Consider the following 54,720-nt stretch of genomic DNA (forward strand, 5'->3'; position numbering starts at 1 on the left):
TTTGGCACGCTGTTGAGTTCTCAAGGAACGGACGCTTCCTTTGTACTCACCCGAGAGACTCTCTCGTGGCTTTCCTCCGGGCGCTTCCCTTCGGTGTTTCCAACCTTACCAGATCCGTTTTCCGTTCCGTTTCCGGTTCGGAATTCATTTCCGGTGGCCGCTGGAGGGGCCTTGCCTTTCGGCGTGCTCACTACGTTAGCCGATTTCCCCGGCAACTCATAATTCGAGTTTCGCGAGTTCGAATTTCGACGTGCGGGCACGCCGAAAAGGACCCCGCTGAGGGTGATCGTGAGTAAGTAGTGGTTTGGCCGCTTCCGGTTGCTGACTGAACGCCATACCCGGGTCAAGCGGCTCGGACTACCTTACGGATCGCGCAAGACCGCGTCAAGCTCGTCGGCGGCGCGGCGTGTGCGCCCGGTAGGGGCTCACCGTCGGGTCGTCGGCGACCCAGAAGCGCCACGGATGGACTCCGCCCTCGCCGGCGACTCCGGTGCGCGGGCCGCTGCTTACCTGGTCAGCCGGGACCGGGGTGCCCCGCAGGATGCTCACCGGGGAGGCCCCGGGGGCGCAGGCGTCCGTGCCGTCCAGGGCGCGGTCCACGCCCAGGGCCGTGGCGAGGCGGGCCGGGCCTTTGGCCAGTTCCTTGTCCTTGCGGGCCGAGAGTCGACGGGTGCGGGCGAGTTCGGCGCCCTCGGTGATCTCGCCGGCGCGCAGCAGCACGCCGCTCGCGGTGCCCGGAGGGCCGCAGACCAGATTCATGCAGTGCCACATGCCGTAGGTGAAGTAGACGTACACATGTCCTGGCGGTCCGAACATCACGCTGTTGCGGGCCGTCTGTCCCCTGTAGGCGTGGGAGCCGGGGTCGTTCGCACCGTCATAGGCCTCGACCTCGGTGAGGCGTAGCTCGATCGGGCCTTCGGGGGTGTGGTGCACCAGCGTGCGGCCCAGGAGGTCGGGAGCGACGTCCAGCACTGGGCGGTCGAAGAAGGTGCGGGTCAGGGGCGTACGGTCAGGGGCCGCGATCATGCCGTCCGAGGGTAACGGAACGGCCGGTGTGGGCAGGCGCGGAACCGGTGGCCGGTGTCCCGCGTTTGTGTCAGCAGGACCAGCAGGTTCGGTGATCGCGAGATCACGGTTCACCTACGGAGGAGATCGAGTCATGGGCTTCAAGCGGCTGTTGGCAAGTCTGGGTGCGGGCGGGGCGTCCGTCGAGACGGTGCTCACCGAGGCCAATGTCGTGCCCGGAGGCGTCGTCCAGGGCGAGGTCCGGATCCAGGGCGGTTCCGTCGACCAGGACATCGAGGGTCTCTCCGTCGGACTGCAGGCCCGGGTCGAGGTCGAGGGCGGGGAAGAGGAGTACAAGCAGGACATCGAGTTCACCAAGGTGCGGCTCGGCGGCGCGTTCGAGCTGAAGGCGAACGCGGTGCACGTGGTGCCCTTCGGCCTGGAGATCCCCTGGGAGACGCCGGTCACGACGATCGACGGCCAGCAGCTGCGCGGGATGAACATCGGGGTGACCACCGAGCTGGAGATCGCCCGGGCCGTGGACTCCGGGGACCTGGACCCCATCAGCGTGCACCCGCTGCCCTCGCAGCAGGCGATCCTGGACGCGTTCATCGGGCTCGGGTTCCGCTTCAAGAGCGCGGACATGGAGCGCGGGCACATCCGGGGCACCCGGCAGAAGCTGCCGTTCTACCAGGAGATCGAGTTCTTCCCGCCGCAGCAGTACCGGGGGCTGAACCAGGTCGAGCTGAGCTTCGTGGCCGACGACCGGGAGATGGACGTCGTCCTGGAGATGGACAAGAAGCCGGGCCTGTTCAGCGAGGGCAGCGACACGTTCCGCTCGTTCGTCGTCGGGCACCACGACTTCCAGGGCACCGACTGGTCGGCGTATCTGCACCAGTGGCTGTCGGAGGTCGGCAGCCGGAAGAACTGGTTCTAGGGTTTGGGACGTCGGATCCGGTAGAACCCGGGACAGAGCAAAACCCGTGATTCAGGAGGTGTCATCGTGACCGAGCAGCCCGAGCGGGCGCCGTTGCCGCATGACTTTCATCCGCAGGTGCCGTCGTTCACCGTGGTGAGCGAGGACTTCGAGCCGGGCGGTGTGCTCGACGACGCCCAGGTCCAGGCGGCGGGGAACACGTCGCCGCAGCTGCGGTGGGAGGGCTTCCCGGCGGAGACGAAGAGCTTCGCGGTCTCGTGCTTCGACCCGGACGCGCCGACCGGCAGCGGCTTCTGGCACTGGTCCCTGTTCGACATCCCGGCCTCGGTGACCGAGCTGCCGGCGGGGGCGGGCAGCGGCTCGTTCGCCGGGCTGCCCGAGGGCGCGGTCCAGGTGCGCAACGACTACGGGGCGAAGGAGTTCGGTGGCGCCGCGCCGCCGCCCGGCGACCCCGCGCACCGCTACGTCTTCACCGTGTACGCGGTGGACCAGGAGAAGCTCGGGATCGACTCCGACGCGTCTCCCGCGGTCGTCGGGTTCAACCTGCGGTTCCACACGCTCGCGCGGGCGCAGGTCGTCGCCGAGTACGCGGCTCCCGCGGAGAGCTGACGTTCACCGAGCGTTTGCCCGCCCCTGGTCTTGGAAGTGATCAGGGGCGGGCATTTTTTTATTGCGTTGTCCATCTCGGCGGGCGCGGCCAAAGTGAACGCACGGACGCCGAGGGGTGATCCGGTGCGTACGGGAGGTGGGCAGGGTGCGGGACACACTGGTGCTGAACGCGAGCTTCGAGCCGCTCTCGACGGTGACGCTGAACCGGGCCGTCGTGCTGGTGCTGCAGGACAAGGCGGTCGTCGAGCAGGCCCACCCCGAACTGCGCATGCGCGGTGCCGCGCTCGATCTGCCGGTGCCGCGGGTGATCAGGCTGTGCAGGTACGTACGGGTGCCGTTCCGAAGACGTGCGCCGTGGTCCCGGCGCGGGGTGCTCATCCGGGACCAGCACCGGTGCGCGTACTGCGGGCGGCGGGCGACGACCGTGGACCACGTGGTGCCGCGGTCCCAGGGTGGCGCGGACGCCTGGCTGAACACGGTGGCGTCCTGCGCCGAGGACAATCACCGCAAGGCCGACCGGACGCCGGAGCAGGCGGGGATGCCGCTGCTCAGGCAGCCTTTCGAGCCGACGCCTGCCGACGCGATGCTGCTCTCGCTGGGGGCGGACGAGCAGGCGGCGCTGCCCGGCTGGCTGGGACAGCAGAAGGCCGCGGCGTAGGCCGCGATACGTACGGGACGGGCCGCCGACCATGTGGTCGGCGGCCCGTCCCGTTCGCTCTGCTCGTTCTCAGTCGATGGGGGGCTGTTCCCGGCGCTCCTTGGCGGCCGGGGCGGAGCCGCCGCCCATCGGGTTGAAGTTGCCCATGGCGCCGCTCAGGCCCTTGAGCGCGTCGCCGATCTCGCTGGGGACGATCCAGAGCTTGTTGGCGTCGCCCTCGGCGATCTTCGGCAGCATCTGGAGGTACTGGTAGGAGAGGAGCTTCTGGTCCGGGTCCCCGGCGTGGATCGCCTCGAAGACCGTGCGGACGGCCTGCGCCTCGCCCTCTGCCTTGAGGGCCGCCGCCTTCGCCTCGCCCTCGGCCCGCAGGATCGCGGACTGCTTCTCGCCTTCCGCGGTGAGGATCTGGGACTGGCGGATGCCCTCGGCGGTGAGGATCGCGGCGCGCTTGTCGCGGTCGGCGCGCATCTGCTTCTCCATCGAGTCCTGGATGGAGGTGGGCGGCTCGATCGCCTTGAGCTCGACGCGGTTGACGCGGATGCCCCATTTGCCGGTGGCCTCGTCGAGGACGCCGCGCAGCGCCGCGTTGATCTCCTCGCGGGAGGTCAGGGTCCGCTCGAGGTCCATGCCGCCGATGATGTTGCGCAGGGTCGTCACCGTGAGCTGCTCGATGGCCTGGATGTAGCTCGCGACCTCGTAGGTGGCCGCCCGGGCGTCCGTCACCTGGTAGTAGATGACGGTGTCGATGTTGACGACGAGGTTGTCCTGGGTGATCACCGGCTGCGGCGGGAACGGCACGACCTGCTCGCGCAGGTCGATGCGGTTGCGGATGGAGTCGATGAAGGGGACGACGATGTTCAGGCCCGCGTTGAGGGTGCGGGTGTACCGGCCGAACCGCTCCACGATGGCGGCGCTCGCCTGCGGGATGACTTGGATGGTCTTGATCAGGGCGATGAAGACCAACACCACCAGAATGATCAGGACGATGATGATCGCTGACATCGCGTCTCCCGTGCCCTTCGTGCGGTTGTCCTCCCGACGCCGTCACGTCGGAAGATCATGAGATCGTGCTGGTCGAGTCTGTCAGAACCGCCCTTCCTGCGGGGCGAGTTCAGGTCACCCGCGGGCTTCAGATGACGATCGCGGTGGCTCCCTCGATGTCGACGACGTCGACCTGGTGGCCCGGTTCGTACGCCGCGTCGCCGTCGAGGGTGCGGGCGGACCAGATCTCGCCGCCGAGCTTGATCCGGCCGCCGCTCGCGTCGACGCGCTCGACGACGACGGCCTGTCTGCCCTTGAGGGCGTCGATACCGGTGGCCAGGCCCGGTTTCTGGCTGCGCTGGCGTACGGCGATGGGGCGGACGACGGCGATCAGCGCGCAGGAGACGACGGCGAAGACCACGACCTGGAGGACGGCTCCCCCACCGAGTCCTGCCGTCACCGCGCCGGCGACGGCACCCACCGACAGCATGCCCAGCTCGGGCATGGCGGTGATGACGAGCGGGATTCCGAGCGCGGCCGCCCCGATCAGCCACCACACCCATGCGTCTATGTCTGCCACATGGTCATGGTAGTTCCGCGGACGGCCGTGCCGACAGGGGACGATCGGGCCGTGCGGCCGTGCGGCGGGGCCGGTCAGCCGAGGGGGAGGCCGGTGGCGGTCCAGCGGTCGCCCCGCTGCTCGACGACGAGCGGGAGCCCGAAGCAGCGCGAGAGGTTGCGGGAGGTGAGCTCCAGCTCCAGCGGGCCGGCGGCGAGGACCTTGCCCTGGCGGATCATCAGGACGTGGGTGAAGCCCGGGGCGATCTCCTCGACGTGGTGCGTGACCATGATCATCGAGGGGGCGATCGGGTCGCGGGCGAGGCGGCCGAGGCGGCGGACGAGATCCTCGCGGCCGCCCAGGTCGAGACCGGCGGCCGGCTCGTCGAGGAGGAGCAGCTCGGGGTCGGTCATGAGCGCGCGGGCGATCAGGGTGCGCTTGCGCTCGCCCTCGGAGAGCGTGCCGAACTTGCGCTCCAGGTAGTCGCTCATGCCGAGGCGGTCGAGGAAGGCGCGGGCGCGCCGCTCGTCGATGTCCTCGTAGGTCTCCTGCCAGCCGGCCGTCATGCCGTAGGCGGCGGTCAGCACGGTCTGCAGGACCGTCTGGCGCTTGGGCAGCTTCTCGGCGAGGCCCATGCCGGCGACGCCGATCCGCGGCCGCAGTTCGAACACGTCCGTGCCGGGCCTGCCGAGGGTCTCGCCGAGGATGGTGGCGGAGCCGCTGCTCGGGAAGAGGTAGCTCGAGGCGATGTTCAGGAGGGTGGTCTTGCCCGCGCCGTTGGGTCCGAGGATGACCCAGCGCTCCCCCTCCTTCACCGACCAGGAGACCTGGTCCACCAGAGCCCGGCCCTCGCGGACCACGGATACGTCCTCCAGCTCCAGCACATCGCTCATGAGCGCGTTGTCTCCCATTGCAGTCTCGGCCGTCTCGCGTGCGTCCGGTGAGTTTCGGCTTGTTCGGCGCCGGACGCAGCCCCCTGGGGAAAACCTACGCCACTGGTCCGGTGGTCCATTCCATCGGTCGGGGTTTTGGCGTCCCGCGGGCCTTCTATGGTGGGGCCCATGCTCTCGGAACCACGCTCTGGACGTCTCGCGGCATGGGGAAATGCCCTTCTTGCCGGTCTTGTCGCGCCCGACGACGCGGCGCTCGCGATCGTCGGGGAGGACGCGGTGCACCGCGTCGCGGGGATCCCCGGGGAGGCGGGGCCCGTCGGGCTGACGCTGGCGCTCGGCCGGCTGCGGGCCCTGGGCGTCGGCGGCCTGCGGGTCGCGCTGCCCGCGCCGGGGCATCCGCTGGGGCTGAGCGGGCCGCCGGAGTTCAACGCGCGGGCCGTCGACGCAGAGGAGGCGGTGATCTGCTCGGGGGCCGCGCTCGGGCTGATTCCCGAGGTGGACGCGGCCGGGCCGGAGGGCGACGTGCACGTCGAGGTGGTCTGGCACTGCCTGCCGGTGCGCGAGGCGCCGCCGGCCGACGTGCCCTCGCTCGGCGAGGCCGAGCGGGAGCTGGCGGAGGCGCTGCGGGAAGCCACCGAGGTACTGACCCGGCTGGACGTGGCGGGCTCGGGGCCGCTGGCTGAGGCGGCCGTCGACGCGTACCGGGCCCGGGCCGAGCGGGGCCGCGAGGCGCTGGCGCCCGGGTATCCGCCCCGCGCGGTGCGCGTGCTCGAACTGGCGCAGCGGGTGGGGTTGCTGGTCGAGGTGGCGTACGAGAGCGGGCACGGCGGGGCGGTGAGCGCCTCGGAGATGGGGGCGCGGGCGGTGGCGCTGCGGCCGGTCGAGCGGACGGCCCGGCGGGCGCAGGTCGCCGCGTACAACGCGTATGTGGAGGAGCAGCAGCGTGGGTGAGGCGGGGCGCGGGCGGTGACCCGCGCCCGGGCGCGGACGGACCGGAGCCCCGCGGCCACGGGGGTCGCGGGGCTCCGGGTGCCTGCTCGGTGGCGCCGTCAGTCGTTCGCCGCGGTGTTGCCGAAGGTCGGGTTGAGCAGCCCGATGACGTTGACCGAGTCGCCCACGACGTTGACGGGGACGTGGACCGGCACCTGGGCCTGGTTGCCCGAAATGACGCCCGGGGACGTCGTGGCCGCGCCCTCGGCGCCCGCGTCGGCGACGGCGGCACCGGCCGACGCGCCCGCGGCGATACCGGCGACGGCTACGGCCAGAGCGGCCTTCTTGGCGATGTGCATGAGAAGTGTTCCTCCAGATGGTGCGTTCCGGCCCCAAAGGCGAGCCGCACGGTGAGCAACGCCGGGGCCGGGTGGAGGGAACGGGGCGGGGCGGGGATACGCCCGATCGGATCAACAGACCCGCGTGCGCGGCGGCCCGGGGACATGGCGCGGCCCCCCGGGGCATGCCCGGGGGGCCGGTGGTCCTGGGGACCTGGTGCCCAGGTCAGCTGTTGAGGCCGGGGTTGCCGAAGACGGGGTTCAGCACGCCGATGACGTTCACGCTGTTGCCCACGGCGTTGACCGGGATGTGGACCGGGGCCTGGACCAGGTTGCCCGAGCCGACGCCCGGCGAGTGGACGGCCTTGCCGTCCGCGTGCGCACCGTCAGCGGCAGAGGCGAGACCGGCGCCGGTGGCGACCAGGCCACCGGCGACGAGGGTGACAGCCGCGGCCTTCTTCAGGTTCTTCACTTCGGGATCCTCCTAGCGACTGCCGCGGCCAGCCGCCGCGGCACGCACTGGAGAACGCCGCCCCGCCCGCCGGGATACGCCGGACGGGGGACATCTACACGACAGTATGAATCTCTCACCGGAGGGGAACCGCCCCTGCCGGGGTGGAGTAGTGCGCGCGGCGGGCGAGTCAGCCGGCGGCGCCGTGCCGCACCGCCCACAGGGCGGCCTGGGTGCGGTCCGCGAGGTCGAGCTTCATCAGGATGTTCGACACGTGGGTCTTCACCGTCTTCTCGGAGAGGACGAGGGCGCGGGCGATCTCCCGGTTGGAGCGGCCGTCGGCGATCAGGCCGAGGACCTCGCGCTCCCGTTCGGTGAGGGAGCCGCCGCGGCCCTGGCCGCCGTTGGTCTCCTCCTGGGAGAGCAGGGCGTCCGCCACCTCGGGCTGGAGCAGGATGTGGCCCGCGTGGACGGAGCGGATGGCGCCGGCCAGGGCGTCCGGGTCGACGTCCTTGTACACGTAGCCGGCGGCTCCGGCGCGCAGGACGGGGACGACCGTGCGCCTCTCGGTGAAGCTGGTCACGATCAGCACGCGGGCCGGGTTGCCCAGTTCACGGAGCTTGCGCAGCGCCGCGATGCCGTCCATGCCGGGCATCTTGACGTCCATGAGGACGACGTCCGGGCGCAGCTGCTCGGCCCGGTCGACTCCTTCGGCGCCGTCGGCCGCCTCGCCGACGACCTCGATGTCGTCCTGTACTTCGAGGAACGTACGCAGGCCCCGGCGGACGACCTGGTGGTCGTCGACCAGGAGCACCTTGATGGGTTCAGCCACCGGGGACCTCCATGTCGATCGTGGTGCCCTTGCCGGGCTCGGACTCCACGGTGAGCCGGCCGCCGACGCCGCTGGTCCGGTCACGCATGGAGACCAGGCCCAGGTGGCGTCCCGCGCGGCGGACCGCCTTCGGGTCGAAGCCGGCGCCGTCGTCGGTGACGCGCAGGGCGGCGCCGCCGCCGCGTCTGCCGAGGGAGACCTGGACGTGCTGCGCGCCGGAGTGGCGCAGCGCGTTGTGCAGGGCCTCCTGGGCGACGCGCAGCATCGCCTCCTCCTGGGCGGCGGGCAGGGCGCGCAGGCCGGTGGCCGTGAAGGTGACGCGGGCCGTGTGGGCACGGTCGAGGACCTGGGCGTGCGTGCGCAGGGTGGCGGCCAGGCCGTCCTCGTCGAGGGCCGCGGGGCGCAGTTCCACGACGGCCGCGCGCAGCTCCTCGGTGGCCTCGGCGGCGAGTTCCACGACGTTGCGCAGTTCGTCCTTGGCGCGGGCCGGGTCGCGGTCCACGAGGGTGGCGGCGGCCTGGGCGGTCAGCCGCAGCGAGAAGAGTTTCTGGCTGACGGCGTCGTGCAGTTCGTGGGCGAGCCGGGAGCGCTCCTCGGCGATGGTCAGCTCGCGGCTGCGTTCGTAGAGCCGGGCGTTGGTGAGGGCGATGGCGGCGTGCTGGGCGAGGATGCGGAGCAGTTCGACGTCCTCCTCGGTGAAGCCGCAGCCGCCTTGCGGCTTGGGGCACCTCTTGTTGGCGAGGAAGAGGGCGCCGATGGTCTCGTCGTCGTCCTTGATGGGCAGGCCGAGGAAGTCGGACATGTCCGGGTGGGCGGCGGGCCAGCCTTCGAAGCGGGGGTCCTCGCGGACGTCGGCGAGGCGCTCGGTGCGCGCGTCGCGCAGCATGGCGGCGAGGATGCCGTGCTGGCGGGGCAGCGGGCCGATCGCCTTCCACTGTTCCTCGCTGACGCCGTCGACGACGAACTGGGCGAAGCCGCCGTGGTCGTCGGGGACGCCGAGGGCCGCGTACTCGGCGTCGAGCAGTTCGCGCGCCGAGGCGACGATCGTCTTGAGGACGTCGCGCACCTCCAGGTGCCTGCTCATGGCCAGCAGCGCGGCGCTCACCGCGGCCAGTCCTGTCCGGGGGCCGTGACTCATGGCGTCACCGTACCGGCGGGGTGCGGCCGCACGGATCCGACCTGCGGCGGCCCCCGGCTAGGGCTGTGGACGTAGGGCGCGGGGCCCGGGGCCGGGGGGGCGCGCCGGTGGGCCTGAGGGACGAGTCCGCACACGGGTGCCTCCTCCCTACGGAGGAGACGGCTCACCGTGTGCGTTGCGATGGCAACTGTTCGTGAGAACGGGCGTGAGCGGATGTGACGCCGCGCATAGGGTGCAGGTCACGTACGAAGGCCGCTAGTGGTTGCGCGTGGGCCTTAAGTCCTGAGGCCGGGCCGGGTCTGCGGGTCGCGCACCGGCCTCAGGACGCTGTTTGCGGGCCACAGGCCCACTACCCGGCTTCGTACGTCACACCTTTGCCACGGAATTTTGCTGCCGCTAAGAATGGCCACCGTCGCTCAGCGCCGACCGGGTCTACCCACGGCGTTCGTGTCCCAAACACGGTCCGTCCGGTTCTCCGGCGAGCGACCCCCGTTCTTCGAGAGGTCCCCATCTCCCATGTCCAAGCACAGCTTCCCCGGCCATAGTCAGCTGACCCGCGTCCACAAGGTCTCGATGGCCGGTGTCGCCGCTCTCGGTGCCGCCGCCCTCGCGGTGACGCTCGTCCCGGGCCAGGGTACGCAGGCGCACGCCGAGACGGTCTCCTCCGCCCCGGCCGCCTACACGACGAACGCGGGCGCGCAGCAGATCAAGGACGTCCGGGCGAGCGTGACCGACCAGCAGGCCACCGCGTCGGAGAAGGCGAAGCAGGCCGAGGCGAAGCTCAAGGCCCAGCAGGAGGCCGAGGCGAAGAAGAAGGCGGACGCCGAGGCCAAGGCCAAGGCGGACGCAGACGCCAAGGCGAAGGCCGACGCGGCCGCGAAGGCCAAGGCCGACGCCGACGCCAAGGCGCAGAAGGAGCGCGAGGCCCAGGAGGCCGCCTCCCGTGCCGCCGCCCGCAAGCCGGTCTACGCGAACAACCTGGACGGCTGGATCAAGCAGTCCCTCGACATCATGAAGGCCAAGGGCATCCCCGGCTCGTACGACGGGCTCTACCGCAACATCATGCGCGAGTCCACCGGCAACCCGAACGCGGAGAACGGCTGGGACATCAACGCCCAGAACGGCACGCCCTCGATCGGCCTGCTCCAGGTCATCCAGCCGACGTTCGACACCTACCACGTCGACGGCACCTCGTCGGACATCCACGACCCGGTCGCCAACATCACGGCCGCGGCGAACTACGCGGCCGCCACGTACGGCTCGATCGACAACGTCGACAGCGCGTACTGAGCCCCGGTGACCGGCGCGTCCTGAGACCCCTTGCAGGGACCTCTGGGTCCGGAACCCGCTGAACCCCCATGCCAGTGAAGGGCGGCACCCCGACGAGGGTGCCGCCCTTCACTGGCGTACGGGTGCCGGTGGTGCGCCTACTTGCGCATGACCTCGGGCTCGTGGCGGCGCAGCAGCCGCGCGACCGCGAAGCCGCAGATCACGCCGAGCACGATCAGCACCGCGAGGTTGATGCCCCACTGGGTGACCGAGTGCTCCCACAGCGGGTCGAGGTCGTTCGGGTTCTTCGGGTCCCACGGCGGCATCAGGTGGGAGAGGTCGAGCGTGGCCCCGGCGGCGCCGATCGCCCAGCGGGACGGCATCAGCCAGGCGAACTGCTCCAGGCCGATCGAGCCGTAGATCTGGAAGAGGACGCCGGTGAAGACGACCTGCACGATGGCGAACATGACCAGCAGCGGCATGGTCTTCTCGGAGGTCTTCACCAGCGAGGAGATGACCAGGCCGAACATCATCGACGTGAAGCCCAGCGCGATGATCGCGACGCACAGCTCCAGCGCCGGCGGCATCAGCAGGCCTTCCTTCGGAAGGTCCCGCGGGAAGAAGCCGATGGCGCAGATGATGACGCCCTGCACGGCGGTGATGACGCCGAGGACGATGACCTTGGACATCAGGTACGCGGACCGGGACAGCCCGGTGGCGCGCTCCCGCTCGTAGATGACCCGCTCCTTGATCAGCTCACGGACCGAGTTGGCCGCGGCCGAGAAGCACATGCCGACCGCGATGATCAGCATGATCGTGCCCGCGTCGCCGTTGAACTTCGAGGGCGGTTTCGGCGGGGCCAGGCCGAAGTCGGCCGGGATGACCACGGAGACGATGCCCAGGACCGCGGGCAGGATCACCATCAGCCCCATGAAGCCCTTGTCGGAGGCGATCACCGACACGTAGCGGCGGATCAGCGTGAAGAGCTGGGCGCCCCAGGGCTGCGGCTTGGGCGGTTTGATCGCGGCCGGCGGCGGCATCTGCACCGACTGGGCGGCGACGGCGTCGATGTCCGCGGCGTACATCTGGTAGTGCTGCGAGCCCTTCCAGCGGCCCGCCCAGTCGTAGTCACGGTAGTTCTCGAACGCCGAGAAGACGTCGGCCCAGGTCTCGTAGCCGAAGAAGTTGAGGGCTTCCTCCGGCGGGCCGAAGTACGCCACCGAGCCGCCCGGCGCCATCACCAAGAGCTTGTCGCAGATCGCGAGCTCGGCCACGGAGTGGGTGACGACGAGGACCGTGCGGCCGTCGTCGGCGAGGCCGCGCAGCAGCTGCATGACGTCGCGGTCCATGCCCGGGTCGAGCCCGGACGTCGGCTCGTCGAGGAAGATCAGCGACGGCTTGGTCAGCAGCTCCAGGGCGACGGAGACGCGCTTGCGCTGGCCACCGGAGAGGGAGGTGACCTTCTTCTCCTTGTGGATGTCCAGCTTCAGCTCGCGCAGCACCTCGTCGATGCGCTGCTGGCGCTCCTGCTCGCTGGTGTCCGCGGGGAAGCGGAGCTTGGCGGCGTACTTGAGCGCCTTCTTGACGGTCAGCTCCTTGTGCAGGATGTCGTCCTGCGGGACCAGACCGATGCGCTGGCGCAGCTCGGCGAACTGCTTGTAGAGGTTCCGGTTGTCGTAGAGGACGTCGCCCTCGTTGGCGGGGCGGTAACCGGTGAGCGCCTTCAGGAGCGTCGACTTGCCGGAGCCCGACGGGCCGATGACGGCGATCAGCGACTTCTCCGGGACGCCGAAGGAGACGTCCTTGAGGATCTGCTTGCCGCCGTCCACGGTGACCGTCAGGTGCCGTGCGGAGAAGGAGACCTCACCGGTGTCGACGAACTCTTCGAGCCGGTCGCCGACGAGCCGGAAGGTGGAGTGGCCGACGCCGACGATGTCGTTCGGGCCGAGCAGCGCGGAGCCGCCCTTGGCCATCGGCTGGCCGTTGACGTACGTGCCGTTGTGCGAGCCGAGGTCGCGGATCTCGAAGCGGCCGTCGGGCGTCGCGTGGAATTCGGCGTGCAGGCGCGAGACCTGGAGGTCGGAGACGACCAGCTCGTTCTCCAGGGCACGGCCGATGCGCATGACGCGGCCGAGCGAGAACTGGTGGAACGTGGTCGGGCTGCGGTCGCCGTAGACCGGCGGGGCCCCCGCGACGCCGCCGGGCCCCTGCTGGTGCGGCACCTTCTGCGCCGGCGGCGGCTGCTGCCAGGCCGGTTGCTGGTGCTGCGGCTGCTGGTGCTGCTGCGGCGCCTGCTGCTGCCGGCCGGGCGCACCGGCCCCCGGCTGCTGCTGCGGCGGTGGCTGCTGGGCGACGCCCGCGGCCTGCTGCGGCGGCGTGGAGACGGCGGCGGCCTGGGCGCCGCCCCGCGCGGTGATCCGCGGGCCGTCGGTCGCGTTGCCCAGGTGCACCGACGCACCGGGACCCAGCTCCGCCTGATGGATCCGCCGGCCTCCCGCATAGGTGCCGTTGGTCGAGCCGTGGTCCTCGATGATCCAGCCGCGGCCGCTCCAGCTGATCGTGGCGTGCCGCCACGAGACGCGCGCGTCGTCGAGCGCGATGTCGCCCTGCGGATCACGTCCGAGGGTGTACGACCTGGACGGGTCGAGCGTCCAGGTTCTGCCATTCAGTTCCAGTACGAGTTCAGGCACTCCAGCCCCACTGAGTTGTCCCCCGAGTTGTGCCCCGTCATGGGGAGTCTAGGGATGTCGAACATCGTGAGGAACTATTTCAGGAACGGCCCTGTGACCGAAAGTCGGGCCTTGCGGCGGAGGTTGTGAAGACTCCCGGGCGGCCCCGGCGCCCGCGCCGTTGACGTGGCCGATACGGCCCCGGAGAGTGGGAAGCGCCCACAACTCCCTACGGATCATGCGCAAAGGGGGTATCAGGGGCGACGCGGTACGGATCGGGGGGTCCTGATGGAGACCGGCCACGACACCAACCGGCACGGCCGGATGCCCGTGGGCGATGTGCTGCTTTCGGCCATCGCGGCGGTGAGCTGGGCCTTTCTCGGGATGGCGGGCGTCGCGGCGCTCGGCCTCCATCTGCTGGAGGCGGACACGGCGGGCTCGCTCGGGCCGATGACCGCCGCGGTGGTCGCGGTCGGCGCCGGCGGGCGGGTGACGCCCTCCGGCGACATGTCCTCCTTTGGGATCGACGCGGCGCAGGCGCACACCGCGATCGACGTCACGCCGCTCGGGGTGAGCCTGGTGGGTGCGCTCGTGCTGAGCTGGTTCTTCCTACGGTCGTTGCGGGCGCGGGGAGTTGAGGTCTCCCCCGGTGAGCTCGCGGCCCGCGTGGCGGCGGTGGTGGTGCTGTTCGTGGCGCTGCTGGGTGGGCTCGCCTGGGTGGGTCACGACCTCATCACGATTGACGGCGCGAAGCTGGGACTGAACGACGTACCGGGCGCCGGCGGCCTCCCCGGAGACCTCGAGGATCAGCTGCCGGGCGGCGTCGGAGAGCTGCTCCCCGACCGGCTCGGCGACCTCGCCGACGCGAAGGCCTCCGTCGGGTTCACGGTGCGGACGGGCGCCACGCTGCTGGGTGGCGCGGCGTTCGCCGCCGGGGTGCTGCTGATCGCGCTGCTCGCCTCGCGCCGCACTCCCCTGCCGCGCGCCCTCGCGCCCGTCCACCGGCTGGTGCGGCCCGCCGCGTCGGCGCTCGCGACGGTGCTGCTGGTGACGGTCCTGGCCGGGCTCGCCGCCGCGGCGTACGCGATGACCGGCGACGACCACCCGAAGCGGATCGCGGGCGCCGCGCTGCTCGGCGCGCCGAACGGGGCGTGGCTCGGGGTGCCGCTCGGCCTCTTCGTGCCCTGGGACGGCCGGGCCGCGGGCGAGTTCGTGCGGTTGCTCCCGGACCCGCTCGACGATCTCCTCGGCGTCTCCTCCGACCGCTCGGTGACGCTCGGGCGGCTCGCCGAACTCGACGGCCGGGTCTGGCTGTTGGCGGTCGCCATGGCACTGATGACGGTGTTCGCCGGGGTACTGACGGCGGTGCGGACGCCCCGGGCGCGGGGGCAGGGCGCGGCGGGGTTCGCCGCGCGGTGCGCGGTGCGGCTCGGTGTGCTGACGGCGCTCGCGCTGCCGCTCCTGGTGTGGCTGACGGACGTGTCGGCCGACGCGTCCCTGTCGGTGCTCGGCTTCGACGCGTTCGACGCCGGGATCGAGCTGCACGGGCAGCAGGGGACGGCGCTGCTCCTGGGGGCCGCGTGGGGCGCGGGGGCCGGGGCGGCCGGGGCGCTCCTGGCGTGCGCGAGCGGGGCGGCGGGGCGGCGGGCCGCGCCGCCGGCCGTCGCCGCGGAACGGGCCCGGGGCGAGACCCCGGCCGCATCGGCCCCGGGCGCACAGGCCCCGGCCGGACAAGCCCCTTCCGGACAGGCCCCGGCCGCACAGGCCCCTTCCGGGCAGGCCCCGCCCTCCGAAGCGCCCGGACCGTACCGCCCGAGCCGCCCCTACCGGCCGTCGAACGCGGACACGAATCCTTATCTGCGGCCGTACGGAGTGGAGGGAAGGGGGGTGCGGTCCGGGCCCGGGTCCGGGTCCGGCCCCGGCGCGTCCCCGCCCCGCGTCACCTGGCCCAGCCCTCCCGGGGCGGACGACCCGGCCGAGCAGGACCGGCCGCCCCACGAGCAGGAGACCCGGCGTCAGGCGGCGCCGCCCCGGCGCGCCCCGGACCCGGGGCGCGCCGGGGAACCGACCGTGGCCGGGCCGCGGCGGCCCGGGGGCAACGGCGGGTGGCCCGCCCCGCCCGCTCCACCGCCGCCTCCGCCACCGCCGGCGGGCCCCGGAGGAGGCGGTCGGCGGCGCCGCGAGGACCGCGACGAGCGCTGAGCGGAGCCGCGCCGGGGGCCGGGCCGTGCCGTGCTGTCCGGTACGCGGACCGCCCCCGCGCATCCGTACACAGGCCCGATAACGTAGGGGCATCATGAGCGCTCCGCAGCCCCAGCCCCTCGCTGATGCCCCGAACGTCGACGGACACCTGCCCGTGCCGGCTGACGTCCCGACCCTGCTGGTCAAGATCTTCGGCAAGGACAGTCCCGGGATCACCGCCGGACTCTTCGACACCCTCGCCGCCTACTCCGTCGACGTCGTCGACATCGAGCAGGTCGTCACCCGCGGCCGTATCGTCCTGTGCGCCCTGGTGACCGAGCCCCCGGCCGGTCTGGAGGGCGATCTGCGGGCCACCGTCCACAGCTGGGCGGAGTCCCTGCGGATGCAGGCCGAGATCATCTCGGGCATCGGCGACAACCGGCCGCGCGGCGTGGGCCGTTCGCTGGCGACCGTGCTCGGCCACCCGCTCACCGCCGAGTCGACCGCCGCCATCGCCGCCGCGATCACCCGGACCGGCGGCAACATCGACCGTATCTTCCGGCTCGCCAAGTACCCCGTCACCGCAGTGGAGTTCGCGGTCTCCGGCACCGATCCGGAGGACCTGCGCACCACGCTCGCCACCGAGGCGGCCAAGCTGGGCGTGGACATGGCCGTCGTGTCGGCGGGCCTGCACCGGCGCGCGCAGCGGCTCGTCGTCATGGACGTCGACTCCACGCTCATCCAGGACGAGGTGATCGAGCTGTTCGCGGCGCACGCGGGCTGCGAGGCCGAGGTCGCCGGGGTGACTGAGGCGGCGATGCGCGGCGAGCTGGACTTCGAGCAGTCGCTGCACGCGCGCGTGGCGCTGCTCGCCGGGCTCGACGCGTCGGTCGTGGACAAGGTGCGCAGCGAGGTGCGGCTGACGCCGGGCGCCCGCACCCTGATCCGTACGCTCAAGCGGCTCGGCTACCAGGTGGGCGTCGTCTCGGGCGGCTTCACGCAGGTCACGGACGATCTGCGGGAGCGGCTCGGGCTGGACTTCGCGCAGGCCAACACCCTGGAGATCGTCGACGGCAAGCTGACCGGCAGGGTCACCGGGGAGATCGTGGACCGGGCGGGCAAGGCGCGGCTGCTGCGCCGGTTCGCCGCGGAGGCGGGGGTGCCGCTGGCGCAGACGGTGGCGATCGGCGACGGCGCCAACGACCTGGACATGCTGAACGCGGCCGGGCTCGGTGTCGCCTTCAACGCCAAGCCGGTGGTCCGCGAGGCGGCGCACACCGCGGTGAACGTGCCGTTCCTGGACACGGTCCTCTACCTGCTCGGCATCACCCGCGAAGAGGTCGAGGCGGCGGACGCCCAGGAGGGCTGAGCCGCTTCCCGGCCACGTGGAGGGGCCCGGCACCATTCCCGGTGCCGGGCCCCTGCACGTGGAGCCGTCGTCCTCAGTCGTTCGGCGACCAGTAGTCGGTCAGCCTGGCGGTGCCGGGCTCCAGGGACTTCCAGGAGCCGGTGAAGGTCAGGACGGCGAAGGCCGCGGTCGGGAACCCGGCCCGGCTCATCCGCTCGGCGGCCTCCGGCTCGGCCTCCCCCCGCAGCACCTCGGCGAGCCCCTGGATGCCGGGGTTGTGGCCGATCAGGACGGCGTTGCGGACGTCGTCCTGCGTCTCGTTCAGGACGGCGATCAGTTCGCCGGGGGACGCCTCGTAGACGCGGTCCTCGTAGACGGTCCTGGGGCGCTCCGGCAGTTCGGAGACGGCCAGCTTCCACGTCTCACGGGTGCGCACGGCCGTCGAGCAGAGGGCCAGGTCGAGGGAGATGCCGGAGTCGGCGAGCTTGCGGCCCGCGACGGGGGCGTCCATGCGCCCGCGCTCGGCGAGCGGACGCTCGTGATCGGAGACCTGCGGCCAGTCCGCCTTGGCATGCCGGAAGAGGACGATCCTGCGGGGTTCTGCGACGCTCATACACCCCAGCTTCGCATGAATGCGGCGGCGAGGCGCAGGGAGTTGGCGGGCTCGCCCGGAGCCGCGGGACGGGCCGGGCCACGGTACCGGCGGGTACGGCCGGGGCCTACGGCACGAGCAGGTCCTTCAGCCGCTCCACGAGGTGGGCGAGGGTCGGATCGCCCGCCGCGGCCTGGGCGTCGGCCGGGTTGAGGATGAGCAGCAGGAGCGCCACGAAGGCGACGGCGGGCAGGACCAGGGCCCACCAGGGGAGCCGGATGTCGACGCGGCCCGCGGCCGCCGGGTGGGTCGGGGAGTGCGTGGGGTCCGGCATGGCGTCCTCCGTGGTCCGTCGCCTGTCGCGTGTCGTCCGGTCCGCCGATCCGCTCGGCGACACTACGAAGGTACGGAGCGGGCGGGCCGCGGCCCATCCGGTGATCCACCCACTTCACCCTGACACTGTCCCCCTAGGGGGAGGTGGAGTTAACCCCACCCCCGCGCGGGCGGCCGGGTCAGGGCGAGGCGATCGTCGCGATGACGGCCACGATCACGGTGACGGCCAGCATCGTGCCGAGCACGAGCAGCAGCTTCTTCTGGCCGTTCTGGGGGTTCGGTTCGAGCACAGGCGACATGCGGCAAGTGTCGCACCCGGACCGGCGGGTCAGGACGCCGGGGCGGCGGCCTCGTCCTCGACGGTGCGGTTGCGGCCGGCGACGCAGCCCACCACGATCTGCGGCACCATCAGCGCGGCCATCAGCGCGATCGGCGCGCCCCAGCCGCCGCTGTGCTGGTACAGGACGCCGACGAGCAGCGGTCCGGGGATCGAGATCAGGTAGCCGGTGGACTGGGCGAACGCGGACAGCTTGGCGACGCCCGCGCCGGTGCGGGCGCGCATCCCGACCATCGTCAGGGCCAGCGGGAAGGCGCAGTTGGAGATGCCGAGCAGGACCGCCCAGGCCCAGGCGCCGGAGGAGGGCGCGAAGTACAGGCCCGCGTACCCGGCGAGGCCGCACACACCGAGGGTGACGACGATCGGCCCCTGGTGGGTCAGGCGGGCGGCGACGCGGGGGATGACGAAGGCGAGCGGGACGCCCATCGCCATGACGACGGCGAGCAGCACCCCGGCGGTCGACGCGGAGACGCCCGAGTCGCGGAAGATCTGCGCCATCCACCCCATCGTGATGTAGGCGGCGGTGGCCTGGAGGCCGAAGAAGACGGCGAGCGCCCAGGCGGTGCGGCTGCGGGTGATGCGCAGGCCGTCATCGGCGGCGGCGTCGGCGGTCCGGGCCGGTGCGGCGGCGGGCCCGTCCTTGTGGCGGACGAGCGGCGCCCAGGGCAGGACGGCGGCGACGCCGAGGACGGCCCAGGCGACGAGCCCGGTCTGCCAGTTCCCGCCGAGCGCGTCGGTCAGGGGGACGGTCGCGGCGGCGGCGAGCGAGGTGCCGAGGGCGAGCGCCATCGAGTACAGGCCGGTCATGGAGCCGACGCGGTCGGGGAACCAGCGCTTGACGATGACCGGCATCAGCACGTTGCTGACGGCGATGCCCATGAGCGCGAGGGCGCTGGCGACGAGGAAGCCGACGGCGTTGCCGGTGTACGGGCGGATGATCAGGCCCGCGGCGATCGCCACCATGCCGGCGCAGACGACGGCGCTCGCGCCGAAGCGCCGGGCGAGCCGCGGCGCCATGACGCCGAAGACCGCGAAGCACAGCGGCGGCACGGAGGTGAGCAGTCCGGCGACGGTGCCGCTCATGCCGAGGCCGTCGCGGACCTCTTCGAGGAGGGCGCCGAGGCTGGTGATCGCCGGGCGCAGGTTCAGGGCGGCGAGGACGATGCCGACGGTCACCAGGCGCACGGCCCACACGCCGGGGCCCGCGCCCTTCTCGGGGCGTGCGGCGGGTGTCGGGGTCGCGGCGGTCGGCGGTGCCATCGTCGGGGTCGGTGTTTCCTCGCTAGCCATGGGACCTATCTTAGAATCATGGGATGATTGGTTGTCCAATTGATTCGCGTCACGTACGAGCCAGGACGAAGGAACGCCGATGCCACTGACCCCTCCTGGGCGCTCGGCCCTGTCCGAGCAGGTCATCTCCGCGCTGCGGGGCCAGATCTCCTCCGGGGAGTGGCCGGTGGGCTCCCGCATCCCCACCGAGCCGGAGCTGGTCGAGCAGCTCGGCGTCGCCCGCAACACGGTGCGTGAGGCGGTGCGCGCCCTCGCGCACAACGGGCTGCTGGACATCCGGCAGGGCTCGGGCACGTACGTCGTGGCGACCAGCGAGCTGGCCGGGGTGATGCAGCGGCGGTTCGCCGACGCCGACCCCCGGCACATCGCCGAGCTGCGCGCCACGCTGGAGTCGAGCGCGGCCAGGCTCGCCGCCGAGCGGCGCACCGAGCGCGACCTGAAGCAGCTCGACGCCCTGCACGTACGGCGGGAGGAGGCGTGGGAGGCGGGCGACGCGGAGGCGTTCGTGACGGCGGACGCCACCTTCCACATGGCGGTGGTGGCCGCGTCCCACAACGACGTGATGACGGCGATGTACGCGGACCTGGGCGAGGTGCTGCGGGACTGGCTGCGCGAGGACGTGGGCGAGCGGCTGACCGCGGAGAACCACATGGACCACACGCGCCTCGTCGACGCGATCCGGGTGGGCGACGCGGAGGCGGCCGCCGCCGAGGCGGCGTCCTATCCGTTCCTGTGCCGTCCCGGGCGGCTCAGCGCACCTTCTGGTGGCTGACCCAGGCGGTCCGCACGGTCTTCCAGCAGCGCCCGGCCAGGCGCACGGTCCCGGCCGGGCCGACCTCGGCCGGGGCGGTGTCGGTGTCGATGTCCCACCAGGGGTCGCACTCGATGTGCAGGGCGATCCGGTCGACGGCGGGGTACGGGTTGGTGCAGGCGGCGCTCGCCCGCGTGCCGTCCACGAGGACGCGGCAGGCGGAGCCGAAGAGTTCGCGCTTCTTCTCGCGCGCGTGGGCAGGGGCGTGGGCGTGGTCCCCGGCGGTGTCGGAGGCCGCGTCGCACGGCAGGGCGAGCAGCAGGGCGAGGGCGGCGAGAGCGGGTGCGGTCCGGCGGTGGGACGAGAGCACGGAAGGACCTCCTCGCACCCAGGGTGCGGGGAGGTCCCGTGGCCCCGCCCGGCCGGTGGGCCGAACGGGGGACGTGCGGTGTCAGGCGCCGATCGCGTGCAGGCCGCCGTCCACGTGGACGATCTCGCCCGTGGTCTTCGGGAACCAGTCGGAGAGCAGGGCGACGATGCCGCGGCCCGCGGGCTCCGGGTCCTCCAGCTTCCACTCCAGCGGGGAGCGGCTGTCCCACACCGCGGCGAGTTCGCTGAAGCCGGGGATCGACTTGGCTGCCATCGAGCCGAGCGGGCCGGCCGAGACGAGGTTGCAGCGGATGTTCTGCTTGCCGAGGTCGCGCGCCATGTAGCGGCTGGTGGCCTCAAGGGCGGCCTTGGTGGGGCCCATCCAGTCGTACTGCGGCCAGGCGAACTGCGCGTCGAAGGTGAGGCCGACGACCGACCCGCCCTCGCTCATCAGCGGCAGCAGCGCCATCGTCAGCGACTTCAGGGAGAAGGCGGAGACGTTCATCGCGGTGGCGACGGACTCGAACGGCGTGTTCAGGAAGTTGCCGCCGAGCGCGTCCTGCGGCGCGAAGCCGATGGAGTGCACGATGCCGTCGAGCCGGTCGCCCAGGTGCTCGCGGACCTGGCCCTCCAGGCGGGCGAGGTGCTCCTCGTTCGAGACGTCGAGCTCCAGCACCTTGACCTTGTCGGGCTGGGGCAGCTTCTTGGCGATGCGCTCGGTGAGCGTCGGCCGCGGCCACGCGGTGAGGATGATCTCCGCGCCCTGCTCCTGGGCCAGCTTCGCGGCGTGGAAGGCGATGGAGGACTCCATCAGCACGCCGGTGATGAGGATCTTCTTGCCGGCGAGGATTCCAGTGGTGTTCGTCATCGTGCTCAGTGACCCATTCCCAGTCCGCCGTCAACGGGAATGACGGCACCAGTGATGTACGACGCGTCGTCGGAGGCGAGGAAGCGGACCGCGGAGGCGATCTCCTCGACCTGCGCGTACCGGCCGAGCGGCACCTGCGCCACGATGGCGGTGCGCTGCTCGTCGGTGAGCGCCTGGGTCATGTCGGTGTCGACAAAACCGGGGGCGACGACGTTGAAGGTGATGTTGCGCGATCCCAGCTCGCGGGCGAGGGAGCGCGCGAACCCGACCAGGCCCGCCTTGGAGGCGGCGTAGTTCGCCTGCCCGGCCGAACCGAGCAGGCCGACGACCGAGGAGATCAGCACGACGCGGCCCTTGCGGGCGCGCAGCATGCCGCGGTTGGCCCGCTTGACGACCCGGAAGGTGCCGGTGAGGTTGGTGTCGAGGACGGACGTGAAGTCCTCCTCGGACATGCGCATGAGGAGCTGGTCCCTGGTGACGCCGGCGTTGGCGATCAGGACCTCGACGGGGCCGTGCTTCTCCTCGATCTCCTTGTAGGCCTGCTCCACCTGCTCCGTGTCGGTGATGTCGCACTTGACGGCCAGGAAGCCCTGCTTCTCGAGCTCCGCCGGATCACCCGAGCGGTACGTGATCGCGACCTTGTCGCCGGCCTCCGCGAAGACGCGGGCGATGGCGAGGCCGATGCCCCGGTTACCTCCGGTGACGAGAACCGAGCGGCTCAACGGATCACCCTTTCGATTGCGGTGGTGGTTCTTCGAAAACCTATCGGTACGACCCGAGGTACGAAGAATCGACCACCGACAGTGACGTACACGACTCACTGTCGAGTCCCTACAGAAAGGTCTGGCCCGGCGGCACCGGCGCGCGACATGATCGGGCGACGACGTGACGACAGGGAGACATTCGTGGCTCATACGATCGATGAGGCCTTCACGGCGCTGCCCCTGCGGGCCCTCGCCGACGCGGCTCTCGCCCGGGCCCGCGCGCTCGGCGCCGAGCACGCCGACTTCCGCCTGGAGCGCGTGCGCAGCGGCGCGGTGCGGCTGCGGGACGCCCGGCCCGCGGGTGCGTCCGACACCACGGACCTCGGGTACGCGGTGCGGGTGGTGCACGGCGGGACGTGGGGCTTCGCGTCGGGCGTCGATCTGACGATGGACGCGGCGGCGAAGGTCGCCTCCCAGGCCGTGGCGATGGCCAAGCTGAGCGCCCAGGTGATCAGGGCCGCCGGCTCCGACGAGCGCGTGGAGCTGGCGGACGAGCCGGTGCACGCCGACCGGACCTGGGTCTCGTCCTACGGGATCGACCCCTTCACGGTGCCCGAGGAGGAGCGGGCCGGGCTGCTCGCCGACTGGAGCGCGCGGCTGCTGGCCGCCGACGGGGTCTCCCACGTGGACGCCTCGTTGCTCTGCGTGCACGAGAACAAGTTCTACGCGGACACCGCGGGGACCGTGACGACGCAGCAGCGCGTCCGGCTCCACCCGCAGCTGACCGCGGTCGCCGTGGACGCCGCGAGCGGCGAGTTCGACTCGATGCGCACGCTGGCGCCCCCGGCCGGCCGCGGCTGGGAGTACCTGACGGGCACCGGCTGGGACTGGGACGAGGAGCTGGCCGGGCTCCCCGAGCTGCTCGCCGAGAAGATGCGCGCGCCGAGCGTGCGCGCGGGCGCCTACGACCTGGTCGTCGACCCCTCGAACCTGTGGCTGACCATCCACGAGTCGATCGGGCACGCCACCGAGCTGGACCGCGCGCTCGGCTACGAGGCGGCGTACGCGGGCACGTCCTTCGCCACCTTCGACCAGCTCGGCACGCTCAAGTACGGCTCCGAGATCATGAACGTGACGGGTGACCGCACCGCCGAGCACGGGCTCGCCACCATCGGCTACGACGACGAGGGCGTGGCCGGACAGTCCTGGGACCTGGTCAGGGACGGGACGCTCGCCGGGTACCAGCTCGACCGGCGCATGGCCCGGCTGACCGGCTTCGAGCGGTCCAACGGGTGCGCCTACGCCGACTCCCCCGGCCACGTCCCGGTGCAGCGGATGGCGAACGTCTCGCTCCAGCCCGATCCGGGCGGCCTGTCGACCGGGGATCTGATCGCCGGCGTCGACCGCGGGCTCTACCTCGTCGGCGACCGGTCGTGGTCCATCGACATGCAGCGCTACAACTTCCAGTTCACCGCCCAGCGCGCCTACGAGATCCGGGGCGGGCGGCTCGCCGGGCAGGTGCGGGACTTCGCCTACCAGGCGACGACGACCGACTTCTGGGGCTCGATGGCGGCGGTCGGCGGCCCGCAGACGTACGTCCTGGGCGGCGCCTTCAACTGCGGCAAGGCCCAGCCGGGCCAGGTCGCGGCCGTCTCGCACGGCTGCCCCTCGGCCCTCTTCAAGGGCGTCACCATCCTCAACACGACGCAGGAGGCGGGCCGATGAGCGGCCGCAGCAGCAAGCCGTACGAGATCGTCGAGCGCGCTCTCGAGCTGTCCCGGGCCGACGGCTGCGTCGTCATCGCCGACGAGACGTCCAGCGCCAATCTGCGCTGGGCGGGCAACGCGCTGACCACGAACGGGGTCACGCGCGGGCGGACCCTGACCGTCGTCGCGACCGTCGACGGCAAGGAGGGCACGGCCACGGGCGTCGTCTCCCGCTCCGCCGTCACCGCCGCCGACCTGGAACCGCTGGTGCGGGCCGCGGAGGAGGCCGCCGCGAAGGCCGGGCCCGCCGAGGACGCCCAGCCGCTCGTGACGGGCGTACCGCACTCCCCCGACTTCACGGAGGCGCCCGCCGAGACCTCCTCGGCGGTCTTCACCCGGTTCGCGCCCGCCCTCGGCGAGGCCTTCGCGCGGGCCCGCTCCGGCGGCCGTGAGCTGTACGGCTTCGCCCACCACGAGCTGACGTCCAGCTACCTCGGTACGTCGACGGGGGTGCGGCTCCGCCACGACCAGCCGAACGGGACGCTGGAGCTGAACGCGAAGTCGCCGGACCGCAGCCGTTCGGCGTGGGCGGGCCGGTCCACGCGGGACTTCGGGGACGTCGACCCGACGGAGCTCGACGCGGAGCTCGCGACCCGGCTCGGCTGGGCGGAGCGCCGTGTCGACCTGCCCGCGGGCCGCTACGAGACGCTGCTGCCGCCGACGGCCGTCGCGGACCTGCTGATCTATCTGCTGTGGTCCGCGGGGGCGCGGGACGCGGCGGAGGGCAGGACCGTGTTCTCGAACCCGGGCGGCGGCACCCGGGTGGGCGAGCGGCTGAGCGGGCTGCCGCTGACGCTGCGCAGCGACCCGCACGAGCCCGGCCTCGAAGCGGCGCCGTTCGTGCTGGCGCACGCCTCGGGCGACGACGCGTCCGTCTTCGACAACGGGCTGCCGCTGGCCCCCACGGAGTGGATCTCCCGGGGCGAGCTGGCGCAGTTGTCGACGACCCGGCACAGCGCCGCCCTGACCGGGCTGCCGGTGGCGCCGGCCATCGACAACCTCGTCCTGGACGGCGGCTCGGGCAGGTCGCTGGAGGAGATGGTCGCCGCCACCGGGCGCGGGCTGCTGCTGACCTGCCTCTGGTACATCCGCGAGGTCGATCCGGCGACGCTGCTGCTGACCGGGCTGACCCGGGACGGCGTCTATCTCGTCGAGGACGGCGAGGTGGTCGGCGAGGTGAACAACTTCCGGTTCAACGAGTCGCCGGTCGACCTGCTCCAGCGCGCCACGGAGGCCGGACGCACGGAGAAGACGCTGCCCAGGGAGTGGGGCGACTGGTTCACCAGAGCCGCGATGCCCGCGCTGCGGGTGCCGGACTTCAACATGAGCTCCGTCAGCCAGGGCGTCTGACCCCGTCCTTGCCGCCCCTAGACTGGGCGGTACCCATCAGCACTTCCGAGGAGACACAGAACCGTGACGGACATCGTCGACGAGCTGAAGTGGCGCGGGCTGTTCGCCCAGTCCACTGACGAGGACGCATTGCGCAAGGCTCTCGCGGACGGTCCCGTCACGTTCTATATCGGGTTCGACCCGACGGCGGCGTCGCTGCACGTCGGGCACCTGGTGCAGGTGCTGACCATGCGCCGCCTCCAGCAGGCGGGGCTGCGCCCGCTGGCCCTGGTCGGCGGCGCGACGGGCCAGATCGGCGACCCGCGCCCGACGGCGGAGCGCACGCTGAACGATCCGGAGACGGTCGCGAACTGGGTGTCCCGGCTGCGTTCGCAGATCGAGCCGTTCCTCTCCTTCGAGGGGGAGAACGCGGCGGTCATGGTGAACAACCTGGACTGGACGGCCGGCATGTCGGCCATCGAGTTCCTGCGCGACATCGGCAAGCACTTCCGCGTCAACAAGATGCTCACCAAGGACTCGGTCGCCCGGCGCCTGGAGTCGCAGGAGGGCATCAGCTACACCGAGTTCAGCTACCAGCTGCTCCAGGGCATGGACTTCCTGGAGCTGTACCGGCGCCACGACTGCACGCTGCAGCTCGGCGGCTCCGACCAGTGGGGCAACCTCACGGCGGGCCTGGACCTGATCCACCGCCTGGAGCCGCAGGCCTCGGCGCACTGCATCGCGACGCCGCTGATGGTGAAGGCGGACGGCACCAAGTTCGGCAAGACCGAGGGCGGCGCCATCTGGCTCGACCCGCAGATGACGACGCCGTACGCCTTCTACCAGTTCTGGCTGAACGTGGACGACCGGGACGTCTCGACGTACCTGCGCATCCTGTCGTTCCGGTCGCGGGAGGAGCTGGCGGACCTTGAGCAGCAGACGCAGGAGCGGCCGCAGGCCCGGGCCGCGCAGCGGGCGCTCGCCGAGGAGCTGACGACGCTGGTGCACGGCGCCGGCCAGACCGCGGCCGTCATCTCCGCGTCGAAGGCGCTCTTCGGCCAGGGCGACGGGAACCTGGCGGACCTGGACGAGGCGACGCTGACCGCGGCGCTCTCCGAGCTGCCGAAGGCCGAGGTCACCGAGGTGGGCCCGGTCGTCGACCTGTTCGCCGAGGTCGGCCTGGTCGCGAGCAAGTCGGCGGCGCGCCGGACGGTGAAGGAGGGCGGCGCGTACGTGAACAACGTCAAGGTCGCCGCCGAGGACTTCGTCCCGGGCGCCGACCAGCTGCTGCACGGCCGCTGGCTGGTGCTGCGCCGCGGCAAGAAGAACCTGGCCGCGGTCGAGGTCAAGGCCTGAGTCGAGGTCAAGGCCTGAGTCGAGGTCAAGGCCTGACGCGCGAAAGGGGCCGGTCTCCCGGCGACGCCGCGGTGGCGTCGCCGGGAGACCGGCCCCTCTTCATATGCGGGCGGCTAGGCCCTGCGCTTGTTGCCGCGCAGCGCCGCCCAGGCCATGTCGCCGACGCCGACCACCACCACGGCGCCGATCAGCTGCAGCAGGTGCCGGATCCAGTCGATGCCCTTGGTGTCGTTGACGCCGAGGCCCGTGGCCGCCCAGTTGCCCAGGACGCTGCCGAGGATTCCGAAGATCACCGTCAGCCACAGCGGGATCTGCTGCTTGCCCGGCAGGATCGCCTTCGCGATCAGACCGAGCACGAGACCCACGATGATTGCCCACAACCAGCTCATGCCGTCGCCTCCTCATGCGGCGTGAGAGTGCGCGGACGCGCACCGTGCGATCAGTCTCTGTCCGCGACGCGTACGCCGCATGTCGGGCGGCGCCGTACGCGCTATGCCGGGGACCGCCCGAGTGGTCCGGCCTGCCCCGGTCTCGTAGCCTGCGCACCCCGGGCGTACCGTGGTGGGGATCCGGTCCGGGGAGAGTCCGGCGAATGGTCGGGTGGTGGAATGTGATGCGCAAGCGCAGCGGCAAGGGCGCCGCACAGGTTTTTCAGATCACCGGGGCCCGGCAGGGGCTCGCGGACGATGTCCGCGCACGGCAGCGCAAGTACGTCATCTCGATGTCGGTCCGCACCCTCTCGGTGATCCTCACGGCGGTCCTGTGGGACGTGCAGCGGCCGGTCGCCATCGTGACGCTGGTGCTCGGAGCCCTGCTCCCCTACGTCGCCGTGGTCTTCGCCAACGGTGGCCGGGAGAACGCGCCGGCGCTGCCCTCGACCTTCGTGCCGGCGCCGACGCGGCCCATGATCGCGCCGACCGTGGCCGGCGGGGTGGCGGAGCCCGGCCCGGAGGAGCGCGGCTGAACACCGTCGCCCGGTGCGTCCGGCAGGTCCAGGCGGTCCGGGGCGAAGCTCAAGAAAAGCTCAGATCAATCATGTAGTTCCAGTGCCGGTCAGCGGGTCCCGCGTGACATACTGCGTACGCGCTCCGCATCCCCCGTCGGAGCGACGGACCGACGCCGGGCAGCTCCCCCCGTGGCTGCTCGGCGTCGCCATTTCCGGGGCTCCGGGCGGGGCGTCTAGGGTGAACGCGTGAACCTCGCGAACCTTTCCGGACCGTCCGGCCCGTCGTCGTCGGACCCCACGACCCCTCAGTGCTCGGCCAAGGGCTGCCGTGCCGACGCGGTGTGGGTGCTCGCGTGGAACAACCCGAAGCTGCACACGCCCGAGCGGCGCAAGACGTGGCTGGCGTGCGAGGAGCACCGGGAGCACCTCGCCCAGTTCCTCGGCGTGCGCGGCTTCCTGAAGGACGTCGTGCCCCTGGCGGAGTGGGCGCCCGCCGAGGAGTGAACCGCGCGCGGCGCCGGGCCGGGTCTCAGCCCGCCGGTTCCTGGCCGGGCGGGTCTCGGCCGGCCGGGTCTCAGCCGCCGATCGCCGACATGGGGCGGTCGGGCTGGAGGAACGTGGGGTCGTCCAGGCCCGAGCCCGCCTTCTTGCCCCACATGGCGAGCTTCCAGATCCGCGCGATGTTCTCGTCGCTGCCCTCCGGGCCCTCCGTCCGCAGCGCGGCGCGCAGGTCCGTCTCCTCCGTCGCGAACAGGCAGGTGCGGACCTGGCCGTCGGCGGTGAGCCGGGTGCGGTCGCAGGCCGAGCAGAAAGGGCGGGTCACCGAGGCGATGACGCCGACGCGGTGCGGGCCGCCGTCGACGACCCAGCGCTCGGCCGGGGCGGAGCCCCGCTCGTCGGAGCCCTCGGCGGTGAGCTCGAAGCGGGTGCGCAGCGAGGCGAGGATGTCACCGGCGGTGATCATGCCGTCCCGCTTCCAGCCGTGCTGGGCGTCGAGCGGCATCTGCTCGATGAAGCGCAGCTCGTAGCTGTGCTCGACCGCCCAGGCGAGCAGCTCGGGAGCCTCGTCCTCGTTCAGCCCCGGCATCAGGACCGAGTTGATCTTCACGGGGGTGAGGCCCGCGTCGTGCGCGGCGGCCAGACCGTCGATGACGTCCTTGTGGCGGTCGCGGCGGGTCAGGGTCTTGAAGACGTCGGGGCGCAGCGTGTCCAGCGACACGTTCACCCGGTCCAGGCCCGCCTGCTTCAGGGCGGCCGCGGTGCGCTTGAGCCCGATGCCGTTCGTCGTCAGGGACATCTGGGGGCGGGGCTCCAGGGCGGCGACCCGCTCGACGATGCCGACGAGACCGGGGCGCAGCAGCGGCTCGCCGCCGGTGAAGCGGACCTCGGTGATGCCCAGGTGCGTGACGGCGATGCGGACGAGGCGGACGATCTCGTCGTCCGTGAGCAGGTCCGGCTTGGCCAGCCACTGGAGGCCCTCTTCGGGCATGCAGTACGTGCACCGCAGATTGCACCGGTCGGTCAGTGAGACCCGCAGGTCGGTGGCGACTCGGCCATAGGTGTCGATGAGCACGGGGGCCCCCTCCCGGTGACGTGTTCTGCCTTGTACCGTCCGAGCCTACGTGACGGGTCCGACAGAGGCAGGCCTGTGATCCCACGAGCGTGCCGCGCCCCCGTCGTAGAGAGCTACGACGGGGGCGTGGCCTGCGCGGACGCGGTTCAGTGCGCGCCGGTGCCGGTGAGGGAGCGGACCTCCAGCTCGGCGTACTTGCCCTTGTCGGCCTTCTCCTTGGCCAGGTAGGTGCCGAGGACGCCGAGGAGGAAGCCGACCGGGATCGAGATGATGCCCGGGTTCTCCAGCGGGAACCAGTGGAAGTCGACGCCCTTGAACATGGACGTCTTGGCGTTGCCGGAGACGACGGGCGAGAACAGGACGAGGAAGACGGCGGTGAACAGGCCGCCGTAGATCGACCAGAGCGCGCCGTTGGTGTTGAACCGCTTCCAGAAGAGGCTGTACAGGATCGTCGGCAGGTTCGCGGAGGCGGCGACGGCGAACGCGAGGGCGACCAGGCCCGCCACGTTCAGGTCCCGGGCGAGCGCGCCGAGGGCGATCGAGACGATGCCGATGAAGACGGTGGCCCAGCGGGCGGCCCGCATCTCCTGCTTCTCGCTCGCGCCGCCCTTCTTGATCACGTTCGCGTAGATGTCGTGCGCGAACGAGGAGGACGAGGCGAGGGTGAGGCCCGCGACCACCGCGAGGATCGTGGCGAAGGCGACGGCGGAGATGGACGCCAGCAGGATCGCGCCCCAGTTGGAGTCGACGCCGCCCAGATGGAGGGCGAGCAGCGGGGCGGCCGTGTTGCCTGCCGGGTTCGAGGCGATGATCTCGGCGGGCTTGATGAGGGCGGCGGCGCCGAAGCCGAGCGCGATCGTCATCAGGTAGAAGGCGCCGATGATGCCGATGGCCCAGTTGACCGACTTCCGGGCGGCCTTGGCGGTCGGCACCGTGTAGAAGCGGATCAGGATGTGCGGCAGGCCCGCGGTGCCGAGCACGAGGGCGATGCCGAGCGAGAGGAAGTCGATCTTCGAGGTGGCCGTGGCGCCGTACTTGAGGCCCGGCTCCAGGAACGGGGAGCCCTTGCCGCTGTTCTCGGCGGCGGTGCCCAGCAGGTCCGAGACGTTGAAGTCGAACTTCAGCAGCACCAGGAAGGTGAGCAGGATCGTGCCCGCGATCAGGAGCACGGCCTTGACCATCTGCACCCAGGTGGTGCCCTTCATGCCGCCGATGGTGACGTACACGATCATCAGGACGCCGACGAGGGCGACGATGCCGATCTTGCCCGCGTCCGAGGTGATGCCGAGCAGCAGGGAGACGAGGACGCCCGCGCCCGCCATCTGCGCGAGCAGGTAGAAGATCGAGACGACGATCGTGGAGGTGCCGGCGGCGGTGCGGACCGGGCGCTGGCGCATCCGGTAGGCGAGGACGTCGCCCATCGTGTAGCGGCCGGAGTTGCGCAGCGGTTCGGCGACCAGGAGGAGCGCCACCAGCCAGGCGACCAGGAAGCCGATGGAGTACAGGAAGCCGTCGTAGCCGAAGAGGGCGATGGCGCCGGCGATGCCGAGGAAGGACGCGGCGGACATGTAGTCGCCGGAGACGGCGAGGCCGTTCTGGAAGGCGGTGAACTGCCGTCCGCCCGCGTAGAAGTCGGCGGCGCTCTTGGTCTGGCGGCCGGCCCAGACGGTGATGACGAGGGTCGCGGCGACGAAGACCGCGAAGAGGGTGATGATCAGCGGACGGTGCTCGCTGGCCTCTGCGGCGGCGAGCAGGTGCGGTGCGGGGCTCATGCGCCGCCCTCCATCCGGGACTTGATGGCTTCGGCCTTCGGGTCGAGCTTCGCGGCGCTGTAGCGCGCGTACCACCAGGCGATGAGGAACGTGGTGAGGAACTGGGCGAGGCCGAACACCAGGGCGACGTTGATGTTGCCGAAGAGCTTGGTGCCCATGAAGTCGCCCGCGTAGTTGGAGAGCAGGACGTACACCAGGTACCAGGCGATGAAGGCGATGGTCAGCGGGAAGGCGAACGAGCGGTGGGCCTTGCGCAGTTCACCGAAGTCCGCGCTCTCCTGCGCCGCGACGAACTCCTCGGTGGAGGGCAGGGCCACGCCGGACGTGCCGGGGCTGCCTTTCTGGGGTGGTGGTGCGTCGGTGGCCACGGAGTCTCCTTGCGGTGCGGGTGCTGTCGGGGACGAATGGTTCTCACGTGACGCGGGTCACGTCAGCCGGGTCGCGATGGTAGGGCTCCCCGGCGTGATCCAACAGGGTCGGGTTTCGGCCAGGGCTCCCTGTCTCACGGCACGGAGGTGCGGGCGCGCCGGTTCAACTCCGCTGCTTTCTTTCGGAATTCGTTGCTGACCTGCGTCGACCGGGATACCTTCGCACCGCAACACGCGTCATGTACCTGCCCGACCACCACATGTGTTCGGGCTTTCCGTGTTCATCGAGTACGCCCCGGATGATGTGGAGACCCCATGGCTCATCTGCCCGCCAGACGCCGACGCCTCGCCCTCGCGCTGCCGATCGGCATGGCACTGACGGCGTCGTTCGGCTTCCTGCCGTCCGCGGCCGCCGTGCCCGCCGACTCCCCGGCGGCGACGGCCGGTTCGACCGATGCCGCGGCGTCGCTCGCGTACGTGGTGAACACGCGCGGCACCGACGGCCGCACGCTCGCCTCCGTGGGCAAGGCGATAACCGCGGCCGGCGGCTCCATAGTCGAGACGTACCGGAAGATCGGCGTCTTCGTCGTCCACTCCTCGAACGCCGACTTCGGCAAGCAGATACGCAAGGCGCGGGGCGTGGCCTCCGCGGGCGCGACCCGCACGGCCCCGCTCAGCCTCGCCGGCACCACCGAAGAGGGCGCCGTGCAGAAGCTCTCCCGCGCCGACGCCAGGGCCGCCGCCGCGCAGGCGGCCACGGCCCAGGAGCCGCTGGAGGCCGACCAGTGGGACCTGCGGGCGATGGGCGCGGACAAGGCCGCGAAGATCAACCCGGGCAGCCGGAAGGTCACGGTCGGTGTCATCGACACCGGCGTCGACGACACCCACCCCGACCTGACGGCGAACTTCTCCGCCTCCCAGTCGGCGAGTTGCGTCGGCGGCAAGGCGGACACCTCGCCGGGCGCCTGGCGGCCCGCGAACCCGGACCACTACCACGGCACCCATGTCGCCGGTGAGATCGCCGCCGCGCGCAACGGGGTCGGCGTCGCGGGCGTGGCGCCCGGCGTGAAGGTCGCGGGCATCAAGGTGGCCGACCCGGTCAGCGAGCTGTTCTACCCGGAGAGCGTCGTGTGCGCCTTCGTCTTCGCCGCCGACCACGGCATCGAGGTCACCAACAACAGCTACTACGTGGACCCGTGGCTCTACAACTGCATGGACGACCCCGACCAGCGGGCCATCGTCGACGCGGTGAACCGGGCGCAGCTGTACGCGCAGGCGAAGGGGACCCTGAACCTGGCGTCCGCCGGCAACTCCAACCACGACCTGGACGCCGACGCGATCCTGGACGACACCAGCCCGGACGACTCGACGCCGGTCAGCCGCACGATCGACCCGCACACCTGCTTCGACATCCCGACGCAGCTGCCCGGTGTCGTCACGGTCAGCGCGACCGGCGTGACCAAGTCCAAGGCGTACTACTCCAGTTACGGCAACGGCGTCATCGACATCGCCGCGCCCGGCGGTGACAAATACCAGATCCCGGCGGACACCCCCTCGAAGAACGGCCGCATCCTGTCCACGCTGCCCGGCGGCGAGTACGGCTGGCTCCAGGGCACGTCGATGGCGTCGCCGCACGCGGCCGGGGTCGCCGCGCTGCTGAAGTCGACGCACCCCAAGGCGTCCCCCGCGCAGCTCCAGGCGCTGATGAAGGCCCAGGCCGACGAGGAGGTCTGCCCGGCCTCCTACGACGGTGACGGCGACGGGGTCACCGACGCGACCTGCGAGGGCGGCAAGCAGCGCAACGGCTTCTACGGCTACGGCATCGTCGACGCGCTCAAGGCGGTGAAGAAGTGACGGCGCCGCGCATGGGCCGGCGTCTCCTGCGCACCCTCGCGCTCCCCGCGGGGCTGGCCATGGCGTGCGCGTTCGCGGTCGTGCCGGACGCCGGCGCGGCGCAGGCGTCCGTGACGGCCGACGGCCCCGAACTGAGCTACGTCGTCAACGTCCGGCCGGGCCACGCGAACGCGGTCCGCGCCGAGCGGGCCGTCGGCAGGGCGGGCGGCAGCGTCGTCATCGCCTACGACAGGATCGGCGTCCTCGTCGCCCACTCGAAGAACCCGGCGTTCGCGCGGACGATCCGCACCGTCAAGGGCGTGCAGTCGGCCGGTGCCACGCGGACCGCGCCGCTGGCCGCGCAGTCCAGCGACGACCTCGCCACGGAGCGGGTGCTGACCGCCGCGGAGGCCGCGCGGGCGGCCGGGCGGGCGACGGCGGCGCAGGATCCGCTGGAGCCCCTGCAGTGGGACCTGCCCGCCATGAAGGCGGACCGGGCCCACGAGAAGTCGCTGGGCAGCTCCCGGGTGACGGTCGGGGTGCTCGACTCGGGCGTCGACGACACCCACCCGGACATCGCGCCGAACTTCGACCGGAAGGCGTCGGCAAGCTGCCTGGGCGGCGTGCCGGTGCAGAAGGGCGACGCGTGGCGGCCGGTGGCCGGCGAGTCCGACCACGGCATGCACGTCGCGGGCACCATCGCCGCCGCGAAGAACGGCGTCGGCGTCACCGGGGTCGCGCCCGGCGTGAAGGTGGCGAGCCTGAAGGTGGCGGAGCCCGCGACCGGCATGTACTACACGGAGGCCGTCGTCTGCGGCTTCGTGTGGGCCGCCGACCACGGCGTCGACGTCACCAACTCCAGCTACTACACCGACCCGTGGCTGTTCAACTGCACGACGGACGCCGACCAGAAGGCGCTCGTCACGGCGGTCGGCCGGGCCTCGCAGTACGCGGAGCGCAAGGGCGCGGTGAACGTCGCGGCGGCCGGCAACGCCTCGACCGACCTCGCGCAGGACGAGATCGTCGACGACTCCTCGCCGGACGACACGACGCCGGTGCCGCGCACGGTGCGCACCAAGGACTGCCTCGACATCCCGTCGCAGCTGCCCGGCGTGGTCACCGTCTCGGCGACCGGCGCCAAGGGCATCAAGGCGTCGTACTCGAACTGGGGCAAGGGCGTCGTCGACATCGCGGCGCCCGGCGGCGACAGCACCGCCTACCAGCCGCCCGCTCCCCCGGCGGACAACGGCCTGATCCTCTCGACCCTGCCGGGCGGGAAGTACGGCTACAAGGCGGGTACGTCGATGGCGTCGCCGCACGTCGCGGGGGTCGCCGCCCTCATCAAGTCGACGCATCCCAAGGCGTCGGCGGCGCAGGTGAAGGCGCTCCTCTACAAGGAGGCCGACGCGACGCCGTGCACCGACCCGTACGACTACAACGGTGACGGGACGGTCGACGCGGTGTGCGTGGGCAGCGCGCACAAGAACAGCTTCTACGGAGCGGGCACGGCGGACGCGCTGGACGCCGTGACCAAGTAGCGGACGCGGAAGGGCACATGCGGGGAGGGGCCTTGCGGCTCCTCCCCGCTCTGTCGTGCGGAGCCGTCCGGCATAGTGCATTCATGACACACGCACCAGGTACCGCCGCGGTCTGGGACGCGCTCAGTGGCGATCCCGCACTGTTGTCCCACATCACCCACCGGCCGCGCGCGGGCTCACTGCCCGCCCGGCTGCCGGTGATCGGCCTTGCCCGCGCCTGCGTGGGCGCGTGCGCCCTCGCGGCGGCGGAACACACCGCCACGCGCGCGGGGCGGCCCGTCCCCGACGTGCAGGTCGACGACGGAGCGCTCGCGACCGCCTTCCACAGCGAGCGGCACCTGCGCATCGACGGGCGCCCGCCCGTCAACTTCGCGCCCCTGTCGCGGTTCTGGCGGACCGCCGACGGCATGGTGCGCACGCACGCCAACTACCCGCACCACCGGCAGCGGCTCCGCGCCGCGCTGGGCGTCGGCGCGGACGCGTCGGTGGAGGACGTGGCGCGGCTGCTCACCGGCCGGGCGGCCCACGAGGTCGAGGAGGCGGTGTACGCGGCCGGGGGCCTGGCCGTCGCGCTGCGGACGCCCGGGCAGTGGGCGGCGCATCCGCAGGGCGCCGCGGTGGCCGCACGGCCGTTGCTGACGCGGGAGCGGGTGGACGGCGCCGCGCCCCGCACCGCCCGGGGCGGGGCCCCGCGCGTCCTGGACCTCACCCGGGTCCTCGCGGGACCGGTCGCCACCCGGACCCTCGGCCTGGTCGGCGCGGACGTGCTGCGGGTGGACGCGCCGCAGCTCCCGGAGGACGCGGACACGCACGCCGACACCGGGTTCGGCAAGCGCTCGGCCCGGCTCGACCTGCGCGCGGCGGCGGACCGGCGGACCTTCGAGGAGCTGCTGGCCGGCGCCGACGTGGTGGTCACGGGGTACCGGCCGGGCGCGCTCGACCGGTTCGGGCTCGGCGCCCGTGAGCTGGTCGACCGGCGCCCCGGGCTCGTCGTGGCGTCCCTGTCGGCGTGGGGCGCGTACGGGCCGTGGGCCGGGCGGCGCGGCTTCGACAGCCTCGTCCAGGTGGCGACCGGCATCGCCGCCGTCGAGGGTGCGCAGGGCGAGCCGGGCGCCCTGCCCGCGCAGGCGCTCGACCACGGCACCGGGTACCTGATCGCGGCCGGGGTGCTGCGGTGCCTCACCGACCGGGCCGGGCACGGCGGTTCGTACGTCCTGCGGTACGCGCTCGCGCAGACCGCGCAGTGGCTGCTGGCCGGGCGGGACGACCCCGCGCCGGGCGCGGCCGGGGCGGCGCCGGATCCCGCTCCCTGGCTGGCGGAGACCGACAGCGCGGTGGGCCGGCTGCGCCATGCGCGGACCCCGGTGTCCTTCACGGGCGGCCCCGCGGACTGGGCGCGGTCGCCGAGCCGGTGGGGCACGGACGAGCCGGTGTGGCTGCGGCGCGGCTGAGGGGCTGGCCGTCCAGCCTCCCGGCGCGGCTCCCGCGTCCGTCCTAGTTCGTGACCATGACCTTCAGGGCGGTGCGCTCGTCCATCGCCTTGTAGCCCTCGGGCACGGCTTCGACGCCGACGGTCAGGTCGAAGACGGGCGAGGGGTCGATCGTGCCGTCGAGGACGTCGGGCAGCAGCTCCGGGATGTAGCTGCGCACGGGGGCGACGCCGCCGCGCAGCGCGATGTTCCGGTTGAACATGACGCCGAGGTCGAGGCCGGTGCCGCTGCCGTGCGGGACGCCGACGAAGCCGATGGCGCCGCCGTCGCGGGCGATGTCCACGGCCGTCCGCATGGACTGCTCGGTGCCGACGGCCTCGATCACGCTGTGCGCGCCCTGGCCGCCGGTCAGTTCGCGGACCGCCGCGACGGCCGCCTCGCCGCGCTCGGCGACGACGTCCGTGGCGCCGAAGCGGCGCGCGATGTCGGTGCGGGCCGCGTGCCGCCCGAGCGCGATGATCCGGGCGGCGCCGAGCCGCCTGGCCGCGAGGACGCCGCACAGCCCGACCGCGCCGTCCCCGACGACGGCGACCGTGGCCCCCTCGCGGACGCCCGCGCCGAGGGCCGCGTGGTGGCCGGTGCCCATCACGTCGGAGAGGGTGAGCAGGGCGGCGAGCAGGCGGTCGTCGGAGGCGGCCGCCGCGGGCAGCGTGACCAGGGTGCCGTCGGCGTACGGGACGCGGACGGCCTCGCCCTGGCCGCCGTCGTAGCCGACCGCGCCCCAGAAGCCGCCGTGCTCACAGGAGGTGGTCAGGCCCTCGCGGCAGTAGTCGCAGACGCCGTCCGACCACATGAAGGGCGCGACCACCAGGTCGCCGCGGCGCACGCCGGACACCTCGGTGCCCGTCTCCTCGACGATGCCGAGGAACTCGTGGCCGATGCGCTGGCCCGGCTCCCGCGCCGCCTCGCCGCGGTAGGCCCACAGGTCGCTGCCGCAGATGCAGGCCCGCAGGACGCGGACGACGGCGTCGGTGGGCAGCACGACGACGGGATCGGGGACGTCCTCCACCCGCATGTCGTACGGGGCGTGGATGGTGGTGGCGCGCATGAGGTGGTTCCTTTTGTGCAGGTCAAAGAGGTGTGTGCCGGATCGCGGCACTCCTTTCACGGTACGCCGCCTCCGGCGCGGCCCGCTCGCCGAGCACCCCCCTGGCCAGCAGGTACTGCGCCGCCATGTAGGTGGCCATGACCCAGAAGCCGGGGCACGGCGGCTGCGGCCGGTCGGCGATCCCGGCGGCGATGAGCGTGTCGGACAGCAGGAACAGCGCGCCGCCGGTCCCCGCGACGGGCCCGACCCGGCAGGCGCCGTACGCCATGGCGGTGAGCAGCACGCTGTAGCCGGCGACGGGCCCGCGCATCTCCCCCGGCAGGCCCGGCCACAGGAACGCGAGGGTCGCGGCCAGGGCGACGCAGTAGGCGACGGCCAACAGGGCGCCCCGCGCGCGGGGCGTCCCGTGCCGCCGGAAGAGGACCAGGTAGCAGCCGTGTCCGGCGGCGAAGCAGGCCATCCCGGCGAGGAACGCGGCGTCCTGGTCGAACAGGAGCAGGACGTCGCCGCCCCAGCCGCACAGCAGCGCGGCGCACAGCAGCCGGGGCCCGCCGCGCGCGGCGACGTACGCCGCGAGCAGGGGCATGAGCAGCGGTTTGGCGACGGTGTGCGCGGTGTCGGCTCCGGCGAGCAGCGCGCCGAGGTCGACGGCGCAGACGACGAGGAACGTGGCGCGCAGGGCCCGCGGCAGGGTCACGCGGCGCCCTCGGTGACCTTCTGCGGCGGGTGCTCGGGCACGAGCGCCGGCGCGGGCTGCCAGCCGGGCCCGCGGAAGAGGCGCCCGGCCCGCTCGCGCCAGCCGGTCGCCGCCCTCAGGTCCCGGGCGATCGCCGCGTACTCGTGGGTGGCGACGCGCAGCGGGTTGTACGTGTCGATGTTCTTGGTCAGCCCGTACACCGGCCGCTCCTCCTCGCCGACCCACGAGCCGAAGAGGCGGTCCCAGACGATGAGGATGCCGCCGAAGTTGCGGTCCAGGTAGCCGCCTTGGGAGGCGTGGTGGACGCGGTGGTGGGAGGGCGTGTTGAAGACGTACTCGAAGGGGCGCCCCAAGGTGCCGATGCGTTCGGTGTGGATCCAGAACTGGTAGACGAGGTTGGCCGAGGAGCAGAACGCGAGCGCCGCCGGGTGCACGCCGAGGGCGATGAGCGGCAGGTAGAACGGCCAGGAGGTGACGCTCGTCCAGGGCTGGCGCAGCGCGGTCGACAGGTTGAACCTGCGGCTGGAGTGGTGCACGACGTGGCAGGCCCACAGGATGCGGATGACGTGGTGCCCGCGGTGGGACCAGTAGTAGAAGAAGTCCTGCGCGAGCAGCATCAGCGGGACCGTCCACCACAGGACGGGCACGCGCAGCGGCGTCAGTTCGTAGATCGCCGTGTAGAGCGCGACGACGGGGATCTTCCACAGGAAGTCGAAGACCAGGCTGCCCAGGCCCATGGTGATGCTGGTCGCCGCGTCCTTGGTCTCGTATCCGGCGGCGTCCTCGTCGGGATGGAGGCGCACGCTCACGATCTCGACGATCGTGAGCAGCACGAAGGCGGGTATCGACCAGAGCACGACATCGGGCAGGTTCGGCGACGGCATGCGTGCACCGTAAGGGCGGGTGGCGGGCCCCGGCTAGGGGTTGTTACCGACAAGTATTACCGGTGGTACGTCGTCGGCCGGGGCCGGGGCCCGCCGGGACCCCGCCCGGGCTCACCAGACGCGGACCGATCCCCCTCGCGCGAAGACCGGGCTGGTCGCGTCGGCCGGCGGCTCCTTGAGCGGCTCGTCGATCTCGGCGACCGTCGGGCCCACGCGCGCGGCGATCGGGTCCAGGAGGGCGAGGTCGAAGCCGTAGACGCGGGCGGCGTTGCCGCCGACCATCGCCGCGATCTCCGCCGGGGGCAGGCCCGCGTAGGCGATGCGCAGACCTTCGCGGGTGTAGGGGTGGGTGCCCTCGTCGTGCGGGTAGTCGCTGCCCCACATGATCTTGTCGAGGCCGATGCGGTCGCGCAGCGGCACCTCGTGGGGGCGCATGAAACTCGCGCCTACGTAGCAGTTCTCCCGCCACACTGAGGAGGGGCCCTCGCCCATGGCGTCGGCGAGCCCCGCCCCGAACTTGGCCTCGGCCGTGCCCGCCTTCGACGCCGCCGCGACGAGCCGCCCGTGGTAGTAGTCCAGCATGTCGAGCACGCCCGGGATCCAGCCGGAGCCCTGTTCGGTGAGGACGAGCCGCAGCCCCGGATGCTTGCGGAACGCGCCGCCGAAGATCAGGTGCCACAGGGCGCGGTGCGAGAACCAGGTCGTCTCCACCATGAAGACGGCGCGCGCGGCCGGTTCCTCGCCGAGCGGCGGGGAGGCGGAGCCCGCGTGGTGGTTGACCGGGACGCCCAGCTCCGCGCAGACCCGCCAGATCGGGTCGTACGCCGCCGAGTACAGCTCGGGCAGGCCGGAGCCGGGCGGGGTGCCCGGCAGCAGCAGGCCGCCCGTCAGGCCCGCTCCGGCCGCCCAGCGGATCTCCTCCACCGCCTCCTCGACGTCGTTGAGCAGGATCTGGAAGACGCCCGCCCTGCGGCCCGGGGCGGCCGCGCAGAAGTCCGCGAGCCACCGGTTGTGGGCGCGTAGTCCCGCCCAGCGCCGCGCGAACTCCTCGCGCGTGGGCGCCGGAGCCATGAGGGACGCCGACGGGAAGAACGGCGGGACGGTGTTGGGGAAGACCACTTCGGCGACGATGCCGTCGCGCTCCAGCTCCGCGAGGCGGCGCGCGGAGTTCCAGTTGCGGTCGGCGGTGTCGGCGAGCAGGTCCGCGTAGGGGTTGACGTAGGCGGCGGCCCACGCGTCGAAGGCGTCGTGGTGCGCGCGCTCCAAGTAGGGCTTGTAGTCCAGGAGATCGGCGCCCGCGTGGCAGTCCGCCGAGATGACCGTGTACCGCTCCGGGGGCCGGGTCACGGGGTCACCCCCAGGGCGGGGAAGTCGTGGTCGGTCAGCCAGTGCCGGCCCACGTCCCGCGAGCGCGCCCAGGACGCCGTGACGGCGCTCTGGTCGCCGTCCTGCCCCAGGTCGGCCGGGGTCGGGCCGATGCGGGCCGCGAGCGGGGCGAGCCGGGCGGTGTCGAAGCCGAACACCTCGGCGGCGGCCAGGCCCAGCATGCGGCGGGTCTCGTCGACGGGGATGTCGTGGAAGGTGGTGCGCAGCCACGCGCGCGTGTTCGGCCAGGTCCCCTCGGGGTGCGGGAAGTCGCTGCCCCACAGGATGTTGTCGACGCCGATCTCGTAGCGCTGCGCCAGTTCGCGGCGCTTGGTGTTGGTGGCGCAGATGAAGACCTGGCGGTCCAGGTACTCGTGCGGCGGGCGTTTCAGCTCGGCGAAGGGGGAGAGCTTCTTGCCGCCGTGGGCGCCCAGGTAGAGGCGGTCCATGAACCACAGCAGGTTCGGCAGCCACCAGCAGCCGGACTCGGCGACGCCGAACCTCAGCCCGGGGTGCCGCTCGAAGACCCCGGACCACAGCAGGAACCAGAGCGGGCGCGCGGGCCACCAGGTCACCTCGCTCACGTAGATGCCGAGGTGGTCGCCGTACTCGTGGCGCGGTGCCGCCCCCGAGTGCGTCATGACGGGCATCGCGCACTCGGCCGCCGCCGCCCACACGGGGTCGTAACGGGCCGCGTGGTAGGGCTCCTTGTCGACCCACATGGAGGGGATCATCAGCGCGCCGAGCCCCGACTCCTTGGCGCGGTGCACCTCGGCGACGACCTGGTCCGGGTCGGCCGTGACGGGCAGCAGGGCGACGCCGCAGTGCCGTTCGGGGTGGTGCGAGACGAAGTCGGCGAGCCAGCGGTTGTGGGCCTGCGCGCCGGCCATGCCGAGCGCGGGGTCCTGGTCGCCGGAGAGGCCGAGCCCGACGCCGAAGGGGGCCGCCGTGCGGCTGTCGACCGCGTCCGCGTCGGGGAAGACCACCTCGGCGGCCACCCCGTCGCCGTCCAGCTCCTTCAGGCGCTGCGCCGCGTCCCAGCCGCCGCGCAGGCCCTCCTCGTGGTCGGCGAACCACCGGTCGGCGAAGGCGTCGTTGCGGATGCCGAGCCGGGTCGCCTCCGCGCGGCGGGCGTCGCGCTCGCCGAGGAAGTCGTCGAAGGCGCGGTGGAAGCGGCTGTCCAGGTAGGGCCGGTACTCCTCGGTGGGCAGTCCGGCGTGGCAGTCGGAGGAGATGATCAGGTACGGGTCGTCGTGCGCGCTGTGCTGGGCCGTCATCGGATGTCACCCCTCAGTCGGGTCAGTCGCGAACGAAGCTCTCCAGGTACGCCGGGTCCGCCCGCTCCAGCATCGAGGCGGCGCGGGCCCTGATCTGCCGGTCGCTGTGCTCGCTCGGCGGCAGCAGCCAGAACCGGTCGGCGGCGATGCCCGCGGCGACCAGCTCCGCCACCTCCTCGACCGGCGTGAACGCGACCTCCCGGCCGGCCTCCTTCATGGCGGCCTCCCACTGGTCGAGGCTGCGGTAGGGCGTCGTACGGGGGCGCTCCTTCGCGTACTTCCGCGGCCGGTTGCGGTGCGACTCCCACAGGCCCGTGCGCAGCATGTGGGGGCCCGGGAAGAGCACGGAGGCGCCCACGCGCGCGTGCTCCTGGCGCAGATGGGCGTAGAGCGACTCGGTCATCGTCACGACGGCCGCCTTCGTGACGGCGTACACGGACGCCGTCGGCAGCGGTGCGATGCCGCCGTCGCCGGAGGACGTGTTGACGACGTGTCCGGGCTCGCCGCTCGCGATCATGCGCGGCACGAACGCCTGGATGCCGTGGAAGACGCCCCACACGTTGACCGCGAACGCCCACTTCCAGTCGTTGGGATCGTGCTGCCACATGCGGCCCTCGGCGCCGGAGCCGACGCCCGCGTTGTTGCAGAGCACATGGCAGCCGCCGAACGTTGTGTACGTGGCCTCGGCCAGCTCCACGACCTGCGCGCGCTCGCCGACGTCGACCACGCGCGCGTGCACGGTGGCGCCCTCGGCCCGCAGCCCCTCGGCCGCGGCCGCCAGCGCCTCCTCCTCCACGTCCGCCAGCACCACCTTCAGGCCGTCCGCGGCGAACCGCCGCGCCATCGCCAGGCCGATGCCGCTCGCCGCGCCGGTGACGACGGCGACCCGGCCCGCCTCCAGGCGCATCAGACGCTCCCCTCGGGCGGCCCGTCGAGGAGCTGGCGCGGGTCGTCGTAGCGCTGGTGGATGTAGGGCAGCAGGGCCTGGCCGTCGACCCGCTCGACGACCCGGCCGCGCTGGTCCGTGGTCTTCTCGCCGAGGGTGATCTCCACCAGGGTGCGTACGGGCAGGTCGGCGACCGGGTCGTACATGGACTCCCGCAGCACGACGTCCCCGGTGATCCGCTCCAGCTTCCTGACCTTCTCGCGGCGGACGCAGTGCACGAGGACCGGGTCCGCGTCGAAGCCCGAACCGTCCACGGCGGGCAGGAACTTGAAGTAGAAGTCCGTCCGGTGCGACGGCTCCGGCACCGGCAGGCTCCCGCTGACGGCGCCCCGCACCTCGACGAACTCGATGCCGTGCCGGCCGAGCGCCGCCCGCACCACGAGCCCGTCGCGCTCCACCGTGACGTCGCCGAGCTTCTTCGGCTCGCCGAACACCTCGCGGCCGCCGGTCAGCGCCCGCTCGTGGGTCATCGGCATGACCAGCGGATACCAGCCCTGGACTCCGCCGTGCTCGGCGGCGACCGCGACGGAGCCCGCGCCCAGCGGGTAGCCCGGCAGGTCGACCTTGCTGATGGTGGCCCGCACCAGAGGCCGCGCGGCGGGCTTCAGCGGCGGCGGCAGCACCGCCGCGACCGTGTCCGGATCGGACTCCCACACGGCGACCACGCCGGTGGACCAGATGTCGGGGAGCTTGCTGCTCGCGGTGCGCGCGGCGGCGATCTCCGCCTCGGTGCGCGCTCCGTACCGTACGCGTGCCATGTCGTACCGCCCTTTCGTCCGTGACGTGTCGGGGGTTCGTGCGAGGCGCCTGTAACACTGTTACACCGGCGGCGATGAAGGGTAAAGACACGTGCGCCGGCCGGTCCGCAGGAGCCGGGAGGAAGGGGCGAGGCGTGACCCGTGCACCGCTCACCCGCGACGAGGTCCTCGCCGCCGCCGCGGCCCTGGTCAAGCAGGACGGGCCGCAGGCGCTGACGATGCGCAAGCTGGCCGCGGGGCTCGGCACGGCCGTCACCTCGATCTACTGGCACGTCGGCAACCGCGAGTCGCTGCTCGACGCCCTCGTCGAGCGCACGGTCGCCGACCTCGGCGAGATCCGGCCCCGCGGCGCCACCCCGCAGGAGCGCGTCGTCTCCGTGGCCCGCACGCTCCGCCGGCAGCTGCGGGAGCGCCCGCACCTGGTGGCGATGGTCCACGAGCGGGGCCTGACGGAGCGGATGTTCCTGCCCGCGCAGCAGGCGCTGGTGCACGAGGTGCACGCGGCGGGGCTGCGCGGCGCCCGCGCCGCCGAGGCGGTGCGCGCGGTGCAGTTCCAGGTCGTCGGGCACGTCCTGGTCGAGCGGAACCGGGAGCGGGCCCCCGCGCAGCGCCCCGGCGAGGAGGAGCTGTGGGGCGCGCGGGAGGAGACCGCCGAGGGCGACCGGAGCCTGGCCCGGGCGCTGGCCGCGCCGGTCGATCCGGAGCGGCTGTTCACGGCGTCCGTCCGCGCCCTGGTGAACTCCCTGCTCGGCCCCGGCACTTGACCCGCGGCCCGTTCTTCGGGGCGGGTGGCGACAGGAGTGTCAGTGACGGCCCGTATCCTCAGGGACCATGCTCGAAGACCGCCCGACCGCCTCGTCCGCACCGCCCTGGCCGACCGCGTACCCCAAGGGATACGCGGTCGTCGACGTGGAGACCACCGGTCTCTCCCGGGACGACCGGATAATCTCGGCCGCCGTCTACCGGCTCGACGCGCAGGGCGCGGTGGAGGACCACTGGTACACCCTGGTCAACCCCGAGCGCGATCCGGGCCCGGTGTGGATCCACGGTCTGACGACGGACGTCCTGGCGGGCGCGCCGCTCTTCCCGGAGATCGCGGCGGAGTTCGCCGCGCGCCTCGACGGGCGTGTCCTGGTGGCGCACAACGCGGTCTTCGACTGGTCGATGATCGCCCGCGAGTACGCGCGCGCCCGGCTGACCGCGCCGGTCCGCCAGCGGCTGTGCACCATCGCGCTCTCCAAGGAGCTGGGCCTGCCGCTGCCCAACCACAAGCTGGAGTCGCTCGCCGCGCACTTCGGAGTGGTCCAGGAGCGCGCGCACCACGCGCTCGACGACGCGCGCGTGCTCGCGGAGGCGTTCGTGCCGAGCCTGCGGGCGGCCGCCGCGAAGAACGTGCGGCTGCCGCTCCTGGAGTGCCGCCCGCTCACCGAGTGGTCGGAGCCGTCGGTGCCGCGCCAGCCGGGTGCCGCCTACCGGGGCGGCGGGGCGGGCAGTTGGCGCCCCTCCCGCAAGCGTCCGGCGTGCCCGTACCCCAACCCGGGCCGGTACGAACCGGGCAAACCGCTCAAGCAGGGCATGCGGGTGGCGTTCTCCGGCGACACCTCGGTCGACCGGGAGCTGCTCGAGGACCGGGCGGTGGAGGCGGGCCTGCACGTGGCGACGAGCCTGTCGCGGCTGACCAGCCTCCTGGTGACCAACGACCCGGACTCGTACACCTCGAAGGTCGTCAAGGCCCGGCAGTTCGGGACGCCGGTCATGGACGAGGCCGCGTTCGGCCAGCTGTTGCAGGACGTGGCGGACGCGACAGACGGGTGATTGCGGGGCGACTCGCCCGGCGCCCGCTCGCCCGGCACCGCCCCGGCCCGCACCCTGTGGCGCATGGCACGTTGTGAAGTCTGCGGAAACGACTACGGCATGACCTTCGAGGTGCACGCCCAGGGGGCGGTGCACGTCTTCGACTGCTTCTCCTGCGCGATCCACCGCATGGCGCCGATCTGCGAGCACTGCCGGTGCCGCATCATCGGCCAGGGCGTCGAGGTCGAGGGCCACTGGTTCTGCGGGGCGCACTGCTCGCGCGCCGAGGGGAAGGTGGGCATCGTCGACAACGTCTGACCCGCTCCCCCGGGCCGCCCGTCCCAATCGGGCGCACCCCCCTGAAAACACCCCATGCCCGAGCGGTACGGTCATGGGGTGTACCGCTTCCTGTTGACCCGGCAGTGGGTGATCCTCACCCTGGTCGCCCTCGTCCTCATCCCCACGATGATCCGGCTCGGCATCTGGCAGATGCACCGCTACGACGAGCGCGCCGCCCGGAACCAGCTGGTCACGGACGCGCTGTCGGCGAAGCCCGTGCCCGTGGAGGAGCTGACCTCGCCGGGGCACACCGTCACCAGCCGCGAGCGGTACCACTCCGTGCGGGCGACCGGCCGCTTCGACACCGACCGCGAGGTCGTCGTGCGCCGCCGCACCAACGCCGACGACGAGGTCGGCTACCACGTCCTGACGCCGCTCGTCCTCACCGACGGCAAGGTGGTGCTGGTCAACCGCGGCTGGATCCCCGCCGACGGACCGAGCCAGACGGCCTTCCCGAAGGTGCCCGCGCCGCCCCGCGGGGAGGTCACCGTCACCGGCCGCCTGATGCCCGACGAGACGACCGCGGCCAGCGGCATCAAGAACCTCAAGGGCCTCCCCGAGCGGCAGGTCATGCTGGTCAACAGCGCGCAGCAGGCGAAGCGGCTCGGCGCCCAGGTGCTCGGCGGCTACGTGGCGCAGACCGACCCCGCGCCGAAGGGCGACGTCCCCGAACTGCTCGGCAAGCCGGGCAAGGAGGACTCCGCCCTGAACTTCGCGTACGCGTACCAGTGGTGGCTGTTCGCCGCGGCCGTGCCCGTCGGCTGGGTGATCCTGGTCCGGCGCGAGCTGCGCGACCGGCGCAGGAAGGCCGGGTCCGAGCAGGCCGTCGAGGACACCACCCCGGCCGCGGTCTAGACGGACCGGCCTGCGGTCCGCTGTCCGGGCGGACCGGTCCCCGGCTTCCGGTCACTCGGCCGGTCCCGTCCTGGATTGCCGCGGCGGGGCGCCGGGAACTCGCACCGGGTGCACCCATATATCGAGGACTACGCCCTCATCGGCGACGAACAGACCGCGGCCCTGGTCGCCAAGGACGGTTCCGTCGACTGGCTCTGTCTGCCCCGCTTCGACTCCCCCGCCTGCTTCGCCGCGCTGCTCGGCTCGAAGGAGAACGGCCACTGGCGCCTGGCCCCCAAGGGCGCCGGGGCCTGTACGCGCCGCGCCTACCGCCCCGGCTCCCTGGTCCTGGACACCGAGTGGGAGACCGACGAGGGGCACGTGCGGGTCACCGACTTCATGCCGCAGCGCGACGAGGCCCCCGACCTCGTCCGGATCGTCGAGGGGATCAGCGGCCGGGTGACCATGCGCGGCACCCTGCGGCTGCGGTTCGACTACGGCAACGTCGTGCCGTGGGTGCGGCGCAGCGACGGGCACCGGGTCGCCGTCGCGGGCCCGGACGCCGCCTGGCTGCGCAGCGTGCCCGAGGTGCACACCTGGGGCGAGTCCTTCGGCACCCACTCCGAGTTCACCGTGGCGGCCGGCGAGACCGTCGCCTTCGTGCTGACCTGGCACCCCTCGCACGAGCCGCGCCCCGCGCTCATCGACCCGCACGAGGCGCTGCGGCACAGCCTCGCGGACTGGCAGGCCTGGGCGGACCGGTGCCGCTACGAGGGCCCGCACCGGGACGCCGTCCTGCGCTCCCTGCTCACCTTGAAGGCCCTCACGTACGCGCCGACCGGCGGCATGGTGGCGGCGCCCACCACCTCGCTGCCGGAGGAGATCGGCGGCGTACGGAACTGGGACTACCGCTACTGCTGGCTGCGGGACTCCACCCTCACCCTGAACGCGCTCGTCTCGGCCGGCTACCTGGACGAGGCCGAGGCCTGGCGCGACTGGCTGGTGCGCGCCGCGGCCGGGGACCCGGCGAAGCTGCAGATCATGTACGGCCTGGCGGGCGAGCGGCGGCTGCCCGAGCAGGAGCTGGCCTGGCTGCGCGGCTTCCGCGACTCGGCCCCCGTGCGCAGCGGGAACGACGCCGTGAAGCAGTTGCAGCTCGACGTGTACGGCGAGGTCGTCGACTCGCTGGCGCTGGCCCGCCGGGCGGGGCTGCACGACAAGCCGCACGTGTGGCAGTTGCAGCTGGCGCTCCTGGACTTCCTCCAAGAGGCGTGGCGCGAGCCCGACGAAGGGCTGTGGGAGGTGCGCGGCCCGCGCCGGCACTTCGTCCACTCCAAGGTGATGACCTGGGTCGCCGCGGACCGCACGGTACGCGCGATGGAGGAGGACCCGACCCTGCCGGGCGACCTCGACCGGCTGCGCAAGCTGCGGGACACCATCCACCAGGACGTGTGCGAACGGGGCTTCGACCCGGAGCGGAACACGTTCACCCAGCACTACGGCTCCAAGGAGCTCGACGCGGCGACGCTGCTCATCCCGCGCGTCGGCTTCCTGCCGCCGGACGACCCGCGGGTGACCGGCACGGTCGACGCGGTCCGCGCGGAGCTGGAGCGGGACGGTTTCGTCCGCCGCTACAGCACGGACCTCACCGTCGACGGGCTGCCGGGCGACGAGGGCGCCTTCCTCGTCTGCTCGTTCTGGCTGGCGGACGCGCTGCACATGACGGGCCGTACCAAGGAGGCGCGCGAGCTGTTCGAGCGGCTCGTGGCGCTCCGCAACGACGTGGGGCTGCTCGCGGAGGAGTTCGACCCGCACGCGGGCCACCAGCTCGGCAACTTCCCGCAGGCCTTCAGCCACATCGGCCTCGTCACCACGGCGCTGACCCTGTTCGGCACCGACGGCACCGGAGAGGCAGGATAGGGCCATGGATCTTGGACTGAAGGACCGTGTCTACGTACTCACCGGCGCGACCCGCGGCCTCGGCAACGCCACCGCGCGGGAGCTGGTCGCCGACGGCGCGAAGGTCGTCATCACCGGCCGCGACGAGCAGCGGGCCAAGGACGCGGCGGCCGAGCTGGGCCCGAACGCGCTCGGTGTCGCCGTCGACAACGCCGATCCGGCGGCGGCGGAGCGGGTGATCGCCGTCGCGCGGGAACGGTTCGGCAGGTTCGACGGCATGCTGATCAGCGTGGGCGGGCCCACGCCGGGCTTCGTCGCGGACAACACGGACGAGCAGTGGCAGGCCGCGTTCGAGTCGGTCTTCCTCGGCGCGGTGCGGCTCGCGCGGGCCGCGGCGGCCGAGCTCGGCGAGGGCGGCGTTATCGGGTTCGTGCTCTCCGGTTCCGTGCACGAGCCGATCCCCGGCCTGACGATCTCGAACGGGCTGCGCCCCGGCCTCGCCGGGTTCGCCAAGTCCCTCGCCGACGAGCTGGGCCCGCGCGGCATCCGCGTCCTCGGCCTGCTGCCCGCCCGCATCGACACCGACCGGGTCCGCGAGCTGGACGCGCTCTCCGCCGACCCGCAGGCGACGCGGGCGGCCAACGAGTCGCGGATCGCCCTGCGGCGGTACGGGACACCGGCCGAGTTCGGCCGGACCGCGGCGTTCTTCCTCTCCCCGGCCGCGTCGTACGTGACCGGCGTCATGCTGCCGGTCGACGGCGGCCACCGGCACGGCTTCTGACCCGTCACCGCACCGCACACGCCGCGGGCCCCTCCGACCAGTGCCGGAGGGGCCCGCGGTGCGTCGCGCACCGGGATGCGGGTCAACTCACCCGTTCGGCGCCGTGCTTGGCGGCCCGCAGCCGGACCTCCGCCGGCAGGGACGCGAGCCCCGCCGAGTTCTTCGCCTGGGCCAGCGCGTCCGCGCCGAACCGGTACAGCGCCTCGCCGGGCACCGCGTGCGGCGACAGGGTGAGCTTCGCGCGGGCCCGCGGCGCGGAGCGGCGGCCGGTCAGCACGACCCCGGCACGCTCCACCCCGTCCACCGCCTCGGCGCCGCCCACCAGCACGCTCTCCAGGGCCCGGCCGCGCAGCCGGGCGCCCTCGCCGTCGCCGGTGTCCACGAGCACCTCGGTGACGCGGCGGCGCCGGAACTGGGCCACAAGCCACCACAGCGCGAGCAGCACCAGCACCGCGAGCGCGGCGATCACCACCGGCCACCACCAGCCCTCGTCCCGCCAGCGCTGCCGGTCCGCGACGCTCAGCAGGACGTCCTTGCGGCCGTCGTACACCCACCAGGACGGCGGCTTCGCACCGAGCCCGACGGCGAGCACCGGACCGCCGCCGAGCAGCAGGACGAGGCCGAGCAGGCCGAGCACGATCCGGTTCACGGTTCTCAGCACCCGCTCATCCCTTCTTGCCGGGGCGCGCCACGCGCACCGAGAGCCGGGGGTCCTTGCTCAGCCCGAGGCCCCGGACGCCCTCGCCCAGCGTGTCGTCCAGATCGGCCCGTACGTCGTCGAGTTCGCGGAAGTGCGCGAGCGCGCGCACCTTCGCCTTGGACCGCTTGACCCGCACGCGCACCGAGTGCACGCCCGACACCTCCATCGCCCGGTCGCGCAGCACCATCGCGGCCGCGTCCCGGTGCAGGCCCGACCGGATCTCCGGGTGGCTGCGGCGCATCGGCAGCAGGCGGCGCAGCCCGGGGGTGAGCGCCAGCAGGAGCAGCCAGAGGCCGAGCGCCGCGGCGACGCCCGCGCCGATCAGCACGGCGGTGTCGTCCAGCGGCCGTTCGGCCAGGTCGCGGGCGAGGGTGCGCCGCCACTGCATCGCCGGGCGGCCGGAGCGGACCGCCGCGACGTCGTAGAGCAGCAGGCCCGTGCCGCCGAGCAGGACCAGGGCGGCGAGCGCCGCCGGGATGCGCCGGGCCGACCAGAAACGGCCGGTCTTCTCGCCGCTGCCCTGGGTGGCGTGCGAGGGGTCGGGCGCCGGGTCGGTGCCGGACGGCTGCCCGCCGTGCCCGTCCGTGCCGTGCCCGTCCGTGCCGTGCCCGTCCGTGCCGCGTTCGGCGACGGGCGTGCGCCGGGTGGGTTCGCTCACCGGATCCTCCCCCGGTCCGTACCGCGCGTCTGGGCCGAGTGCAGCCGCTCCACCTGGACCGCCACCTCCGGTACCTCCATTCCCGCCAGCTCCGTCACCCGGTCGGCCACGCGGCGGCGGACGGCACCGCACTGCGCGCCGATGTCCGCCGGGTAGTCCAGCTCCAGGCTGATCCGGACGCGCGCGGTGTCGTGGCGCACCGTCACCGTGGCGTGCGGCGGCGCGCCGTCGGCCGGGACGGCGTCCAGTGCCTCACGTGCCGCGTGAGCGGCGATCTTCGCGACGACCCGGTCGGCGATCCGGGTCGCGCCGCGTTCGGCAGGCGCGACCTGTGTCGCCACAGGTCACCGCCGCCGGTCGCCGCGCGAGCGGAAGAACTCGCCGGGTTCCAGGTCCCCTTCGAGGAACCGGCCGGCGACGAAGCCGATGGCGCCGAGCGCCGCCACCAGCAGAAAGGCCCCGAAACCGCCGAAGTATCCGGCGAATCCGAGGGCCATGCCGGCGATCATGCCGATCACGGCCAGATTCATCGCGTGGTCCTCCCTCGTACGCTGCGGACGGGTGCGGAGCTCACTGGAGCTTCGACTCCGGCTCGTCGTCCTCCTCGTCCGGCAGCTTCACGTCGCTGACGGCGATGTTCACCTCGACGACCTCGAGCCCGGTCATCCGCTCGACGGCCACGATGACGTTCTCCCGCACCGCGCGCGCGGTGTCCGCGATCGACACGCCGTACTCGACGACGATCTCCAGATCGAGCGCCGTCTGCACCTCGCCGACCTCGGCCTTGACGCCGCGGGACACGGACTTGCCGCCGCCGGGCACCCGGTCGCGCACGGCGCCGAAGGTCCGGGACAGGCCGCTGCCCATGGCGTGGACGCCGTCCACGTCGCGGGCGGCGAGACCGGCGATCTTCTCGACGACGCCGTCGGCGATGGTGGTACGGCCCCGGCTCGCGGGGTCGCCGCCACCTCGCTTGGTGACGCTGGTCCTGGTGGCCGAGGCCGCCTGCGTGTCGCCGGGATTCTGCGCGGTGTCGCTCATCGGGCCGTCCCCTCTCTGCGGTGCCATCTCGCTGCGGTGTGCTTTCTTTTGACCACATTAAGTGCGGTTACGCCGTCCCGCGCCCGGGATGCGGCAGCCTGGAGCAATGACGGTAGACCGATGGGCACAGGCGGTACGGCAACAGCTCGGCATCGGCAGGCTGCTGCCGCTGGGCGGGCCGGGTGACGGGGCGTGGATCACCGAGGCGGCGGCGCGCGGCGTGCTGCGGCGGGAGGTGGCCGGGGTGCGCGGGGTGCGGCTCGGTTCCGTGCGTCTTTCGGGCGCCGACCCCGAGGGAGCGCCCGAGGCGGCGGTGCCCGCTCCGCCGAGCGCGCTGCCGCCGGGGCCGCTGCGGATCGCGGCCCAGTGCGCGGCGACGGCCGAGGAGCCGCTGCCGTCGGCGACCGGGCGGCTGCGCGCGGCCCTGGCGCGGGCGGCGGACGAGCGGCTCGGCCTGGTGGTCACGGAGGTGGACATCCAGGTCACGGCGCTGCTGGACGCCGACGCCCGGGACGGCGGACCGGAGAAGGACGAGAGGCAGGAGCCGGACGGGGCCGGGGCGGACGCGGCGGCGGGGCCTGCCCTGTCGGGCGACGCGGAGCGCGCGGCGCAGGCGGCGCTGGCCGTACCCGGCGTGGCCCGGCTCTCCGGCGCGCTGGGCCGCGCGCTCCACATCGAGGAGCGGCAGCAGGAGCCGGCGTCGCTGCCGCGGCGTCATGTGCGGGTGGAGCTGGCGGTGTTCGCCGGGGTTCGCGCCCTGGACGTGGCGCGGGCGGTCCGGCGTTCGGTGACGGCGGCCCTGCCGGACGCCCCGAGCGTCGCGGTCCTGGTCACGGCGGTCGCCGCGGCCCCGGCCCCGGCCCCGGCTCCGCCGCACGCACCGGCGGCGCCTGCGGCCACTCCGAACGGCTGAGCGCCGCCGGGCGGTGCGGACGCGCCGCCGGGATGCGCGTCGTCAGTCGTCCAGGCCCGCCAGGTCACGCAGCCGGCGGCCCTGCGCGGCCCGCTCGGCCGCGCGCTGCTCGTCCAGGGAACGCCCGTGCACACCCTGGAGCAGCGCCTTCGTCTCGACGGCGGCGTCGCGGGGCGCGGCGAGCAGCGCGGCGACGAGGTCCTGCGTCGCGTCGGTCAGCTGGTCGGCGGGGACGGCGACGTTGGCCAGCCCGGCGGCCACGGCCTCCTCGGCGTGGACGTAGCGTCCGGTGACGCAGATCTCCAGCGCCCGCCCGTAGCCGATCAGGGAGACGAGCGGGTGGGTGCCGGTGAGGTCCGGGACCAGGCCGAGGCTGGTCTCGCGCATGGAGAACTGCACGTCGTCGGCGACGACGCGCAGATCGCAGGAGAGGGCGAGCTGGAAACCGGCCCCGATCGCGTGTCCCTGGACCGCGGCGACCGACAGCAGGTCGCCACGGCGCAGCCAGGTGAAGGCGGACTGGTACTCGGCGATCGTGGCGTCGAGGAACTCCTCGCCGCCGCGCGCCATGTCGATGAAGGACGGCTCGCCCGGGAAGCCCTCCGGCGTGAACGCCTGACGGTCCAGGCCCGCGGAGAAGGACTTGCCCTCGCCGCGGACCACGACGACGCGGACGGAGCCCGGCAGTGCGCGCCCGGCTTCGGCCAACGCCCGCCACAGCGCGGGACTCTGGGCGTTGCGCTTGTCCGGGTTGCTCAGGGTCACCGTGGCGATCGCGTCGTCGACGGTGAGCCGGACGCCGTCCTTGTCGAGGAGCGGTGCGGGCAGGGTCATCGGGGCCTCCGGGTCTGCGCGGTCGTAAGTGACTGCACAGTAACCACCCGGCCGGTCAGCCGACCGACCGGGTGGCCACCGGGGAACCGATGAGCCGCGACCACCGTCGACGACCCCGCAGGCCTGCGGGAAGCAGGCCGGCCGGGTCAGTTCGCCGTGGCCTTCTTGCCTCGCGTGGCCCCGCCGCGACCTCGCAGCGTGACCCCGGACTCGCTGAGCATCCGGTGCACGAAGCCGTACGAGCGGCCGGTCTCCTCGGCCAGTGCCCGAATGCTCGCACCGGAGTCGTACTTCTTCTTCAGGTCTGCCGCGAGCTTGTCACGCGCGGCGCCGGTTACCCGGCTGCCCTTCTTCAGAGTCTCGGCCACCCGTGCCTCCTCATGGGAAGTGCGCTCTGGAATTCCCATGATCACCCCTTGCGGCGATCCTGGCCACCCATTCGGCAAGGTCGGTAGCGGCTCAATTCCGCTCAGGAAGGCTTTCCCCACGAGTGGAACTAAAGATTCCGGTCGCTTCCGACGGCGTCCGGGACTTTCTCCGGCGGGAAATGGCCAGGTCAGCGCCGTAGAGGCTGCACGGTGGCGGGAGAAGCCCCGCGGGCGGCGAATTCCGTGTAGGACACACCGCGGTACGAGGCGGTCTCACTCAGATGATGGATCACGGCTCGGCCGAATGATCCATACCCAGTGGATCAACCATTCGATCAAGCCGTGCTGACGCGCCTGCTCAGGCGAGGGCGACGAGGTCCGCGTAGCCCTGGCCCCACAGGTCCTCGACCCCGTCCGGGAGCAGGATGATGCGCTCCGGCTGGAGCGCGTCGACGGCGCCCTCGTCGTGCGTGACGAGGACGACCGCGCCCTTGTAGGTGCGCAGCGCGCCGAGGATCTCCTCGCGGCTGGCCGGGTCGAGGTTGTTCGTCGGCTCGTCCAGGAGCAGCACGTTCGCCGAGGAGACCACCAGGGTCGCGAGCGCGAGGCGGGTCTTCTCGCCGCCGGAGAGGACCCCGGCCGGCTTGTCGACGTCGTCGCCCGAGAACAGGAACGAGCCGAGCGTCTTGCGCACCTGGATCAGGTCGAGGTCGGGGGCGGCGGAGCGCATGTTCTCCAGGACCGTGCGCTCCGGGTCGAGGGTCTCGTGCTCCTGCGCGTAGTAGCCGAGCTTGAGCCCGTGCCCCTCGATGACCTGCCCGGTGTCGGGCTTCTCGGCGCCGCCGAGGAGCTTGAGCAGGGTCGTCTTGCCCGCACCGTTGAGACCGAGGATGACGACCCGGGATCCCTTGTCGATGGCCAGATCGACGTCGGTGAAGATCTCCAGCGAGCCGTACGACTTCGACAGTCCCTCGGCCATCAGCGGCGTCTTGCCGCAGGGCGCGGGCTCGGGGAAGCGCAGCTTGGCGACCTTGTCGGACTGGCGAACCTCCTCCAGACCGGCGAGGAGCTTGTCGGCGCGCTTGGCCATGTTCTGCGCGGCCACCGTCTTGGTGGCCTTGGCGCGCATCTTGTCGGCCTGCGCGTTCAGGGTCGCGGCCTTCTTCTCCGCGTTCTGCCGCTCGCGCTTGCGGCGCTTCTCGTCGGCCTCGCGCTGCTGCTGGTAGAGCTTCCAGCCCATGTTGTAGACGTCGATCTGGGAGCGGTTGGCGTCCAGGTAGAAGACCTTGTTCACCACCGTCTCGACCAGCTCGACGTCGTGGGAGATCACGATGAAGCCGCCGCTGTACGACTTCAGGTAGTCGCGCAGCCAGACGATGGAGTCGGCGTCGAGGTGGTTGGTGGGCTCGTCCAGGAGCAGGGTGTCCGCGTCCGAGAAGAGGATGCGGGCCAGCTCGACACGGCGGCGCTGACCACCGGAGAGGGTGTGCAGCGGCTGGCCGAGGACCCGGTCGGGGAGGTTCAGCGCGGCGGCGATGGTGGCGGCCTCGGCCTCGGCGGCGTACCCGCCC

The 54,720-nt window shown here is 72.5% G+C and carries 58 protein-coding genes (1 of these 58 only partly in view); 23 read left to right on the forward strand and 35 right to left on the reverse strand.

Translation table 11 applies throughout. The annotated features are described in order from the left end of the window. Positions 1-384: 384 nt before the first annotated feature. Positions 385-1,026 carry a DNA-3-methyladenine glycosylase gene (locus ACIBW6_RS33890; protein WP_399066593.1) on the reverse strand — a complete coding sequence of 214 codons (642 nt, stop codon included), beginning with the start codon at positions 1,024-1,026 and terminating at the stop codon, positions 385-387. Positions 1,027-1,159: 133 nt separating this feature from the next. On the opposite strand from ACIBW6_RS33890, the gene ACIBW6_RS33895 reads away from it, so the two are divergent. From ACIBW6_RS33895 to ACIBW6_RS33905, 3 genes are all read left to right on the forward strand, one after another. After that, a complete protein-coding gene (locus ACIBW6_RS33895; protein ID WP_399066595.1) occupies positions 1,160-1,942 on the forward strand; it encodes a sporulation protein in 783 nt (260 codons plus the stop codon). A 66-nt stretch (positions 1,943-2,008) separates the two neighbouring features. Further along, positions 2,009-2,551, forward strand: coding sequence for a YbhB/YbcL family Raf kinase inhibitor-like protein (locus ACIBW6_RS33900; protein WP_399066597.1), 543 nt, complete (start codon positions 2,009-2,011; stop codon positions 2,549-2,551). Between the two features lie 145 nt (positions 2,552-2,696). Next, positions 2,697-3,209 carry an HNH endonuclease gene (locus tag ACIBW6_RS33905; RefSeq protein WP_399066599.1) on the forward strand — a complete coding sequence of 171 codons (513 nt, stop codon included), beginning with the start codon at positions 2,697-2,699 and terminating at the stop codon, positions 3,207-3,209. A 69-nt stretch (positions 3,210-3,278) separates the two neighbouring features. Here the strand turns inward: ACIBW6_RS33905 and ACIBW6_RS33910 are convergent, their stop codons facing one another. The 3 genes from ACIBW6_RS33910 to ACIBW6_RS33920 all read right to left on the reverse strand — a co-directional run bounded on the left by ACIBW6_RS33910 (position 3,279) and on the right by ACIBW6_RS33920 (position 5,642). After that, a complete protein-coding gene (locus ACIBW6_RS33910; protein WP_399066601.1) occupies positions 3,279-4,211 on the reverse strand; it encodes an SPFH domain-containing protein in 933 nt (310 codons plus the stop codon). A gap of 127 nt (positions 4,212-4,338) precedes the next feature. Continuing rightward, positions 4,339-4,770: an NfeD family protein gene (locus ACIBW6_RS33915; protein ID WP_399066603.1), complete on the reverse strand. Its 432-nt coding sequence runs from the start codon at positions 4,768-4,770 to the stop codon at positions 4,339-4,341. A gap of 74 nt (positions 4,771-4,844) precedes the next feature. Then, positions 4,845-5,642 (reverse strand): ABC transporter ATP-binding protein, encoded by a 798-nt coding sequence (locus tag ACIBW6_RS33920; protein ID WP_399066606.1) that lies wholly within the window; start codon positions 5,640-5,642, stop codon positions 4,845-4,847. Positions 5,643-5,810: 168 nt separating this feature from the next. Here ACIBW6_RS33920 and ACIBW6_RS33925 point away from each other — a divergent pair, with 168 nt between their 5' ends. Continuing rightward, positions 5,811-6,593 carry a hypothetical protein gene (locus ACIBW6_RS33925; RefSeq protein WP_399066608.1) on the forward strand — a complete coding sequence of 261 codons (783 nt, stop codon included), beginning with the start codon at positions 5,811-5,813 and terminating at the stop codon, positions 6,591-6,593. 98 nt (positions 6,594-6,691) lie between these two features. On the opposite strand, the gene ACIBW6_RS33930 is transcribed toward ACIBW6_RS33925, so the two are convergent. The 4 genes from ACIBW6_RS33930 to ACIBW6_RS33945 all read right to left on the reverse strand — a co-directional run bounded on the left by ACIBW6_RS33930 (position 6,692) and on the right by ACIBW6_RS33945 (position 9,331). Continuing rightward, on the reverse strand, positions 6,692-6,931 hold the full coding sequence (locus ACIBW6_RS33930; protein WP_399066610.1) for a chaplin: 240 nt from the start codon (positions 6,929-6,931) through the stop codon (positions 6,692-6,694). A 205-nt stretch (positions 6,932-7,136) separates the two neighbouring features. Beyond that, on the reverse strand, positions 7,137-7,382 hold the full coding sequence (locus ACIBW6_RS33935; RefSeq protein WP_399066612.1) for a chaplin: 246 nt from the start codon (positions 7,380-7,382) through the stop codon (positions 7,137-7,139). 169 nt (positions 7,383-7,551) lie between these two features. Then, positions 7,552-8,193, reverse strand: a complete 642-nt coding sequence (locus tag ACIBW6_RS33940) for a response regulator (RefSeq protein ID WP_399066614.1) — start codon at positions 8,191-8,193, stop codon at positions 7,552-7,554. After that, positions 8,186-9,331, reverse strand: coding sequence for a GAF domain-containing sensor histidine kinase (locus ACIBW6_RS33945; RefSeq protein WP_399066616.1), 1,146 nt, complete (start codon positions 9,329-9,331; stop codon positions 8,186-8,188). The genes ACIBW6_RS33940 and ACIBW6_RS33945 overlap by 8 nt, the downstream gene beginning before the upstream one ends. 516 nt (positions 9,332-9,847) lie before the next feature. Here ACIBW6_RS33945 and ACIBW6_RS33950 point away from each other — a divergent pair. Beyond that, a complete protein-coding gene (locus ACIBW6_RS33950) occupies positions 9,848-10,621 on the forward strand; it encodes a transglycosylase SLT domain-containing protein (RefSeq protein ID WP_399066618.1) in 774 nt (257 codons plus the stop codon). A 137-nt stretch (positions 10,622-10,758) separates the two neighbouring features. On the opposite strand, the gene ACIBW6_RS33955 is transcribed toward ACIBW6_RS33950, so the two are convergent. Continuing rightward, the gene (locus ACIBW6_RS33955) at positions 10,759-13,290 is read right to left on the reverse strand and encodes an FHA domain-containing protein (protein ID WP_399066620.1); all 2,532 of its coding nucleotides are present in this window, start codon (positions 13,288-13,290) and stop codon (positions 10,759-10,761) included. Positions 13,291-13,557: 267 nt separating this feature from the next. On the opposite strand from ACIBW6_RS33955, the gene ACIBW6_RS33960 reads away from it, so the two are divergent. Both ACIBW6_RS33960 and serB read left to right on the forward strand, forming a co-directional pair. Continuing rightward, positions 13,558-15,471, forward strand: a complete 1,914-nt coding sequence (locus ACIBW6_RS33960) for a streptophobe family protein (RefSeq protein ID WP_399066622.1) — start codon at positions 13,558-13,560, stop codon at positions 15,469-15,471. 94 nt (positions 15,472-15,565) lie between these two features. Next, a complete protein-coding gene (gene serB, locus ACIBW6_RS33965) occupies positions 15,566-16,819 on the forward strand; it encodes a phosphoserine phosphatase SerB (RefSeq protein ID WP_399066624.1) in 1,254 nt (417 codons plus the stop codon). 73 nt (positions 16,820-16,892) lie between these two features. Here serB and ACIBW6_RS33970 read toward each other — a convergent pair whose 3' ends face one another. From ACIBW6_RS33970 to ACIBW6_RS33985, 4 genes are all read right to left on the reverse strand, one after another. Then, positions 16,893-17,411: a SixA phosphatase family protein gene (locus ACIBW6_RS33970; protein WP_399066626.1), complete on the reverse strand. Its 519-nt coding sequence runs from the start codon at positions 17,409-17,411 to the stop codon at positions 16,893-16,895. A 106-nt stretch (positions 17,412-17,517) separates the two neighbouring features. Further along, entirely contained in the window at positions 17,518-17,724 is a 207-nt protein-coding gene (locus tag ACIBW6_RS33975; RefSeq protein ID WP_399066628.1) for a hypothetical protein, read from the reverse strand. 178 nt (positions 17,725-17,902) lie between these two features. Beyond that, entirely contained in the window at positions 17,903-18,022 is a 120-nt protein-coding gene (locus ACIBW6_RS33980) for an SGM_5486 family transporter-associated protein (protein ID WP_399066630.1), read from the reverse strand. 29 nt (positions 18,023-18,051) lie between these two features. Continuing rightward, complete coding sequence (locus ACIBW6_RS33985; protein WP_399066632.1) at positions 18,052-19,350, reverse strand: CynX/NimT family MFS transporter; 1,299 nt, start codon at positions 19,348-19,350, stop codon at positions 18,052-18,054. A 79-nt stretch (positions 19,351-19,429) separates the two neighbouring features. On the opposite strand from ACIBW6_RS33985, the gene ACIBW6_RS33990 reads away from it, so the two are divergent. After that, the gene (locus ACIBW6_RS33990) at positions 19,430-20,122 is read left to right on the forward strand and encodes a FadR/GntR family transcriptional regulator (RefSeq protein ID WP_399066634.1); all 693 of its coding nucleotides are present in this window, start codon (positions 19,430-19,432) and stop codon (positions 20,120-20,122) included. Here the strand turns inward: ACIBW6_RS33990 and ACIBW6_RS33995 are convergent. The 3 genes from ACIBW6_RS33995 to fabG all read right to left on the reverse strand — a co-directional run bounded on the left by ACIBW6_RS33995 (position 20,100) and on the right by fabG (position 22,060). After that, on the reverse strand, positions 20,100-20,471 hold the full coding sequence (locus ACIBW6_RS33995) for a hypothetical protein (protein ID WP_399066637.1): 372 nt from the start codon (positions 20,469-20,471) through the stop codon (positions 20,100-20,102). The genes ACIBW6_RS33990 and ACIBW6_RS33995 overlap by 23 nt on opposite strands. A gap of 81 nt (positions 20,472-20,552) precedes the next feature. Next, positions 20,553-21,338 carry an enoyl-ACP reductase FabI gene (gene fabI, locus ACIBW6_RS34000; RefSeq protein ID WP_399066639.1) on the reverse strand — a complete coding sequence of 262 codons (786 nt, stop codon included), beginning with the start codon at positions 21,336-21,338 and terminating at the stop codon, positions 20,553-20,555. 5 nt (positions 21,339-21,343) lie between these two features. After that, positions 21,344-22,060 (reverse strand): 3-oxoacyl-[acyl-carrier-protein] reductase, encoded by a 717-nt coding sequence (gene fabG, locus ACIBW6_RS34005; protein WP_399066641.1) that lies wholly within the window; start codon positions 22,058-22,060, stop codon positions 21,344-21,346. A gap of 147 nt (positions 22,061-22,207) precedes the next feature. On the opposite strand from fabG, the gene ACIBW6_RS34010 reads away from it, so the two are divergent. From ACIBW6_RS34010 to tyrS, 3 genes are all read left to right on the forward strand, one after another. Continuing rightward, a complete protein-coding gene (locus ACIBW6_RS34010) occupies positions 22,208-23,767 on the forward strand; it encodes a TldD/PmbA family protein (RefSeq protein ID WP_399066643.1) in 1,560 nt (519 codons plus the stop codon). Continuing rightward, positions 23,764-25,158 (forward strand): metallopeptidase TldD-related protein, encoded by a 1,395-nt coding sequence (locus ACIBW6_RS34015; RefSeq protein ID WP_399066645.1) that lies wholly within the window; start codon positions 23,764-23,766, stop codon positions 25,156-25,158. Before ACIBW6_RS34010 ends, ACIBW6_RS34015 begins: the two co-directional genes overlap by 4 nt. 63 nt (positions 25,159-25,221) lie before the next feature. Continuing rightward, complete coding sequence (gene tyrS, locus ACIBW6_RS34020) at positions 25,222-26,493, forward strand: tyrosine--tRNA ligase (RefSeq protein ID WP_399066647.1); 1,272 nt, start codon at positions 25,222-25,224, stop codon at positions 26,491-26,493. A 113-nt stretch (positions 26,494-26,606) separates the two neighbouring features. Here tyrS and ACIBW6_RS34025 read toward each other — a convergent pair whose 3' ends face one another. Continuing rightward, positions 26,607-26,882, reverse strand: coding sequence for a GlsB/YeaQ/YmgE family stress response membrane protein (locus ACIBW6_RS34025; protein WP_399066649.1), 276 nt, complete (start codon positions 26,880-26,882; stop codon positions 26,607-26,609). Between the two features lie 224 nt (positions 26,883-27,106). Here ACIBW6_RS34025 and ACIBW6_RS34030 point away from each other — a divergent pair, with 224 nt between their 5' ends. Then, positions 27,107-27,457: a DUF3099 domain-containing protein gene (locus tag ACIBW6_RS34030; RefSeq protein ID WP_399066651.1), complete on the forward strand. Its 351-nt coding sequence runs from the start codon at positions 27,107-27,109 to the stop codon at positions 27,455-27,457. Between the two features lie 228 nt (positions 27,458-27,685). Beyond that, on the forward strand, positions 27,686-27,943 hold the full coding sequence (locus ACIBW6_RS34035) for a hypothetical protein (RefSeq protein ID WP_399066653.1): 258 nt from the start codon (positions 27,686-27,688) through the stop codon (positions 27,941-27,943). A 70-nt stretch (positions 27,944-28,013) separates the two neighbouring features. Here ACIBW6_RS34035 and moaA read toward each other — a convergent pair whose 3' ends face one another. The 3 genes from moaA to ACIBW6_RS34050 all read right to left on the reverse strand — a co-directional run bounded on the left by moaA (position 28,014) and on the right by ACIBW6_RS34050 (position 31,152). Further along, positions 28,014-29,012, reverse strand: a complete 999-nt coding sequence (gene moaA / locus ACIBW6_RS34040; RefSeq protein WP_399066655.1) for a GTP 3',8-cyclase MoaA — start codon at positions 29,010-29,012, stop codon at positions 28,014-28,016. A 146-nt stretch (positions 29,013-29,158) separates the two neighbouring features. Continuing rightward, a complete protein-coding gene (locus ACIBW6_RS34045) occupies positions 29,159-30,784 on the reverse strand; it encodes a cation acetate symporter (RefSeq protein ID WP_399066657.1) in 1,626 nt (541 codons plus the stop codon). Beyond that, complete coding sequence (locus ACIBW6_RS34050; RefSeq protein ID WP_399066659.1) at positions 30,781-31,152, reverse strand: DUF485 domain-containing protein; 372 nt, start codon at positions 31,150-31,152, stop codon at positions 30,781-30,783. Before ACIBW6_RS34050 ends, ACIBW6_RS34045 begins: the two co-directional genes overlap by 4 nt. A gap of 315 nt (positions 31,153-31,467) precedes the next feature. Here ACIBW6_RS34050 and ACIBW6_RS34055 point away from each other — a divergent pair, with 315 nt between their 5' ends. From ACIBW6_RS34055 to ACIBW6_RS34065, 3 genes are all read left to right on the forward strand, one after another. Further along, a complete protein-coding gene (locus ACIBW6_RS34055) occupies positions 31,468-33,006 on the forward strand; it encodes a S8 family serine peptidase (protein WP_399066661.1) in 1,539 nt (512 codons plus the stop codon). 11 nt (positions 33,007-33,017) lie between these two features. Then, complete coding sequence (locus ACIBW6_RS34060; protein ID WP_399066663.1) at positions 33,018-34,523, forward strand: S8 family serine peptidase; 1,506 nt, start codon at positions 33,018-33,020, stop codon at positions 34,521-34,523. An 83-nt stretch (positions 34,524-34,606) separates the two neighbouring features. Then, positions 34,607-35,974, forward strand: a complete 1,368-nt coding sequence (locus tag ACIBW6_RS34065; protein WP_399066665.1) for a CoA transferase — start codon at positions 34,607-34,609, stop codon at positions 35,972-35,974. Positions 35,975-36,017: 43 nt separating this feature from the next. Here the strand turns inward: ACIBW6_RS34065 and ACIBW6_RS34070 are convergent, their stop codons facing one another. From ACIBW6_RS34070 to ACIBW6_RS34100, 7 genes are all read right to left on the reverse strand, one after another. Then, positions 36,018-37,061, reverse strand: a complete 1,044-nt coding sequence (locus ACIBW6_RS34070) for a zinc-dependent alcohol dehydrogenase family protein (protein ID WP_399066667.1) — start codon at positions 37,059-37,061, stop codon at positions 36,018-36,020. A gap of 22 nt (positions 37,062-37,083) precedes the next feature. Further along, positions 37,084-37,758: a lysoplasmalogenase gene (locus tag ACIBW6_RS34075; protein ID WP_399066669.1), complete on the reverse strand. Its 675-nt coding sequence runs from the start codon at positions 37,756-37,758 to the stop codon at positions 37,084-37,086. Next, positions 37,755-38,642 carry a sterol desaturase family protein gene (locus ACIBW6_RS34080; protein WP_399066670.1) on the reverse strand — a complete coding sequence of 296 codons (888 nt, stop codon included), beginning with the start codon at positions 38,640-38,642 and terminating at the stop codon, positions 37,755-37,757. The genes ACIBW6_RS34075 and ACIBW6_RS34080 overlap by 4 nt, the downstream gene beginning before the upstream one ends. Positions 38,643-38,753: 111 nt before the next feature. Further along, the gene (locus ACIBW6_RS34085; RefSeq protein ID WP_399066671.1) at positions 38,754-39,989 is read right to left on the reverse strand and encodes an amidohydrolase family protein; all 1,236 of its coding nucleotides are present in this window, start codon (positions 39,987-39,989) and stop codon (positions 38,754-38,756) included. Beyond that, positions 39,986-41,284 carry an amidohydrolase family protein gene (locus ACIBW6_RS34090; protein ID WP_399066673.1) on the reverse strand — a complete coding sequence of 433 codons (1,299 nt, stop codon included), beginning with the start codon at positions 41,282-41,284 and terminating at the stop codon, positions 39,986-39,988. Before ACIBW6_RS34090 ends, ACIBW6_RS34085 begins: the two co-directional genes overlap by 4 nt. Before the next feature lie 22 nt (positions 41,285-41,306). Continuing rightward, positions 41,307-42,191, reverse strand: coding sequence for an SDR family NAD(P)-dependent oxidoreductase (locus ACIBW6_RS34095; RefSeq protein WP_399066675.1), 885 nt, complete (start codon positions 42,189-42,191; stop codon positions 41,307-41,309). Beyond that, entirely contained in the window at positions 42,191-42,988 is a 798-nt protein-coding gene (locus ACIBW6_RS34100) for an acetoacetate decarboxylase family protein (RefSeq protein WP_399066677.1), read from the reverse strand. Before ACIBW6_RS34100 ends, ACIBW6_RS34095 begins: the two co-directional genes overlap by 1 nt. A gap of 134 nt (positions 42,989-43,122) precedes the next feature. Here ACIBW6_RS34100 and ACIBW6_RS34105 point away from each other — a divergent pair, with 134 nt between their 5' ends. The 6 genes from ACIBW6_RS34105 (at position 43,123) to ACIBW6_RS34130 (ending at position 48,635) form a co-directional block, all read left to right on the forward strand. Continuing rightward, complete coding sequence (locus tag ACIBW6_RS34105; RefSeq protein WP_399066679.1) at positions 43,123-43,752, forward strand: TetR/AcrR family transcriptional regulator; 630 nt, start codon at positions 43,123-43,125, stop codon at positions 43,750-43,752. 67 nt (positions 43,753-43,819) lie between these two features. Then, positions 43,820-44,803 (forward strand): DEDDh family exonuclease, encoded by a 984-nt coding sequence (locus tag ACIBW6_RS34110; RefSeq protein ID WP_399066681.1) that lies wholly within the window; start codon positions 43,820-43,822, stop codon positions 44,801-44,803. A gap of 63 nt (positions 44,804-44,866) precedes the next feature. Further along, positions 44,867-45,100 carry a hypothetical protein gene (locus ACIBW6_RS34115; protein WP_399066683.1) on the forward strand — a complete coding sequence of 78 codons (234 nt, stop codon included), beginning with the start codon at positions 44,867-44,869 and terminating at the stop codon, positions 45,098-45,100. A gap of 78 nt (positions 45,101-45,178) precedes the next feature. Next, a complete protein-coding gene (locus tag ACIBW6_RS34120) occupies positions 45,179-45,976 on the forward strand; it encodes an SURF1 family protein (protein ID WP_399066686.1) in 798 nt (265 codons plus the stop codon). Positions 45,977-46,084: 108 nt separating this feature from the next. Then, positions 46,085-47,875 (forward strand): glycoside hydrolase family 15 protein, encoded by a 1,791-nt coding sequence (locus ACIBW6_RS34125; protein ID WP_399066687.1) that lies wholly within the window; start codon positions 46,085-46,087, stop codon positions 47,873-47,875. Positions 47,876-47,879: 4 nt separating this feature from the next. Beyond that, on the forward strand, positions 47,880-48,635 hold the full coding sequence (locus tag ACIBW6_RS34130) for an SDR family oxidoreductase (RefSeq protein ID WP_399066688.1): 756 nt from the start codon (positions 47,880-47,882) through the stop codon (positions 48,633-48,635). An 82-nt stretch (positions 48,636-48,717) separates the two neighbouring features. On the opposite strand, the gene amaP is transcribed toward ACIBW6_RS34130, so the two are convergent. From amaP to ACIBW6_RS34155, 5 genes are read right to left on the reverse strand one after another with little or no spacing between them, the layout of a single operon-like run. Continuing rightward, positions 48,718-49,296, reverse strand: coding sequence for an alkaline shock response membrane anchor protein AmaP (amaP, locus tag ACIBW6_RS34135; protein ID WP_399066690.1), 579 nt, complete (start codon positions 49,294-49,296; stop codon positions 48,718-48,720). A gap of 4 nt (positions 49,297-49,300) precedes the next feature. Next, entirely contained in the window at positions 49,301-49,993 is a 693-nt protein-coding gene (locus ACIBW6_RS34140) for a DUF6286 domain-containing protein (RefSeq protein ID WP_399066691.1), read from the reverse strand. Further along, entirely contained in the window at positions 49,990-50,334 is a 345-nt protein-coding gene (locus ACIBW6_RS34145; RefSeq protein WP_399066693.1) for an Asp23/Gls24 family envelope stress response protein, read from the reverse strand. The genes ACIBW6_RS34140 and ACIBW6_RS34145 overlap by 4 nt, the downstream gene beginning before the upstream one ends. 3 nt (positions 50,335-50,337) lie before the next feature. Further along, positions 50,338-50,523 carry a hypothetical protein gene (locus ACIBW6_RS34150; protein ID WP_338695133.1) on the reverse strand — a complete coding sequence of 62 codons (186 nt, stop codon included), beginning with the start codon at positions 50,521-50,523 and terminating at the stop codon, positions 50,338-50,340. A 40-nt stretch (positions 50,524-50,563) separates the two neighbouring features. Then, positions 50,564-51,034: an Asp23/Gls24 family envelope stress response protein gene (locus tag ACIBW6_RS34155; protein WP_399066694.1), complete on the reverse strand. Its 471-nt coding sequence runs from the start codon at positions 51,032-51,034 to the stop codon at positions 50,564-50,566. A gap of 106 nt (positions 51,035-51,140) precedes the next feature. Here ACIBW6_RS34155 and ACIBW6_RS34160 point away from each other — a divergent pair, with 106 nt between their 5' ends. Continuing rightward, a complete protein-coding gene (locus ACIBW6_RS34160) occupies positions 51,141-51,947 on the forward strand; it encodes a nucleopolyhedrovirus P10 family protein (protein ID WP_399066697.1) in 807 nt (268 codons plus the stop codon). Between the two features lie 42 nt (positions 51,948-51,989). On the opposite strand, the gene ACIBW6_RS34165 is transcribed toward ACIBW6_RS34160, so the two are convergent. The 3 genes from ACIBW6_RS34165 to ACIBW6_RS34175 form a co-directional block, all read right to left on the reverse strand. Beyond that, positions 51,990-52,781 (reverse strand): enoyl-CoA hydratase/isomerase family protein, encoded by a 792-nt coding sequence (locus tag ACIBW6_RS34165; protein WP_399066699.1) that lies wholly within the window; start codon positions 52,779-52,781, stop codon positions 51,990-51,992. A gap of 146 nt (positions 52,782-52,927) precedes the next feature. Continuing rightward, a complete protein-coding gene (locus tag ACIBW6_RS34170; RefSeq protein WP_356492756.1) occupies positions 52,928-53,149 on the reverse strand; it encodes a helix-turn-helix domain-containing protein in 222 nt (73 codons plus the stop codon). A gap of 358 nt (positions 53,150-53,507) precedes the next feature. Beyond that, positions 53,508-54,720: the 3' portion of an ABC-F family ATP-binding cassette domain-containing protein gene (locus tag ACIBW6_RS34175; protein WP_399066701.1), read on the reverse strand. It continues 386 nt past the right edge of the window; the window shows 1,213 of its 1,599 coding nt (coding positions 387-1,599); the start codon falls outside the window, past its right edge; the stop codon is at positions 53,508-53,510.

This window comes from Streptomyces sp. NPDC049813 (assembly GCF_044465085.1).
In the GTDB taxonomy this organism is placed as follows: Bacteria; Actinomycetota; Actinomycetes; order Streptomycetales; family Streptomycetaceae; genus Streptomyces.

Coding starts and splice junctions, on each gene's coding strand:
- ACIBW6_RS33895 (WP_399066595.1), top strand. CDS start 1,160: ATGGGCTTCAAGCGGCTGTTGGCAAGTCTGGGTGCGGGCGGGGCGTCC.
- ACIBW6_RS34045 (WP_399066657.1), bottom strand. CDS start 30,784: ATGAGCCCCGCACCGCACCTGCTCGCCGCCGCAGAGGCCAGCGAGCAC.
- ACIBW6_RS33990 (WP_399066634.1), top strand. CDS start 19,430: ATGCCACTGACCCCTCCTGGGCGCTCGGCCCTGTCCGAGCAGGTCATC.
- ACIBW6_RS33930 (WP_399066610.1), bottom strand. CDS start 6,931: ATGCACATCGCCAAGAAGGCCGCTCTGGCCGTAGCCGTCGCCGGTATC.
- ACIBW6_RS34100 (WP_399066677.1), bottom strand. CDS start 42,988: ATGGCACGCGTACGGTACGGAGCGCGCACCGAGGCGGAGATCGCCGCC.
- ACIBW6_RS34055 (WP_399066661.1), top strand. CDS start 31,468: ATGGCTCATCTGCCCGCCAGACGCCGACGCCTCGCCCTCGCGCTGCCG.
- ACIBW6_RS34015 (WP_399066645.1), top strand. CDS start 23,764: ATGAGCGGCCGCAGCAGCAAGCCGTACGAGATCGTCGAGCGCGCTCTC.
- ACIBW6_RS34130 (WP_399066688.1), top strand. CDS start 47,880: ATGGATCTTGGACTGAAGGACCGTGTCTACGTACTCACCGGCGCGACC.
- ACIBW6_RS34090 (WP_399066673.1), bottom strand. CDS start 41,284: ATGACGGCCCAGCACAGCGCGCACGACGACCCGTACCTGATCATCTCC.
- fabI (WP_399066639.1), bottom strand. CDS start 21,338: ATGACGAACACCACTGGAATCCTCGCCGGCAAGAAGATCCTCATCACC.
- ACIBW6_RS33920 (WP_399066606.1), bottom strand. CDS start 5,642: ATGAGCGATGTGCTGGAGCTGGAGGACGTATCCGTGGTCCGCGAGGGC.
- ACIBW6_RS33925 (WP_399066608.1), top strand. CDS start 5,811: ATGCTCTCGGAACCACGCTCTGGACGTCTCGCGGCATGGGGAAATGCC.
- ACIBW6_RS33970 (WP_399066626.1), bottom strand. CDS start 17,411: ATGAGCGTCGCAGAACCCCGCAGGATCGTCCTCTTCCGGCATGCCAAG.
- ACIBW6_RS34150 (WP_338695133.1), bottom strand. CDS start 50,523: ATGAATCTGGCCGTGATCGGCATGATCGCCGGCATGGCCCTCGGATTC.
- ACIBW6_RS34095 (WP_399066675.1), bottom strand. CDS start 42,191: ATGCGCCTGGAGGCGGGCCGGGTCGCCGTCGTCACCGGCGCGGCGAGC.
- ACIBW6_RS33960 (WP_399066622.1), top strand. CDS start 13,558: ATGGAGACCGGCCACGACACCAACCGGCACGGCCGGATGCCCGTGGGC.
- ACIBW6_RS33985 (WP_399066632.1), bottom strand. CDS start 19,350: ATGGCTAGCGAGGAAACACCGACCCCGACGATGGCACCGCCGACCGCC.
- ACIBW6_RS34030 (WP_399066651.1), top strand. CDS start 27,107: ATGCGCAAGCGCAGCGGCAAGGGCGCCGCACAGGTTTTTCAGATCACC.
- ACIBW6_RS33975 (WP_399066628.1), bottom strand. CDS start 17,724: ATGCCGGACCCCACGCACTCCCCGACCCACCCGGCGGCCGCGGGCCGC.
- ACIBW6_RS34010 (WP_399066643.1), top strand. CDS start 22,208: ATGATCGGGCGACGACGTGACGACAGGGAGACATTCGTGGCTCATACG.
- ACIBW6_RS34080 (WP_399066670.1), bottom strand. CDS start 38,642: ATGCCGTCGCCGAACCTGCCCGATGTCGTGCTCTGGTCGATACCCGCC.
- ACIBW6_RS33950 (WP_399066618.1), top strand. CDS start 9,848: ATGTCCAAGCACAGCTTCCCCGGCCATAGTCAGCTGACCCGCGTCCAC.
- ACIBW6_RS34165 (WP_399066699.1), bottom strand. CDS start 52,781: ATGACCCTGCCCGCACCGCTCCTCGACAAGGACGGCGTCCGGCTCACC.
- ACIBW6_RS34115 (WP_399066683.1), top strand. CDS start 44,867: ATGGCACGTTGTGAAGTCTGCGGAAACGACTACGGCATGACCTTCGAG.
- ACIBW6_RS34155 (WP_399066694.1), bottom strand. CDS start 51,034: ATGAGCGACACCGCGCAGAATCCCGGCGACACGCAGGCGGCCTCGGCC.
- ACIBW6_RS34070 (WP_399066667.1), bottom strand. CDS start 37,061: ATGCGCGCCACCACCATCCACGCCCCGTACGACATGCGGGTGGAGGAC.
- serB (WP_399066624.1), top strand. CDS start 15,566: ATGAGCGCTCCGCAGCCCCAGCCCCTCGCTGATGCCCCGAACGTCGAC.
- ACIBW6_RS33945 (WP_399066616.1), bottom strand. CDS start 9,331: ATGAGTCACGGCCCCCGGACAGGACTGGCCGCGGTGAGCGCCGCGCTG.
- ACIBW6_RS33890 (WP_399066593.1), bottom strand. CDS start 1,026: ATGATCGCGGCCCCTGACCGTACGCCCCTGACCCGCACCTTCTTCGAC.
- ACIBW6_RS34060 (WP_399066663.1), top strand. CDS start 33,018: ATGGGCCGGCGTCTCCTGCGCACCCTCGCGCTCCCCGCGGGGCTGGCC.
- ACIBW6_RS33910 (WP_399066601.1), bottom strand. CDS start 4,211: ATGTCAGCGATCATCATCGTCCTGATCATTCTGGTGGTGTTGGTCTTC.
- ACIBW6_RS34025 (WP_399066649.1), bottom strand. CDS start 26,882: ATGAGCTGGTTGTGGGCAATCATCGTGGGTCTCGTGCTCGGTCTGATC.
- ACIBW6_RS34110 (WP_399066681.1), top strand. CDS start 43,820: ATGCTCGAAGACCGCCCGACCGCCTCGTCCGCACCGCCCTGGCCGACC.
- ACIBW6_RS33980 (WP_399066630.1), bottom strand. CDS start 18,022: ATGTCGCCTGTGCTCGAACCGAACCCCCAGAACGGCCAGAAGAAGCTG.
- ACIBW6_RS34160 (WP_399066697.1), top strand. CDS start 51,141: ATGACGGTAGACCGATGGGCACAGGCGGTACGGCAACAGCTCGGCATC.
- ACIBW6_RS34065 (WP_399066665.1), top strand. CDS start 34,607: ATGACACACGCACCAGGTACCGCCGCGGTCTGGGACGCGCTCAGTGGC.